General features: G+C 64.7%; 59 protein-coding genes (1 of these 59 cut by a window edge). 25 read left to right on the top strand and 34 right to left on the bottom strand.

Annotation, left to right across the window (positions count from 1 at the left end; genetic code table 11):
* The 17 genes from ftsH to ABJ363_08420 all read right to left on the bottom strand — a co-directional run.
* A protein-coding gene (gene ftsH / locus ABJ363_08500; protein MEP4379024.1) for an ATP-dependent zinc metalloprotease FtsH crosses the window boundary here: on the bottom strand, nt 1–409 show its beginning. The gene continues 1,520 nt to the left of window position 1, outside the view; the window shows 409 of its 1,929 coding nt (coding positions 1–409); its start codon is at nt 407–409; its stop codon lies beyond the left edge, outside the window.
* Between the two features lie 163 nt (nt 410–572).
* On the bottom strand, nt 573–1,925 hold the full coding sequence (tilS, locus tag ABJ363_08495; protein ID MEP4379023.1) for a tRNA lysidine(34) synthetase TilS: 1,353 nt from the start codon (nt 1,923–1,925) through the stop codon (nt 573–575).
* 26 nt (nt 1,926–1,951) lie between these two features.
* Nucleotides 1,952–2,968, bottom strand: a complete 1,017-nt coding sequence (ybgF, locus tag ABJ363_08490; protein ID MEP4379022.1) for a tol-pal system protein YbgF — start codon at nt 2,966–2,968, stop codon at nt 1,952–1,954.
* 209 nt (nt 2,969–3,177) lie between these two features.
* Entirely contained in the window at nt 3,178–3,690 is a 513-nt protein-coding gene (pal, locus tag ABJ363_08485; protein ID MEP4379021.1) for a peptidoglycan-associated lipoprotein Pal, read from the bottom strand.
* Between the two features lie 248 nt (nt 3,691–3,938).
* Nucleotides 3,939–5,288 carry a Tol-Pal system beta propeller repeat protein TolB gene (tolB, locus tag ABJ363_08480; GenBank protein MEP4379020.1) on the bottom strand — a complete coding sequence of 450 codons (1,350 nt, stop codon included), beginning with the start codon at nt 5,286–5,288 and terminating at the stop codon, nt 3,939–3,941.
* Nucleotides 5,289–5,294: 6 nt separating this feature from the next.
* Complete coding sequence (locus ABJ363_08475) at nt 5,295–6,068, bottom strand: cell envelope integrity protein TolA (protein ID MEP4379019.1); 774 nt, start codon at nt 6,066–6,068, stop codon at nt 5,295–5,297.
* Nucleotides 6,069–6,202: 134 nt separating this feature from the next.
* On the bottom strand, nt 6,203–6,649 hold the full coding sequence (tolR, locus tag ABJ363_08470; GenBank protein MEP4379018.1) for a protein TolR: 447 nt from the start codon (nt 6,647–6,649) through the stop codon (nt 6,203–6,205).
* A gap of 3 nt (nt 6,650–6,652) precedes the next feature.
* Nucleotides 6,653–7,384, bottom strand: a complete 732-nt coding sequence (gene tolQ / locus ABJ363_08465) for a protein TolQ (protein ID MEP4379017.1) — start codon at nt 7,382–7,384, stop codon at nt 6,653–6,655.
* Between the two features lie 62 nt (nt 7,385–7,446).
* Complete coding sequence (ybgC, locus tag ABJ363_08460; GenBank protein MEP4379016.1) at nt 7,447–7,923, bottom strand: tol-pal system-associated acyl-CoA thioesterase; 477 nt, start codon at nt 7,921–7,923, stop codon at nt 7,447–7,449.
* A gap of 4 nt (nt 7,924–7,927) precedes the next feature.
* Entirely contained in the window at nt 7,928–9,001 is a 1,074-nt protein-coding gene (gene ruvB, locus ABJ363_08455) for a Holliday junction branch migration DNA helicase RuvB (protein ID MEP4379015.1), read from the bottom strand.
* Between the two features lie 26 nt (nt 9,002–9,027).
* Nucleotides 9,028–9,666: a Holliday junction branch migration protein RuvA gene (gene ruvA / locus ABJ363_08450; GenBank protein MEP4379014.1), complete on the bottom strand. Its 639-nt coding sequence runs from the start codon at nt 9,664–9,666 to the stop codon at nt 9,028–9,030.
* Nucleotides 9,663–10,154, bottom strand: a complete 492-nt coding sequence (ruvC, locus tag ABJ363_08445) for a crossover junction endodeoxyribonuclease RuvC (protein MEP4379013.1) — start codon at nt 10,152–10,154, stop codon at nt 9,663–9,665. Before ruvC ends, ruvA begins: the two co-directional genes overlap by 4 nt.
* A gap of 36 nt (nt 10,155–10,190) precedes the next feature.
* Nucleotides 10,191–10,937 (bottom strand): YebC/PmpR family DNA-binding transcriptional regulator, encoded by a 747-nt coding sequence (locus ABJ363_08440; GenBank protein ID MEP4379012.1) that lies wholly within the window; start codon nt 10,935–10,937, stop codon nt 10,191–10,193.
* 191 nt (nt 10,938–11,128) lie between these two features.
* Nucleotides 11,129–11,968 carry a TIGR00282 family metallophosphoesterase gene (locus ABJ363_08435; protein MEP4379011.1) on the bottom strand — a complete coding sequence of 280 codons (840 nt, stop codon included), beginning with the start codon at nt 11,966–11,968 and terminating at the stop codon, nt 11,129–11,131.
* A 33-nt stretch (nt 11,969–12,001) separates the two neighbouring features.
* Nucleotides 12,002–12,562 (bottom strand): 5-formyltetrahydrofolate cyclo-ligase, encoded by a 561-nt coding sequence (locus ABJ363_08430; GenBank protein MEP4379010.1) that lies wholly within the window; start codon nt 12,560–12,562, stop codon nt 12,002–12,004.
* 347 nt (nt 12,563–12,909) lie between these two features.
* Entirely contained in the window at nt 12,910–13,251 is a 342-nt protein-coding gene (zapA, locus tag ABJ363_08425; protein MEP4379009.1) for a cell division protein ZapA, read from the bottom strand.
* A gap of 12 nt (nt 13,252–13,263) precedes the next feature.
* Nucleotides 13,264–13,506, bottom strand: coding sequence for a DUF4164 family protein (locus ABJ363_08420; GenBank protein MEP4379008.1), 243 nt, complete (start codon nt 13,504–13,506; stop codon nt 13,264–13,266).
* A 212-nt stretch (nt 13,507–13,718) separates the two neighbouring features.
* On the opposite strand from ABJ363_08420, the gene tkt reads away from it, so the two are divergent.
* The gene (tkt, locus tag ABJ363_08415; GenBank protein ID MEP4379007.1) at nt 13,719–15,731 is read left to right on the top strand and encodes a transketolase; all 2,013 of its coding nucleotides are present in this window, start codon (nt 13,719–13,721) and stop codon (nt 15,729–15,731) included.
* 62 nt (nt 15,732–15,793) lie between these two features.
* Nucleotides 15,794–16,819 (top strand): type I glyceraldehyde-3-phosphate dehydrogenase, encoded by a 1,026-nt coding sequence (gene gap / locus ABJ363_08410; GenBank protein ID MEP4379006.1) that lies wholly within the window; start codon nt 15,794–15,796, stop codon nt 16,817–16,819.
* A 243-nt stretch (nt 16,820–17,062) separates the two neighbouring features.
* Here the strand turns inward: gap and ABJ363_08405 are convergent, their stop codons facing one another.
* On the bottom strand, nt 17,063–17,956 hold the full coding sequence (locus tag ABJ363_08405) for a LysR substrate-binding domain-containing protein (protein ID MEP4379005.1): 894 nt from the start codon (nt 17,954–17,956) through the stop codon (nt 17,063–17,065).
* Nucleotides 17,957–18,024: 68 nt separating this feature from the next.
* Between ABJ363_08405 and ABJ363_08400 the strand changes: the two genes are divergently transcribed.
* The 8 genes from ABJ363_08400 (at nt 18,025) to ABJ363_08365 (ending at nt 25,401) form a co-directional block, all read left to right on the top strand.
* On the top strand, nt 18,025–18,603 hold the full coding sequence (locus ABJ363_08400) for a hypothetical protein (GenBank protein ID MEP4379004.1): 579 nt from the start codon (nt 18,025–18,027) through the stop codon (nt 18,601–18,603).
* A gap of 78 nt (nt 18,604–18,681) precedes the next feature.
* The gene (locus ABJ363_08395; protein MEP4379003.1) at nt 18,682–19,602 is read left to right on the top strand and encodes a class I fructose-bisphosphate aldolase; all 921 of its coding nucleotides are present in this window, start codon (nt 18,682–18,684) and stop codon (nt 19,600–19,602) included.
* A 71-nt stretch (nt 19,603–19,673) separates the two neighbouring features.
* Nucleotides 19,674–20,297: a thiamine phosphate synthase gene (thiE, locus tag ABJ363_08390; protein MEP4379002.1), complete on the top strand. Its 624-nt coding sequence runs from the start codon at nt 19,674–19,676 to the stop codon at nt 20,295–20,297.
* A 145-nt stretch (nt 20,298–20,442) separates the two neighbouring features.
* Nucleotides 20,443–21,012: an elongation factor P gene (efp, locus tag ABJ363_08385; protein ID MEP4379001.1), complete on the top strand. Its 570-nt coding sequence runs from the start codon at nt 20,443–20,445 to the stop codon at nt 21,010–21,012.
* A 57-nt stretch (nt 21,013–21,069) separates the two neighbouring features.
* On the top strand, nt 21,070–21,888 hold the full coding sequence (locus tag ABJ363_08380) for an inositol monophosphatase family protein (protein ID MEP4379000.1): 819 nt from the start codon (nt 21,070–21,072) through the stop codon (nt 21,886–21,888).
* A gap of 104 nt (nt 21,889–21,992) precedes the next feature.
* Nucleotides 21,993–22,934 carry an OmpA family protein gene (locus tag ABJ363_08375; protein ID MEP4378999.1) on the top strand — a complete coding sequence of 314 codons (942 nt, stop codon included), beginning with the start codon at nt 21,993–21,995 and terminating at the stop codon, nt 22,932–22,934.
* A 148-nt stretch (nt 22,935–23,082) separates the two neighbouring features.
* On the top strand, nt 23,083–24,222 hold the full coding sequence (locus ABJ363_08370; protein ID MEP4378998.1) for a flagellar motor protein MotA: 1,140 nt from the start codon (nt 23,083–23,085) through the stop codon (nt 24,220–24,222).
* A gap of 12 nt (nt 24,223–24,234) precedes the next feature.
* Nucleotides 24,235–25,401, top strand: a complete 1,167-nt coding sequence (locus ABJ363_08365; GenBank protein ID MEP4378997.1) for a peptidoglycan -binding protein — start codon at nt 24,235–24,237, stop codon at nt 25,399–25,401.
* Nucleotides 25,402–25,419: 18 nt separating this feature from the next.
* On the opposite strand, the gene ABJ363_08360 is transcribed toward ABJ363_08365, so the two are convergent.
* Nucleotides 25,420–27,249, bottom strand: coding sequence for an ABC transporter transmembrane domain-containing protein (locus ABJ363_08360; protein ID MEP4378996.1), 1,830 nt, complete (start codon nt 27,247–27,249; stop codon nt 25,420–25,422).
* A 151-nt stretch (nt 27,250–27,400) separates the two neighbouring features.
* Between ABJ363_08360 and rpmE the strand changes: the two genes are divergently transcribed.
* The 3 genes from rpmE to ABJ363_08345 all read left to right on the top strand — a co-directional run bounded on the left by rpmE (nt 27,401) and on the right by ABJ363_08345 (nt 29,589).
* Nucleotides 27,401–27,622, top strand: coding sequence for a 50S ribosomal protein L31 (gene rpmE, locus ABJ363_08355; protein MEP4378995.1), 222 nt, complete (start codon nt 27,401–27,403; stop codon nt 27,620–27,622).
* A 231-nt stretch (nt 27,623–27,853) separates the two neighbouring features.
* Nucleotides 27,854–28,318, top strand: coding sequence for an Hsp20 family protein (locus ABJ363_08350; GenBank protein ID MEP4378994.1), 465 nt, complete (start codon nt 27,854–27,856; stop codon nt 28,316–28,318).
* A 125-nt stretch (nt 28,319–28,443) separates the two neighbouring features.
* Nucleotides 28,444–29,589, top strand: a complete 1,146-nt coding sequence (locus tag ABJ363_08345; GenBank protein ID MEP4378993.1) for a cobalamin-independent methionine synthase II family protein — start codon at nt 28,444–28,446, stop codon at nt 29,587–29,589.
* A gap of 27 nt (nt 29,590–29,616) precedes the next feature.
* Here the strand turns inward: ABJ363_08345 and ABJ363_08340 are convergent, their stop codons facing one another.
* Nucleotides 29,617–30,072, bottom strand: a complete 456-nt coding sequence (locus ABJ363_08340) for a response regulator (protein MEP4378992.1) — start codon at nt 30,070–30,072, stop codon at nt 29,617–29,619.
* A gap of 35 nt (nt 30,073–30,107) precedes the next feature.
* Nucleotides 30,108–30,740 carry a transglutaminase-like cysteine peptidase gene (locus ABJ363_08335; protein ID MEP4378991.1) on the bottom strand — a complete coding sequence of 211 codons (633 nt, stop codon included), beginning with the start codon at nt 30,738–30,740 and terminating at the stop codon, nt 30,108–30,110.
* A 550-nt stretch (nt 30,741–31,290) separates the two neighbouring features.
* Between ABJ363_08335 and ABJ363_08330 the strand changes: the two genes are divergently transcribed.
* Nucleotides 31,291–32,010, top strand: coding sequence for a response regulator transcription factor (locus tag ABJ363_08330; GenBank protein MEP4378990.1), 720 nt, complete (start codon nt 31,291–31,293; stop codon nt 32,008–32,010).
* Between the two features lie 174 nt (nt 32,011–32,184).
* Nucleotides 32,185–33,336, top strand: a complete 1,152-nt coding sequence (locus tag ABJ363_08325; GenBank protein MEP4378989.1) for a 6-phosphofructokinase — start codon at nt 32,185–32,187, stop codon at nt 33,334–33,336.
* Between the two features lie 4 nt (nt 33,337–33,340).
* On the opposite strand, the gene ABJ363_08320 is transcribed toward ABJ363_08325, so the two are convergent.
* From ABJ363_08320 to ABJ363_08300, 5 genes are all read right to left on the bottom strand, one after another.
* A complete protein-coding gene (locus ABJ363_08320) occupies nt 33,341–33,790 on the bottom strand; it encodes a thioesterase family protein (GenBank protein MEP4378988.1) in 450 nt (149 codons plus the stop codon).
* Nucleotides 33,787–34,602, bottom strand: coding sequence for an alpha/beta hydrolase (locus tag ABJ363_08315; GenBank protein MEP4378987.1), 816 nt, complete (start codon nt 34,600–34,602; stop codon nt 33,787–33,789). The genes ABJ363_08320 and ABJ363_08315 overlap by 4 nt, the downstream gene beginning before the upstream one ends.
* Nucleotides 34,603–34,613: 11 nt before the next feature.
* Nucleotides 34,614–35,918: an O-acetylhomoserine aminocarboxypropyltransferase gene (locus tag ABJ363_08310; GenBank protein MEP4378986.1), complete on the bottom strand. Its 1,305-nt coding sequence runs from the start codon at nt 35,916–35,918 to the stop codon at nt 34,614–34,616.
* Between the two features lie 315 nt (nt 35,919–36,233).
* Complete coding sequence (locus ABJ363_08305; GenBank protein ID MEP4378985.1) at nt 36,234–36,890, bottom strand: DUF1013 domain-containing protein; 657 nt, start codon at nt 36,888–36,890, stop codon at nt 36,234–36,236.
* Between the two features lie 133 nt (nt 36,891–37,023).
* Nucleotides 37,024–38,034, bottom strand: coding sequence for an NAD(P)H-quinone oxidoreductase (locus ABJ363_08300; protein MEP4378984.1), 1,011 nt, complete (start codon nt 38,032–38,034; stop codon nt 37,024–37,026).
* A gap of 121 nt (nt 38,035–38,155) precedes the next feature.
* Here ABJ363_08300 and ABJ363_08295 point away from each other — a divergent pair, with 121 nt between their 5' ends.
* A complete protein-coding gene (locus ABJ363_08295; protein ID MEP4378983.1) occupies nt 38,156–38,353 on the top strand; it encodes a DUF1192 domain-containing protein in 198 nt (65 codons plus the stop codon).
* A 23-nt stretch (nt 38,354–38,376) separates the two neighbouring features.
* Entirely contained in the window at nt 38,377–40,047 is a 1,671-nt protein-coding gene (locus ABJ363_08290; protein ID MEP4378982.1) for an acyl-CoA synthetase, read from the top strand.
* A gap of 77 nt (nt 40,048–40,124) precedes the next feature.
* On the opposite strand, the gene ABJ363_08285 is transcribed toward ABJ363_08290, so the two are convergent.
* Nucleotides 40,125–40,292, bottom strand: a complete 168-nt coding sequence (locus ABJ363_08285) for a DUF465 domain-containing protein (protein ID MEP4378981.1) — start codon at nt 40,290–40,292, stop codon at nt 40,125–40,127.
* A gap of 225 nt (nt 40,293–40,517) precedes the next feature.
* On the opposite strand from ABJ363_08285, the gene ABJ363_08280 reads away from it, so the two are divergent.
* Nucleotides 40,518–40,736 (top strand): DUF465 domain-containing protein, encoded by a 219-nt coding sequence (locus tag ABJ363_08280; protein MEP4378980.1) that lies wholly within the window; start codon nt 40,518–40,520, stop codon nt 40,734–40,736.
* A 28-nt stretch (nt 40,737–40,764) separates the two neighbouring features.
* Here ABJ363_08280 and ABJ363_08275 read toward each other — a convergent pair whose 3' ends face one another.
* Nucleotides 40,765–41,514, bottom strand: a complete 750-nt coding sequence (locus tag ABJ363_08275; GenBank protein ID MEP4378979.1) for a GGDEF domain-containing protein — start codon at nt 41,512–41,514, stop codon at nt 40,765–40,767.
* 216 nt (nt 41,515–41,730) lie between these two features.
* On the opposite strand from ABJ363_08275, the gene purE reads away from it, so the two are divergent.
* The 3 genes from purE to ABJ363_08260 are packed head-to-tail and all read left to right on the top strand — an operon-like array spanning nt 41,731 to nt 44,624.
* The gene (purE, locus tag ABJ363_08270; protein ID MEP4378978.1) at nt 41,731–42,225 is read left to right on the top strand and encodes a 5-(carboxyamino)imidazole ribonucleotide mutase; all 495 of its coding nucleotides are present in this window, start codon (nt 41,731–41,733) and stop codon (nt 42,223–42,225) included.
* 4 nt (nt 42,226–42,229) lie between these two features.
* On the top strand, nt 42,230–43,339 hold the full coding sequence (locus tag ABJ363_08265; protein MEP4378977.1) for a 5-(carboxyamino)imidazole ribonucleotide synthase: 1,110 nt from the start codon (nt 42,230–42,232) through the stop codon (nt 43,337–43,339).
* A gap of 49 nt (nt 43,340–43,388) precedes the next feature.
* A complete protein-coding gene (locus ABJ363_08260; GenBank protein MEP4378976.1) occupies nt 43,389–44,624 on the top strand; it encodes an MFS transporter in 1,236 nt (411 codons plus the stop codon).
* A 52-nt stretch (nt 44,625–44,676) separates the two neighbouring features.
* Here the strand turns inward: ABJ363_08260 and ABJ363_08255 are convergent, their stop codons facing one another.
* The 3 genes from ABJ363_08255 to def all read right to left on the bottom strand — a co-directional run bounded on the left by ABJ363_08255 (nt 44,677) and on the right by def (nt 47,025).
* The gene (locus tag ABJ363_08255; protein ID MEP4378975.1) at nt 44,677–45,507 is read right to left on the bottom strand and encodes a tetratricopeptide repeat protein; all 831 of its coding nucleotides are present in this window, start codon (nt 45,505–45,507) and stop codon (nt 44,677–44,679) included.
* A 275-nt stretch (nt 45,508–45,782) separates the two neighbouring features.
* Nucleotides 45,783–46,433 carry a COQ9 family protein gene (locus ABJ363_08250; GenBank protein MEP4378974.1) on the bottom strand — a complete coding sequence of 217 codons (651 nt, stop codon included), beginning with the start codon at nt 46,431–46,433 and terminating at the stop codon, nt 45,783–45,785.
* A 10-nt stretch (nt 46,434–46,443) separates the two neighbouring features.
* Nucleotides 46,444–47,025, bottom strand: a complete 582-nt coding sequence (def, locus tag ABJ363_08245) for a peptide deformylase (protein ID MEP4378973.1) — start codon at nt 47,023–47,025, stop codon at nt 46,444–46,446.
* Between the two features lie 127 nt (nt 47,026–47,152).
* Between def and ABJ363_08240 the strand changes: the two genes are divergently transcribed.
* A complete protein-coding gene (locus ABJ363_08240; protein MEP4378972.1) occupies nt 47,153–47,998 on the top strand; it encodes a branched-chain amino acid aminotransferase in 846 nt (281 codons plus the stop codon).
* A gap of 257 nt (nt 47,999–48,255) precedes the next feature.
* On the opposite strand, the gene ABJ363_08235 is transcribed toward ABJ363_08240, so the two are convergent.
* Complete coding sequence (locus ABJ363_08235) at nt 48,256–49,854, bottom strand: lysine--tRNA ligase (protein ID MEP4378971.1); 1,599 nt, start codon at nt 49,852–49,854, stop codon at nt 48,256–48,258.
* Nucleotides 49,855–49,985: 131 nt separating this feature from the next.
* Complete coding sequence (locus ABJ363_08230) at nt 49,986–50,258, bottom strand: hypothetical protein (GenBank protein MEP4378970.1); 273 nt, start codon at nt 50,256–50,258, stop codon at nt 49,986–49,988.
* 255 nt (nt 50,259–50,513) lie between these two features.
* On the opposite strand from ABJ363_08230, the gene ABJ363_08225 reads away from it, so the two are divergent.
* Entirely contained in the window at nt 50,514–53,333 is a 2,820-nt protein-coding gene (locus ABJ363_08225; GenBank protein ID MEP4378969.1) for an ATP-dependent DNA helicase, read from the top strand.
* 54 nt (nt 53,334–53,387) lie between these two features.
* Here the strand turns inward: ABJ363_08225 and ABJ363_08220 are convergent, their stop codons facing one another.
* A complete protein-coding gene (locus ABJ363_08220) occupies nt 53,388–54,326 on the bottom strand; it encodes an AEC family transporter (protein MEP4378968.1) in 939 nt (312 codons plus the stop codon).
* A 124-nt stretch (nt 54,327–54,450) separates the two neighbouring features.
* Between ABJ363_08220 and ABJ363_08215 the strand changes: the two genes are divergently transcribed.
* The gene (locus ABJ363_08215) at nt 54,451–54,855 is read left to right on the top strand and encodes a tellurite resistance TerB family protein (GenBank protein MEP4378967.1); all 405 of its coding nucleotides are present in this window, start codon (nt 54,451–54,453) and stop codon (nt 54,853–54,855) included.
* A gap of 19 nt (nt 54,856–54,874) precedes the next feature.
* Nucleotides 54,875–55,756 (top strand): NAD(P)-dependent oxidoreductase, encoded by an 882-nt coding sequence (locus tag ABJ363_08210; GenBank protein ID MEP4378966.1) that lies wholly within the window; start codon nt 54,875–54,877, stop codon nt 55,754–55,756.
* Nucleotides 55,757–56,185: the final 429 nt, after the last annotated feature.

Genomic DNA, 56,185 nt, shown 5'->3' with positions numbered 1-56,185 from the left:
AGCCCATCGCGCGGCCGCTGCCACCCTGCATCTGGCGCATGAAAAACACCCAGATGCCGACGATGACAATGAACGGCAGCCAGCTCAGCAGCGTACGGACCAGGAAGTTCGCTTCTTCCTGCGGCGCGGCGGTGATGCGAACGCCATGTTCGGAAAGGGTCGATACGAGATTCGGGTCGTTCGGCGCATAGGTCGTGAAAGCGGTCCCGTTGCGCAGCGTGCCCTTGATGTCATTGCCCTGGATGGTGACATCCGCGACCTGATCGGTCTCGACCTGGCCCATGAAGTCAGAGAAGGCCAGCTGCTGTTCGGCGCCCTGGCGGCCCGAACTCTGGAACAGGTTGAACAGCGCCACGACCAGCAAGGCGATGATGACCCACAGCGCGATGTTTCTACCGAAATTGTTCAAAGACCTTCTCCGATCAAATGACCATCTGGACCAGCGTCGCCGAATACGCCCGGCGACCTCAGCTGCTGTGAATTACATTGGAACCTTTACAGCCACTAACATGGTGCGCCAAGCCCCCGAGGGCAATGCGAAAAACGCCCCTATAATACGAGTGTGAAGATTATCAACTTGTTGCGAAAACGGCCCCCGCGACCGGATTTTGCGGTGCAAAGCGGGCATTTGCCAGACTGAGACCGGTTTCTCGCGAATATGCCATCCCGCACTTATGGAAATGACCGTCACGGCAAATGGCTGGCAGGGTCGCCCGGACGGCGTGGGGTAGCGTGTCAAAACGCGGCGATTCCGGGTGCGCCGGTACGCCCTGCGACACAAATTGCCCGACGCTGCCGAGCTGCATTTCCCCGCCGCACGCCGTCGCCGCTCCCGCATCATCGCGCGCGGGAAACGACAGCCGAAAACGCCCGTCCCAATCCAGCGCCCCATCCGTAGGCTCCGCACCCATCAACTGGCGAGGCGCCTCGATCACCGCCGGTTCACGCATGAAACACACCCGCCCGTCACGGGCCGGTCGCACGATACAGCCGCCCAGGGTCGCGCCGCCGTTGAGGCCGTCGCCCGTCAATCTTTCCGCCAGCCGCTTGAGACCCGCGCCCCGCGGCGCGTAGACGCGTCCGCCGATGCAGGTCACCAGGTTGGCGATCAGCCGCACACCTGTCTCCCGGTCGGTGGTATCGAGCGACGCGGGATCGAGCGTCGCAAAGCCGGCGGGATGAACGGCAACGGCCCGTCCCGCGATCCGGGAGAGCGCGCGTTCCATCCCGACCCGCGCCCGGGCCGCTTCCCCGTCCTCTTCGCGCGCACCGGACGCCATGGCTGATCGACCCATCCGCATGCGGGCGCGGGCAAACCGCGTGTCCCGGTTGCTCGGGTCCTCGACCCAGTCCTGACCATATGCCTGCAATGTCGCGGTGATCCGCACGCGCGGCACCTCGAGCAACGGCCGCAGGACCCGCGCATGCGCCAGTTCCCGAACCGACGGCATCCCGGCCCGGCCGAACGCGCCGCTCGCGCGCGCACGGCGCATCGCCCGTGTTTCCAGCTGGTCGTCGCGATGATGGCCGACGAGCAGATGCAGAATGCCGTGTTCCCGGCAGAACGCCTCAAGCAGCGCGTAGCGCGCGGTCCGAGCAGCGGCCTCGCTGGCACCGCCGCCCGGCGATCCCGCCCAGGTGAGCGTGTGGTGGGGGATTCCGCGTCGCGCCATCCAGGTAGCGACTTGCTCGGCTTCGGCAGCCGATTCGGCACGTAGGCCATGGTCGAGCGTGACCGCGGTCACCCGGCCCTGTCGCGCGGCCGCCCAGTCGGCGGCCAGCAAGGCCATCGCCAGGCTGTCGCGCCCGCCCGATACGCCGAGCGCCAGATGCGGGCGTTTCTCGAACGGCCCCAGGCGCAGCATGCGGGCCGCGAAATCGTCAGCACGGATCGGCGCGGCGCTACCATCGGTGGCGTGCGCCACCGGGTTCGGAGAAACGGGTCGAGCGGCTACGGGCACTGCAGCCGGCCGATCTCCCGATCGGCACGCTGGACAATGCTGGTGGGCGCGTCGGGATATTCCACCCGCAATTTCTTCAGCGTGATACAGGCATCCGAATTCTGTTGGAGCTGCGCCAGGGACATGCCTAATTTCAGCAGGTTGTCGGGCGCCTTGGCGCTGTCGGGATAGCGCTGGAAACCCTCGGCAAAGGCGCGGGCGGCGGTCGGGTAATCACCGCGCACATAATAGGTCTCACCCAGCCAGTACTGCGCGTTCCCGGCCAGCGAATCTTCGGGATTTGCCGCGACAAACGAGCTGAGCGCGGTCTCGGCGCTCTCGAAATCGCGTTGCAGCAGGAACTTGTAGGCGAAGTCATACTGATCACGCGGGCTGCCCGCCGGCAAGCTGGCCGGCGACGGCACTTGCGCGGCGGGATCGGCGCTGGCGGTCTGCGCGCCGACCGGCGCGGTCTCGACCCCCGCATTGCGCAATTGCGTCTCGGTCAGAGTGCCGAACACCCGGGGGGCGCCCGGGTTGCCGCCGCGCTCGACCGTCACCTCGCCCGGTGAACGCGGCGCGGCAGGGGCGACAGGTGCCGTCGAACCGGTCGCGGTCGCCTCACCGGTACCCCCTTCGAGAGCGCGGAGCCTGAAATCGACGTCCGACACCAGCCGGTCCATGCGCTGGTTCATCTGGCGGACCTGGAAATCCAGCTGCTCGACCTGTCCGGTCAGCCGGCGCAACTGCTCTTCCAGACCGTCTGTCGTGACCTGAAGGTTGGACAATGCCGTCCCCGACGGCGGAGCGACGGATGGCGCACCGGCTGTCGGGGGTCCCGATGGCGTCGCCGGGGGCGGCCCGTCGCGATACACGTTGCGTTCCAGGGCCTGCAGTTGGCGTTCCAGGCGCGAGACCGTATCGGCCAGTCCACGCACATCGTTGGACTGGGCCAGCGCCGCGCCGCTCGACAGGACGAGCAGCAGCGAAAGGCCGGCGGGCACAATAATCCGAAGAGGCTTCAACATGACGACGCGGTCCGTTGATGTTGACGGGTGGAAGGGTATCGCTGGCCCGTGCGGGCCCCGGCAACCTTTGCCGCAATTTCACTGCGCCAAGAATCGCCACCCAATTCGGCGAAACTATGGCATGGCGCCCCGGAAACGAAAACATACCGGGAAAACGAAAACGCCCCGGATGACCCGGGGCGTATCGTTTTGGAACGAACAGGCGAACGCTAGTTGGTGCTGATCACCACGACCGCGCGGCGGTTCTGCGCCCACGCGCTTTCGTTCGAGCCCGGAACGACAGGACGTTCCTTGCCGAAGCTCACAATCCGCACCCGGTTCGGGTCGATCCCGAGGGAGACCAGATAGTCGCGCGCCGAATCTGCACGACGCTCGCCGAGCGCCAGGTTGTATTCGCGCGTACCGCGTTCGTCCGCATGCCCCTCGACCACGACCTTGTTCGCGGGATAGGTCTTGAGCCAGGCTGCCCAGCGCTCAACCGCGGTGCGGGCATCGGCCGACAGGTTCGACTTGTCGAAATCGAAGAAGACGCGGTCGCCGACATTGACCTCGAGATCGATCTGGGAACCGGGCTTGGGACCGGTCGGTGCCGTGGCGGTCTGATTGCCGCCGCCGGAGCTGGATGCGCCGGTGCTGCCCGTGTTGGCACTTTCGTCGCCCGTAGAGGAACAGGCGGCAAGAACGAAGGCCGCTACCACCAGGCCGGGAATGTTAAATCGCATGGGTGACTCCTTAAGCCGAAATGTCACGATCACAAGCCGCCCATGACGGAATCCCGATAAACGGAACAACCTGATATCGTGCGTCACACCTGACGGTGCAGAATAATTGCGCAACCACTGACTGGCCCAATGAAGCCACGCCCGCAGACTGCCGAACTATACGTCGCTGTTTTTTTGGAATCAAGCTTTCGCGCAGCGATATTCACGCAAATTGACAAGTATTTTCAGTCACTTTCGTCGTTCTGAGACTATTGGCGGAGAGGCCCGGGAGACCATGCGGGATCCGAACCGCCGACCGGGGTCCCCAGTTCGCGTTCATTGAAGCCGGTCAGATCGATCGAAAACAGGCGTGGCGTGCCCCCCAGGCCGCGCGCATCGCTTTTTTCCTGACGAAAGAACATGAGAACCCGGCCGTTCGGTGCCCAGGTTGGCCCCTCGACCAGGAAGCCCCGGGTCAACAGACGCTCGCCGGTGCCGTCCGGGCGCATTACGCCGATGTGGAATGTGCCCCGGAAAATCTTGGTGAAGGCGATGAGGTCACCGCGCGGCGACCAGACAGGTGTGCCGTAGCGGCCGTCGCCGAAACTGATTCGTTGCTGCCCGCCGCCGTCGGAATCCATGACATAGAGTTGCTGGCTGCCGCCGCGGTCGGATTCGAAGACGATCTTGCGCCCGTCCGGCGCATAGGAAGGCCCGGTATCGATCGCCGGATTATCGGTCAGCCGTCGCACCCGGCGGGTGCGCAGGTCCATGACATGGATATCGGAATTCCCGTCCTGGGCGAAACTCATGATCACGCTGTCACCGTCGGGAGAGAATCGCGGCGCAAAGGTCATGCCCGGAAAATCGCCCAGCAGTTCCTGCTCGCCGGTGTCGATGTTGAACAGATACACGCGCGGCTGATCGTTGAAATAGGCGAGATAGGTGATTTCCTGCTGGGTCGGCGAGAAGCGCGGCGTGAGCACGAGCGTCTGGCCATCGGTCAGGAAGCGGTGATTGGCGCCGTCCTGGTCCATGATCGACAGGCGCTTGACCCGTCGGTCGGACGGACCGTTCTCGGCGATATACACGATGCGCGTGTCGAAATAGCCGGCCTCGCCCGTGATCCGCTCATAGATCGTATCGGAGATGATGTGCGCCACTCGGCGCCAGTTCGCCTGGGTGGTGGTCAGGCTCAGCCCCGTCATCTGGTTTTCCGCAAACACATCCCAAAGCCTGAACGAGGCGCGCAGGGCGCCGTTCGGCTCGATGTTGACCTCGCCAACGACCAGCGCCTGGGCATTCAGAGGTTTCCAGTTGGCGAAGCGCGGGTTCACACCCAGGCTTTGCGGCTGGGAAATGAAGGCCTGTTTGTCGATCGGCCGGAACAGTCCCGAACGCTCCAGATTGTCCGAAATGACCTGGGCGATATCGATGCTGAACCGGCGCGCGACATCTTCGGACGCGATAAAGTTCGGCACCGCGATCGGCAGCGGCTCGATATTTCCCTGAGTAATGTCCACCGTCAGCTCGGCCCGTGCGGGAAGCGCCGGCAGCGCCAAGATCATCGCCCCGAAGAGTGTAGCGAGGAACATTCGGATGGCGGGTTTGGTCATCATCATCGGCTAGCTCAGCATTTTACTTGGGTCGAAGTTGAACCGGATTTCTTTCCAGATCTCGTATTTGTCGGCCGGCAACTGCAAGGGTTGGCATCTGTCGTTCAACACGGCGCGGCGCGCGGCCTCGGCCGCCGACTGAAAGTAACGGTCGAGCCCCATCAACGGTGCGTCGACAACCGTGGCCTCGCGCACCATACCCTGCGGATCGACCCGGATAAGCACCGTGACGATCAGGTCCTCGGCATCGCGCGCGCCGACCGGCGGGCTCCAGCATTCCTGAATCTGCCGGCGGATCAGCTGCCGCAGCAGATCGAGTTCGGCAATACTCGCATGTTCGGCAATCTGTGATTGCTGCGGAGCCTCCTTGCCCTTCTCGCGCACCGACTCCGGCTTGCGCGCACGCTCCGCCGTCTTGACCGGTTTATCGTCCGCCGCGAGATCCTTCAGGATATTGTCGAAACTCCGCGACGGCGCGGGCGGTTTCGGCTTGGCCTTCGGCTGCACCTTGGCGACCTGTGGCGCGGGTTCCGGCTTCGGTTCCGGTGTTTTTTCCTTCGGCGGTGCGGGCTTGATCGCCGGCGGCGCCGGTTCAGGGAGCGCTGCGACCTTCTCGGGTTGCGCCTGTTTCGGCGGCTCGGGGACCGGCTGCGGCGGTTTCGGCGGCGGCTGCGGCGATGCGGTCCGGGTCGGTTCGGGATCCGGTTCCGGGGTTGCGGCGGCCGGCGGGCGCGTCACATCGTCGATGCGCACCACCTCCACCGGAATCACCGTCGCGGTCACCTGGGGCGACGTAAACAGAAACGGCAATCCAAACTGGGCAACGACGATGAGGGCCAGATGCCCCACCGCCGACATCGCGCCGCCCGTTTTGAATTGTGACCAGTTTACCCGCATGTTCGACCGCCGACAGCCCGCTACTGACCCGGAGTTTTCGGGATCGGAACCTCGGCGATCAGCGCGACCTTCGCGAAGCCCGCCTCGGAGACCATCCCCATCACCTCCATCACCCGGCCGTAATTGATCGCCCGGTCACCGCGCACGAAGACCCGTAAATCCGGGTTCGCCTCGGAGACGGCCACCAGACGGGGAATGAGGACGCTCTCCTTGATCTCCGATTCCTGAAGATAGACGCGGCCTTCCGCATCCACGGTGATGATCAGCGGTTCCTTGTCTTCGTTGAGGGGGTCGACCGCGGCCTTCGGCAGGTCCACCGGAACCCCGACCGTCAGCAGCGGTGCCGCGATCATGAAAATGACCACCAGCACAAGCATCACATCGACGAACGGCGCGACGTTGATCTCGGTCATCGGCCCGCCGCGCAAACGGCGGCGTAGCCGCATACTGTCAGAGCTAAGGGCCATGGCTTATTTCGACTCCTCGAGCTGACGCGACAGGATGGCGCTGAATTCGGCGGCAAATCCCTCGAGCCGCTGCGAATAGCGTCCCATATCGGCACTGAACTTGTTGTAGGCCGCGACCGACGGGATCGCGACGATCAGCCCCATGGCCGTGGTAAACAAGGCTTCCGCGAGCCCCGGCGCAACCACGGCAAGATTGGTGTCCTTGGCCACCGCAATCGCCTGGAAGCTGTTCATGATGCCCCACACGGTCCCGAACAGGCCGATAAAAGGTGCCGTCGCCCCGGCCGATGCCAGGAAGACCATGTAGCGTTCGATGCGTTCCATTTCCCGGGTCACGGAGACCTCCATCACCCGCTCGATCCGTTCCTGCAGATTGGCCCGCAACGCATCGGTCGCCGCCAACCCGCGCGACGAACTTCGTCGCCATTCCGACATGGCCGCCGCGAACACGGCCGCCATCGGGTCCGACGGCTTGTTACCGAGTCGCTCATAGAGTTCCTCGAGCGAACCGCCGGACCAGAAATTCTCCTCGAAGCGCGCCGCATCCCCCGACAGCCGACGCAGCTTGATCCACTTATCGACGATGATGGTCCACGACCAGAATGAGGCCACGAACAGGATGATCATGACCAGCTTGATGACGAGGTCGGAGCGTAGAAACAGTCCGTAGACCGAAAAATCCGCGATCCCGGCGCCCCCGGTCACGGCGATCGTTTCGACAATATTGGATTCCATGGATTGAAATGCCTCTCGTTATTGTTTTGTCGTTCGAGACCGCGTCCAGGCCGGCGCGGCGCTCATTGATCCTTCACCAGTTCCGTCAGCGCGGCCCGTACCGCCCCCGGCAGCCGCGCCGGGCGCAAGCCCGCATCGATGCATGCCAGCCGAACGGCCATCCGCACCAGCGGGACCGGCGCCCCGGCTTCCCCGGTACGGCCGAGCACGATCTGCGTCAGCCGCATGCTGGCGCCCCCCACCGCATCGACCCGGGTCTCCACCGTCAACGGGTCGTCCAGTCGCGCAGGCAGAAAGAACTCCGTATCGAGGCTACGCACCGCGAAAGCGACGTCGTCGCTTTGCATCAGCACCCGGTGTTCGGTCCCCAGGCATCTCATCATCTCCGTCCGCGCCCGCTCCGCAAATCGGAGATAGTTGGCGTGGTAGACAATGCCGGCCGCGTCCGTGTCCTCGTAATAGACCCGCACCGGATAAACATGGCGAACACCCTCAAACCATCCGGAAACATTCGCGTTCTCCGCTCCATGCGCGCTCATGGCGTCATGATCCGTCTGCACCATTGTCGTCCAAGTTTGAATTCTGGGGATCATTTGTGGCGACCGTATGGCCGGACAGAAGGTCCTGTTGCGCACCCTTGGGAACATCCAGCCCCAGATGCCCGTAGGCGCGCGGCGTCAGCATCCGCCCCCGCGGCGTGCGCTGGATGAACCCCTGCTGAATCAGGTACGGCTCGACGACATCCTCAAGCGTGTCGCGCTCCTCTGAGAGCGCCGCGGCGAGGGTGTCGATACCGACCGGCCCCCCGAAATGCACCTCCGCGATGTGCCGCAGATAGCGCCGGTCCATCGTGTCGAGGCCGCGGTCATCGACATCGAGCCGCGACAGCGCGTGGTCCGCCACCTTGCGGTCGACCGGCAGGCTGTCCTCCACGAGCGCGAAATCCCGCACTCGGCGCAGCAGGCGTCCGGCGATGCGCGGCGTACCCCGGGCGCGTCGCGCGACCTCCGTGGCACCGTCCTCGCTCATCTCCAGTTCGAGCAACGCCGCACCTCGGCGCACGATTGTCGTCAGGTCTTCCGGCGAATAGAATTCGAGCCGCAGGTTGATGCCGAAACGTTCGCGCAGCGGCGTTGTCAGCAGGCCGAGCCGCGTGGTGGCACCGACCAGCGTGAACGGCGGCAATTCGATCCGCACCGAGCGCGCCGCCGGCCCCTCGCCGATAATCAGGTCGAGTTCGCCATCCTCCATCGCGGGATACAGCACTTCCTCGACCGCCGGGTTGAGACGGTGGATTTCATCAACGAACAACACGTCGCGCGGCTGCAGGTTGGTCAGCACGGCGGCCAGGTCCCCCGCCTTCGTGATGACCGGGCCGGATGTGGCGCGGAACCCGACCCCCAGCTCCTGGGACACGATCCGCGCCAGGGTCGTCTTGCCCAGCCCCGGGGGACCGTGAAACAGCACATGATCGATGGCCTCACCACGTTGGCGCGCGGCGGCGATGAAGACCGACAGGTTTTCGCGCACGGCCGCCTGGCCGATGAAGCCATCGAGCGCCTGGGGCCGCAATGCCGTGTCGACGCGGTCGTCGTCGTGGGCCGCCGGGTCGACCAGCCGGTCCGGGGCTTCAGCGCCGTCGCTCACTGGCTCAGCTCCTTCAGCGCCGCAGGGATGAGCTGATCCAGATCGGACGCATCACCCAGCGTCTGGGCTGCACGGTTGACCGCGCTGAACGCCTCGGCGCGGCCGTAACCGAGGTTGACCAGCGCCGAAACCGCGTCCGAGGAAACCGTGCCGCCCCCTTCTCCCGCCGCGTCCACCGCACCGGCGGCCGGGGGTGCGGACACGGAAAGCGACGGTGCAAACGCGCCGTCCAGCGACAGGATCTTGTCCTTCAATTCGGTCATCAGGCGCGCCGCCAGGCGGGGGCCGACGCCATCCGCGCGGGTCAGCAGCGCCTTGTCCTCGGCCACGATGGCGGTGGTCAGATCATCGACGGACAGCGTGCCCAATATGCCCAGGCCAACCTTCGCACCGACCCCCTGGACGGTCGTCAGCATCCGGAAACATTCGCGCTCGCGCGCCGTGGCAAAGCCGAAGAGATGGATATGGTCCTCGCGCACATGGGTCTCGATATGCAGCGACAGCGGATCGCCGACCGCCGGCAGTGCGGCGATCACCCGGGCCGGGCAGAACACCTGGTAGCCGACGCCCGCGACGTCGATGACAATCCAGTCCGGACCGACCTCGTCGAGAAGGCCCTTCAGGCGCGCGATCATTGCGCGGCCTCGTAAAGCGCCTGGGCGCTTATGTGGTGCGCGTGGCAGATGGCGACCGCTAGCGCGTCCGCCGCATCGGGTGATTCGACCAGTGCACCCGGCAGCAACACGCCGATCATGTGACCGATCTGTTCCTTGTCCGCATGGCCATAGCCGACCACGGATTTCTTCACACTATTGGCGGCATATTCCGCGACCGGAATGCCGGCCAGCGCCGGCACCAGCAGTGCGATGCCGCGGGCCTGGCCAAGCTTCAGTGTGGACTGGCCGTCCTTGTTGACGAATGTTTCCTCGACGGCGGCACCGTCGGGGTGGTGGGTGGCCAGCACCTCGGACAGCCCCTGATGCAACCGCACCAGCCGCTGCGCAAGTTCGCCTTTTCCCGATTTCACGACGCCGTTCGCGACATGGCGCAGCCGGTTCCCGTCAATATCCACGACACCCCAGCCGGTGAAACGCAGACCCGGATCAACGCCCAACAGCCGCATGTTCAATCCCCGCCGCCGGTCGGTCCGCAGTCCATATCAGCCCGTGAGTTCCGCCATGACGTCGTCGCTGACCTCGAAGTTGGCGGAGACCCGTTGCACATCGTCGCTGTCGTCGAGTGTGTCGATCAGTTTCAGCAGCGTGCGTGCCGAATCCGAATCCAGATCGACCGAGGTTTGCGGCTTCCATGTGAGGCTGGCCGATTCCGGTGCGCCAAAACGGCCATCGAGGGCCTCGACCACCTGGCCGAAATCATCGGGTGCACAAGTAATGTCGTGCCCACTGTCGGTGCTGGCGACATCTTCGGCGCCCGCTTCGAGCGCGGCCTCGAACATGTCGTCGGCGCTGGCCACATCGGCCGGGTAAATGATCTGTCCAATCTGGTCGAACATGAACGATACGCTGTTCGTCTCGCCGAGATTGCCGCCATGCTTGGCGAACGCGGACCGGACTTCCGAGGCCGTCCGGTTGCGGTTGTCGGTCAGCGCCTCGACGATCACCGCGACCCCGCCCGGGCCGTAGCCCTCATATCTGATCTCTTCGTAACTATCCGCCTCACCGCCACCTGTCGCCTTGTCGATGGCGCGCTTGATGCGGTCGTTGGGCATATTGGCGCCACGTGCCGCCGCAATCGCCGTGCGCAGACGCGGGTTCTGGTCGGGGTCCGGGCTGCTCCGAGCCGCGACCTCGATTTCGCGCGCCAGTTTGGCAAACGCCTTCGCGCGTTTCGCATCCTGTGCACCCTTGCGGTGCATAATGTTCTTGAATTGGGAATGGCCTGCCATGCCCGAGTTCTCCGAATGTCCGCAAAACCAAATTGATCCGTGCAGCCCAACCCGGCAACAAACACGCCCAACTGTCGATTGGCGGCGCCGATTGTATGGGTCACTGCAATTTCAATATCCCGGTTTACCGGATTGTCGCCCGCGTCGAGAAGCCCTGATTTCCGCCGCGATGCCCCGATCCGCGACCGCCATCAGGCCGTCGCGGCGCGCGGCGGCAGGAACGTCGGCCAGGCCGGATGCAGCCGGCCGCCCAGAACCACCGGCGCGACCCGGGCCGCCAGCCCTGTCGCATCGTCGGTCTCGACATAAACCCCGCACAGGCTGGCGGGCCCACGCGCCGGCGAAAGGCGCTCGGTCACGATCTTCGTCCGGAACTTGGCGATCGCGGTTTCCTTCTTCATGCCGATGACCGAATCATAGTCCCCGCACATGCCCGCATCCGACTGGTAGGCCGTGCCGCCCGGCAGGACCTGTGCATCTGCGGTGGGAATATGTGTGTGGGTGCCCACGACCAGGCTCGCCCGGCCGTCGCAGACATGCCCGAGCGCCATCTTTTCGGACGTCGCCTCGCCATGCACATCGATGAGAACGGCATCGACCGCGCCACCGACGGGATGATTCTTCAAGACTGCATCCACCGCCACAAAAGGATCGTCGAGTAACTCCATGAACAAGCGGCACATCACATTGACGACGAGCACCGAACGGCCGTCGCGGGCCTTGATCACGGACGCGCCGCGCCCCGGCGTGCCGGCGGTGTAGTTCAGCGGGCGCAGAACGCGATGGTCGGCGTCGATGAACGGAATGATTTCGCGCTGGTCCCAGGCATGATTGCCGGTCGTGATGGCATCCGCGCCCGCCTCGAACAGATCCTCGCAGATTTTCTGCGTCAGGCCGAAACCATGCGCCGCGTTCTCGGCATTCACGACGACAAAATCCAGCCCCATCTCGGCGCGCAGGGCGGGCAAATGCTCCAGGACCACATCGCGGCCTGCGCGTCCCACAAGGTCGCCGCAAAATAGTATTTTCATCGCAAGTTCCTACAGGCCCGTAACGGGCATTTTCTAAAGGTCGGTGACGGGCAGCGCAGCGGATTCGGTGACAATCCAGTCGAGACGCATGTCATACGGCCCGACGGGTAAGTCGTCACGGACTTGGCCCGAAAAGGCAAGTCCGACTGCCAGAACATCCCCCGCATGGCGCAAACGGGCAATGGTCCGATCATAATAGCCGCCGCCATATCCCATCCGGTGCCCCTGGCGATCGAAGGCCAGCATCGGCACCAGCACCAGGTCTGGCACCAGCACGTCGGCGGCCGGCGACGGCACGGCGATTCCGAAGCGCCCGCTGTCCAGCGGGTCGTCGGGCGTCCAGCGCCGGAATTCCAGCGGCGTGTCCTCGGCCACGACGTCAGGCAGACACAGTACCGACCCGGCGGCGGCGAGCCGGTCCATCAGCAACCGCGGGTCGATCTCGCTGCGCATCGGCATGTAGCCGGCCACGACCGAGCCCACCGCCGGCCCGGGCAGCGGCGACGACATGAACCGCGCCGCAACACCGGTGGCGGCAGCGGCGCCCAGGCCCGAGGCCAGCGCATCGCGCACGGCGCGCGCCGCGGTGCGTATCTCGGCCTTGCGCGCATCGGTATCGCCGGTCGAATCGTTGATCGGAGGGGCCTTTCAAAAAAGCTGGGTGGCAACGGAAAAGGTGGAAGTGGACGGCGCCAGGTGAGGGTCGACGAACGGGAAGTCCACCGAGACCTGCTAAAAGCAGGTGGGCGCCGTAAGTACCGAGACCTCGATCCCGGCAGGGACAGCTCCCTAGTGGATTAGTAAGGTCTCCGGGACTAATTGCCGCCTGACGCGACACCCAGCAGACCGTCCGGTTATGAAACTAGGCTCGCGCTGGCCGGTCTGCAACCACCACCGCGCCCATCCCCGAATCCGCGCGGCGGATATCTGCCGCCCGCCCGTCAATCGTCGGCCAGAACGGCGGCGAGTTTTTCGATCCGCTCGGACAGCGCTTCGACCTGCGCGGCCACGCGCTCTTCGGTCGTGTCGATGGCGGACTGGGTCTCCCGCGCCGTCTCGTTGCGCGCCTCTTCAAGTTCGTCGCGCGTGTCGGACAACTCGTCGGTGATCAACAGGCCGGCCATCACCATCAGACTGGTATCGCCGATCTGGCCGACTTCCTCGACCAGTTCGTTCACCTTGCCGTCGAGATATTTCGCCAGATTCGAAAGATGCGATTCCTGACCGTCCTCGCAAGCAATGCGGTAGTCCCGTCCGTTAATCTTGATCTCGACCTGCGCCACTTCGTATCCCAGCTACTGCGCGAGCATGTTTCGCAAACGACCGATGGCATCGTCAAGGCGGTTCGAAACCGTGCCCGACGTTTCCTGCAGGGTCACGAAATCCGCACGCAATTTTGTGAGCTCATCCTGCAGGCGCGTGTTGTCAGCCGCCGCACCCGCGGCCCGCCCGTCGGCCTCGCGACGCTTCGTGACGGCGGCTTCAAGCCGCGCCAGTGCCGCGTCGAGGCGATCATTTGCTTCATTGAGTTTTGACATGACCCTGTCTCCAGCCGCGCGCATCGTACGCGGGCACGAGTCGCACGGTCAACAGGAGGGGGGTCTTCAAACCCCTGTAAATCCGCGGTGGAAAACCCCCAGAAGTAGGCGTTGACGGCCCGCGGGGGGAACGGCATGTTGCCGCCGCGTGACCCCGCGCGGCATTTGCCGCCATCCCCATCATTCCGCCGTGTCCGAAGGCGCCTGAAAATATGACCAACGCCGCATCCCATTCCGCCAAAAGCGCACACGCGCAACTGGCCAATGCCATCCGCGCCCTGTCGATGGACGCGGTGCAGGCCGCCAATTCCGGTCACCCCGGCGCCCCGATGGGCATGGCCGACATGGCGACCGTGCTCTACACCCGTCACCTCAAATTCGACGCCGCCAACCCCGACTGGCCGGATCGCGACCGGTTCATCCTGTCGAACGGCCACGCGTCGATGTTGCTCTATTCGCTGCTCTATCTCACGGGCTCGCCGGATATGACGCTCGACGAGATCCGGAATTTCCGCCAGCTCGGCAGCCGCACGCCGGGCCATCCCGAATACGGACATGCCGCGGGTGTGGAGACGACCACCGGCCCCCTCGGCCAGGGCATCGCCAATGCCGTCGGGATGGCGCTCGCCGAACGCATGATGAATGCCCGCTACGGCGACGACATCGTGGACCATCACACCTATGTCTTCGCCGGGGACGGTTGTCTGATGGAAGGCATCAGCCACGAAGCCATTTCGCTGGCCGGCCATCTCAGGCTGTCGCGCCTGATCGTGCTGTTCGACGACAACGACATCTCCATCGACGGCGGCACCGACCTTTCCGTCTCCGACGATCAGCTGGGCCGGTTCGCCGCCTGCGGCTGGGACGTCGCGCGCATCGACGGACATGACCCCAAGGCAATCGACGCGGCACTGACCACCGCCAAGGCCAGCGACCGGCCGTCCTTGATCGCGTGCCGCACGATCATCGGCTATGGCTCGCCCAACAAGCAGGGCACGTCCGCGACCCATGGTGCGCCGCTCGGCGACGAGGAGATCGCCGCTACCCGCGCCCAGCTCGGCTGGAGCCACGCCCCGTTTGAAATCCCCGACGACATCCTCGCCGATTGGCGTGCCGCCGGCGCGCGCGGCAAGGCCGAACGCGCCGCATGGGCCGAGCGCCACAATGCGCTTCCGGCCGAGCGCCGCCAGGCATTCGATGATGCTGTTGCGGGGGCCCTGCCCGATGAATTCATGGCCACGGTCAACGCGTACAAGAAGCAACTCTCGGCCGACGCACCGAAATGGGCGACGCGCAAATCCAGCCAGGAAGCGCTCGAGGTCATCACGCCGATGGTCGAGACCATGATCGGCGGCTCGGCCGACCTGACCGGCTCGAACAACACCAAGACCGCCTGCATGGACCCGGTCCAGGCCGGCGCCTTCGACGGGCGTTACATCTATTACGGCGTGCGCGAGCATGGCATGGCTGCCGCGATGAACGGGATGGCGCTGCATGGCGGCTTCATTCCCTATTCGGGCACCTTCCTGACCTTCACCGATTACTGCCGCCCGTCGATCCGCCTGTCGGCGCTGATGGGTCTGCGGGTGATCTATGTGATGACCCATGACTCGATCGGGCTGGGCGAAGACGGCCCCACCCATCAGCCGATCGAACATGTCGCGAGCCTGCGCGCCATGCCCAACGTCAACGTCTACCGGCCGGCCGACGCCGTCGAGACCGCCGAATGCTGGACGCTGTCGCTGCAGAGCACGACCACGCCGTCCGTCCTTGCGCTGACCCGCCAGGGGCTGCCGACCGTGCGGCATGATCACACCGACGAGAATCTCTGCGCGCGCGGCGGCTATGTCCTCGCGCCGGCCGACGGCGACCGCGCGGCGACGATCCTGGCGAGCGGCTCGGAGGTCGAGATCGCGCTCGCGGCGCGCGACGCGCTGCAGGCCGACGGCATCCCCACGGCGGTCGTGTCGATGCCATGCTGGGAATTGTTCGACGCGCAGGACGCGGGCTACCGTGCCGAAACACTCGGCGACGATGGTGGCGACAATCTGCGCGTCGCGGTCGAGGCGGGCGTCACCTTCGGCTGGTCGCGCTACGGCGTGGCCGAGGCCGATGTGGTGGGCATGCGCAGCTTCGGCGCGTCGGCCCCCGCGCCCGAGGTCTACGAGCATTTCGGCATAACCGCGGCCGCCGTCGCCGACCGCGTCAAGGCGGCGAAGTCCTGACCTTGGGGTGGACAAGCGCCGGTTTCAGAACAATCTAGTTTGCGAGTAACAAGGAGAAGACGATGGCAGTTCGGGTAGCAATCAACGGGTTCGGGCGCATTGGACGCCTGGTGATGCGGGCGGCATATGAATCGGGCCGCAAGGACATCACCTTCGTGGCGATTAACGATCTGGGTCCGGTCGATACCAACGCGCACCTGCTGCAGTATGATTCGATCCACGGCCGTTTCCCCGGCACCGTGAAGGCCGGCAAGTCGTCGATCAATCTCGGCGCCAAATCGACCATCGGCCGCTCGGTCAAGGTGTTCGCCGAGCGCAATCCGGCCGATCTGCCCTGGGGTGATCTGGGCATCGACGTGGTGCTCGAATGCACCGGCATCTTTACGTCGAAAGAATCCGCCGGCGCCCACATTCAGGCCGGCGCCAAGAAGGTGCTGATTTCGGCCCCGGCGACGAACGCCGACCTGACGATCGTCCAGGGCGTCAACGACAAGAAGCTGCGCAAGTCTCACACGGTCGTCTCCAACGCGTCCTGCACCACCAACTGCCTGTCACCCGTCGCGGCCGTCCTCGACAAGACCGTCGGCATCAAACATGGCTTCATGACTACCGTGCACGCCTATACCGGCGATCAGCCGGTACATGACACCATGCACAAGGATCTGCACCGGGCCCGCGCGGCGGCGATGTCCATCATCCCGACCTCCACGGGTGCCGCCCGCGCGGTCGGTCTCGTGCTGCCCGAACTGGCGGGCAAGCTCGACGGCACCGCCGTACGCGTGCCGACCGCCAACGTCTCCATGGTCGATCTCGTGATCGAGGCCAAGAAGGCCACCACCGTCGAGGCGGTGAACGCGGCCATGACCAGGGCCGCCGAGAAGGGCCCCATGAAGGGCATCCTCACAGTTAATAGTGCGCCGCTCGTGTCGTCGGACTTCAACCACGATCCGGCGAGCTCGGTGTTCGACCTGACCCAGACGCAAGTTACGGACGGCCGCATGGTCCGCATCCTGAGCTGGTACGACAATGAATGGGGCTTCTCTAACCGCATGAGCGACACGGCGGTCCAAATGGGGCGTCTCGTCTGATCGTCTTGTTTCGGACTGTTTCCCGTCACGATCGGTGGCGGCCATGATTCCGGGATTCAAGAAACCCACATGTTCCATATAGGAACATGTGGGTTTCTTTTTGCATCTATTTATTCCAGGGAAAGCAGGTTCTATATTGTCGCTACGCTGGCGCGATATTCCGATCGATTCCTCCCTGAAACGATCTTTCCTCGGCCCGGGCTCTGCCCGGGCCGTTCTTTTTCCAACGACATGTCCGTATTGCTACTTCTCGGTGGAGCCAAGCGGACGCTCCTTGAAATGTCCGGCCAAGAAATCGACGAACGCGCGCACCTTGGCCGACAGGTGCCGGCCCGGCGGATAGATGACATGCACCGACGGCTCGGGCTGGGCATATTCCTCCAGCACCTCGACCAGACGCCCGGATTCCAGATCCGGCCCCACCATCCATGTCGGCAGATTGACCACGCCCAGCCCTTCGACGGCAGCCTCGAGCAGGGCCTCGCCGTTGTTCGACGCGAGATTGCCTGTCGCCTGGATCACATGCTCCTTGCCCTTCGCGTCGGTCATGCGCCAGGTGTTCCCGCTCGACAGGTAGGAATATGACAGACAATTGTGGGCCCGCAGGTCTTCCGGTTTCTTGGGTATACTGGTCTTCTTCCAATAGCCCGGCGTTGCCGCGACGACGCGACGTGCCTCAGCCAGCTTCCGCGCAATCAGGCTCGAATCCTTGAGCTCGCCAACCCGGATCAGCATGTCCGCACCCTCGGCGATGGGATCGACGAACTGGTCCGACATCGACAGTTCCATCGAGACAAACGGGTGACTGTCGAGGAACTCACCGATGATCGGGACGATGTGCCGGCGCCCGAACACCACCGGCATGTTGACCCGCAGCGCGCCGCGCGGCTCGGTGTTCAGCTCCGTGACCGCCGCCTCGGCTTCAACGATATCGGCCAGGATCTGCTGGCAGCGCTCATAATAGGCGCGGCCCTCTTCGGTCGGCGCCAGCTGGCGGGTGGTCCGGTTGAACAGCCGGGCCCCGAGTCGGTCTTCGAGCCGGGATATCTGCTTGCTCACGGCAGACGGGGTCAGGTTCATCGACCGGGCCGTGGCCGAGAAGCTGCCAGATTCGACGGCTTTAACAAATAGGTCCATTGATGTCAGCGTGTCCATTTCGTTCACCCATATATTCCAGTACGGCACAATTCTTGTAACCAGTATTGATGTCCGCGACAATGCGCTCCGACGACAAATATTCCGGCAACGCTGCGGCATTTCTCTGGGTGCGCAGCACAGAAATCATGAACAGCCACGCAAGCGACGGAGACCGCCGGCCGATGGCCGAAGAATATTCCAGAAACGCCCCCGCCCGGATCGTGATTCACGAGTTCGGCCATGCGCTGGCCGCGTTGACCGCAGCCCAGAGCCAAGACCGCGCGGTCATCTTCCTCAGCGCCGCCGGTGCGGTGCGTTCGGCCGGCGCGGGATGGTGGCGCGAACTGGTTGCGCAGGCCCGCGACGTCATCCCCGATCAGGCGGCCGAATGGATTCTCGATTGCGGCGACGAACCCGGCTTGGCGCTCGCCGCGCTGCGCGAGGGAGTCGGGACGATTGCGCTGGACGCCGACGAGCCGGTCTGGTCACGCGTGGCGCAGATCGCCGCCGGTTACGATGCCCGCATCGTGCGGGTCGATCGTACCGGCGCGCTCGATCTGGCCGGCGCAAACAATCCACAGCGAGAATGCGAACTCTATCTCTCGAACAACCCGGACGGCGTTGCAAATCCGGGCGCCCTCGGCTAATTCACTGATGTTCAAAGTCCTGCCCGTGACCTGGCTGCGCGGCGTGATGGACCGGCTCCGACAACGGGAAACAGCGACATGAAAGTCACGCAGCGCGTCCGAAAAATTCTCTCCTGGTATGAGAGCGACAACCCCGGCACCAAAACGAACCTCGCCCGCATTCTGATGACGGGCAAGCTTGCCGGCACCGGCAAGATGGTGATCCTTCCGGTGGATCAGGGCTGGGAGCACGGGCCGGCCCGTAGTTTTGCGCCGAACCCGCCCGCCTACGACCCGCATTACTTCCCCCAACTCGCAATCGACGCCGGCCTCAACGCCTATGCTGCACCCCTGGGGCAGCTCGAGGCGGCCGCCGACAGCTTCGCCGGCTCGGTGCCGTTGATCCTGAAGGTCAACTCGGCCAACTCCCACGCCGTGTCCAAGGATCAGGCGATCACCGGCTCGGTCGAAGATGCATTGCGCATTGGCTGCTCGGCCGTCGGTTTCACGGTCTATCCGGGCTCCGAACATCAGTTCGAAATGATCGAGGAGATCCGCGAAATTACCCTCGAGGCGAAATCCGTCGGCCTGGCCGTGGTTATCTGGTCCTATCCGCGCGGCGGCGATATTTCCAAAGATGGCGAGACGGCCATCGACGTCTGCGCATATGCCGCCCACATGGCCGCCCAACTCGGCGCCAATATCATCAAGGTCAAGCCGCCGACCGACTTCATCGAAAGCCCGGATGCGCAGAAGGTCTACGACGCCGAGAAGATCGATATCTCGAGCCTCTCTTCGCGCATCGCGCATGTCATGGAATCGTCCTTCGGTGGACGGCGCCTTGTCGTCTTCTCCGGCGGTGCGGCCAAGGGCACGGATGCGGTGTATGAGGAAATCCGGCAGCTCCGCGATGGCGGTGCAAACGGTTCGATCATCGGGCGCAACAGCTTCCAGCGGTCCCGCGAGGACGCGCTCGAATTGCTCTCCAACGTCATCAAGATTTATCAGGGCAAGTTCTGAGCACCCCCGATCCAGACGGGCCCGCGGACCGGACCGGAGAGGGCGACGCCGACCCGCGTTGCCGGCTCTATCTGGTCAGCCCCGCCGACCTCTCGGCTGACAAGCTGACGGCGTTCGCCGGCGCGCTGGACACGGCGCTCGCCGCCGGCGATGTCGCCTGCCTGCAGCTCCGCCTCAAAGGGGCCGACGAGACGCCGGTGCCGGACGACGAAATCCGCCGCGCGGTCGCGCGCCTGCTTCCCGTGACCCAAGAGCATGATGTCGCGTTCATCTTGAACGACCGGCCGGATCTTGCCGCCGAACTTGGCTGTGACGGCGTCCATGTCGGCCAGGAGGACGCCTCCTATGCGGATGCAAGACGCATTCTGGGGGACGACGCCATCGTCGGCGTGACCTGTCATGATTCCCGGCACCTCGCGCTCGAGGCGGCCGAGGCCGGCGCGGACTATGTCGCGTTCGGCGCCTTCTTCGACACCGGGACCAAAACCCCCAAGAGCCGCGCCGGCAGGGATGTCCTGACCTGGTGGTCGGACATCACCGAGGTGCCGTGCGTCGCCATCGGCGGCATCACCGCCGGCAATTGCGCGCCCATTGTCGAGGCCGGCGCGGATTTCCTCGCCGTGTCGGCCGGGGTCTGGGCGCACCCGGACGGCCCGGGGGCCGCGGTGCGCGCTTTCAACGCGGCCTGTTCCTAACCGACCGGCCGGGCTGGAAAAGGTCGCCCGCACCTGCTAGAGACCGCGCCGTACACCCGGTTTGCGGGCGTCGCGCGACAGCGCAACGCCACAGGCCCCGTTTCACAGGCCCTATTTCAAAGGCCTTATTTCACAGGCGACGACCATGAAGATCGATGGCAACGAAATTCGACCCGGCAACGTGATCGAGCATCAGGACCGCCTCTGGCGCGCGGTGAAAACCCAGCACGTCAAACCCGGCAAGGGCGGCGCGTTCCTGCAGGTCGAACTCAAGGATATTCGCGACGGCACCAAGCTCAACGAGCGTTTTCGCTCTGCAGAAACCGTCGAGCGGGTGCGCCTCGACCAGAAGGAATATCAGTTCCTGTTCAGCGACGGCACGTCCCATACATTCATGGATCAGGAAAACTTCGAGCAGGTCACGCTCGACGAAAACATCATCGAGCCGGATCAATCACGCTTCCTGCAGGACGGCATGGTCGTGCAGATCGAGTCCTATGAGGAAGAGCCGATCGGCGTCGCGCTTCCCGAACGGGTGACCCTGGAGATCGTCGAGGCCGACCCGGTGGTCAAGGGCCAGACGGCCACATCGTCCTACAAGCCCGCGACCCTTGAGAACGGAGTCCGGATTCAGGTGCCGCCCCATGTCGAAGCAGGCACGTCGGTGGTGGTCAACACGGCGGATGCCACCTATGTCGAACGGGCTCGGGACTAGGCTGTTGACGCCGTATCCCACGCCGTTCCCGTTCACCTCTCGCGGATAGAGCTATCCATGCGCCCAGCTATTATCAATGTCATGGACAAGGCCGCTCGCCGTGCCGGGCGCGACCTGTCGCGCGACTTCGGCGAAGTCGAGCAGCTCCAGGTGTCACGCAAGGGGGCCGCTGATTTCGTCACCGCCGCCGACCGGCGCGCCGAGGAGACGGTGCGTTACGAGTTGATGCGTGCGCGCCCCGACTTCGGGTTCATCGGCGAGGAAGGCGGCACCCAGGCCGAGGGCGACGGCATCCATCGCTGGATCGTCGACCCGCTCGACGGGACCACGAATTTCCTGCACGGCCTGCCGCAGTTCGCGGTCTCCATTGCGCTCGAGGAGCGCGGCCAGATCGTTGCAGGCATCGTCTACAACCCGCTGAACGATGAGCTCTTCTGGGCCGAACGCGGTACCGGCGCATTCCTCAATGACACGCGCCTGCGCGTGTCCGCACGGCAGCATATGTCGGAAAGCCTGATTGCGACCGGCATGCCGTTCCTCGGGCATGGCGACCATGCGCGCTATCTCGAGACCCTGAAAGCGGTCATGGGCGAAGTCGCCGGCATCCGCCGCTACGGCTCTGCGGCGCTCGACCTGGCCTATCTCGCGGCCGGCCGTTTCGACGGTTTCTGGGAGTTCGATCTCAAGATCTGGGATATCGCCGCTGGCATCCTGATTGTGCGTGAAGCCGGCGGGTTCGTCAGCGATATCGCCGGCCGCGACAACGCGTTGAAGACCGGCGAAGTGGTCGCCGGCAACGACAAGATCCAGGAAAAGCTGCGCAAATGCCTGCGCGAGGCAGACCCCGGGCCGACAGCCAGCGCAAAGGCCAGTTAAACGCCTGATTCAGAAGCGGTTGTCGATTTCGTCAACGTTACGGTATGTTCGCAACCGCAATAGGGCCGATGCGGTCCATTTGGGCAAATAACGGGCTGGGCGATATGACACGGCAACAAACGAGTGCGGCCAAGAAGGCCATCCGCAGTGCGATGATCGCTTCGGTCGCAAGTGTCGCGGGCGGACTGATCGCAACGGCGCCCGCCGAAGCTCAACAGCGGTTTCAGGGCAGTAGCGGGGTGGTCATAGACCTCAGCGTGCTCGACGGCGGCGGCGGGCGGCTCCCGACGGGCGCCGGCGGCCAGTTTGCGCCGCGCGCCGGCGGCGGGTTCGGACAGTTTCCCCCGGCACAAAAGCCGGTCTCGCGTCTCGAAGGCCCGCTCGTCAATCGCAGCCTGACACTCACGCCACCGACCAGCCGCACATCCCTGCCGACAAACCGGACGGCATCCGCCGCCCCGGTTGTGGCGCCGGCGCCCGCCGCGGCGCCAAAACCACCCGTCGTTCAGGCGCCGGCACCGGTTACCGCAGCACCGGCAAGCCCACCGGCACCGAAACCCGCGCCCGCACCGGCCCCCGCCGCGGCGACGCCGCCCGCGCCCCAGGTCCCGGCGGCTCCCACGGTCACAGCGCCACCACCGCCGCCGGCACCAACCGCCACGGCCTCCGCCGAATCCCCGCCGCCGCCGCCCGCACCGACCCAGACCGCGTCCCGGCCGAGCGCTTCCGCGACCGATGGCGAGACCCGAATTGTCTTCGACGCGGGGTCGGCCACCCTGACCGACGCGGCCAAGGCCGAACTGAATGGACTCGCATCACAGCTCAAGGCCGATGCCGACATCCGGGTCCAGCTGCAGGCCTATGCCGCCGGCACGGATGAAACGGCGCCCGACGCGCGTCGTCTGTCTCTTTCGCGCGCCCTCAAGGTCCGCTCGCACCTGATCGACCAGGGCGTGCGCAGTACCCGCATGGATGTCCGCGCGCTCGGCGTCAAGGCGGAAGGTGGACCGGCCGACCGGGTCGATGCCGTCATCGTTCGGCGATAGCCGGACTCGCCGCCGTCGCCCTAAAGTCGTCACATAGATTCGGCACCGTCCTGGAATGACAGTGCACATCGTCTCGCGGCGCCCTATCGGGAGATTCTCATGATCGGGCGAACAGAATCAGCCGTTTGCGCAACCGGGTAGAAAAGCCATGACCAACCCGCGCACCTACCTCACCCGCATGGGTATCTTCCTGGCGCTCGCCGTTGCCGCCGCCGGCGCGCTGCATCAACAGTTGATCAGCGCATTCCTCGCCAACCCGGCGATCAACGGCATCATCATTCTGGTTCTCCTGTTCGGCTTGCTGTTCGTGTTTCGCCAGGTCCTGATGCTCAATATCGAGGTCCGCTGGATCGAGACCTACCGCAGCCAGCAGCCGGGGGGATCGGTCGCCGACCCGCCGCATCTGCTGGCGCCGATGGCCGCCATGATCGGGGATCGCCAGGGCCATTTGCGCCTGAACACGACATCCCTGCGGTCGATCCTGGACGGGATCAGCGCACGGCTCGATGAATCGCGCGACATCTCGCGCTACATGATCGGGCTCCTGATCTTCCTCGGTCTTCTCGGCACATTCTGGGGGCTTCTCCAGACGGTCGGGTCGGTTGCTGCGGTCATCTCCGGCCTGCAGGTCGGCGGCGGCGATTCGACCCAGATATTCACCGACCTGAAAAGCGGACTCGAAGCGCCGCTGTCGGGCATGGGAACGGCCTTCAGTTCATCCCTCTTCGGTTTGGCGGGCTCCCTGCTCCTCGGCTTTCTCGACCTGCAGGCCAGCGCGGCACAGAACCGGTTCTACAACGATCTGGAGGACTGGCTGAGCAGCGCGACGCGCGTGTCGAGCGCCGGCACGTTGAGCGGCGGCGACGGCGATTCGGTCCCGGCCTATATCCAGGCCTTGCTCGAAACCACGGCAGACTCCCTCGACAACCTGCAGCGCACGGTCGCCCAGGCCGAGTCCTCGCGCAGCCATGGCGATCAAAGCCTGCAGATGCTGACCGAACGATTGTCGACGATGACTGACCAGATGCGCACCGAGCAGGAGCTGATGGTCCGGCTGGCGGAAAATCAGGCCGAGTTGCGCCCGGTTCTGCAGCGGCTGGCCGAGCCGCGTCACAGCGACGATTTCGATGAAGCGACACGGAATCACATCCGGAACATCGATGGCTACATGGCGCGCATGCTCGAAGACCAGGTGAGCGGGCGGAACCAGATCGTTCAGGAAATCCGCTCCGAGATTCGACTTCTGGCACGCACCATTGCCGCGCTTGCCGAAGACGACGGTCGCTAAGCGGAATTCCCGGTGGCCGGCTCTTCCTCGCGACGGCGTCACTCGGCCATCAATTATTGGCCGGGTTTTGTCGATGCACTCGCCGCGCTGCTGGTTGTGGTGGTGTTCCTGATCATGGTGTTCGCGCTCGCGCAGTTCTTCCTGTCGGATGCCTTGTCGGGACGCGACGATGCGTTGACGAAGCTGAACCGGCAGGTCGACGAGCTGGCCCGTATGCTCGATCTCGAGCGTTCCGCCAACACTGAATTGCGACTGTCCATCTCGCAGCTTTCGGCCCAGCTGCAGAATTCGATTTCCGATCGTGACTCGCTGACCAACCGCCTGTCCTTCATGGAAAGCCTCCTCAAATCGGCCCGCCAGGAAAACGCCGACCAACTGGCAGCCCTGCGCGCGCAGGTGGACGCCGACCAGCAGAAGATCGACGCACAAGGCCGCGATCTGGCCCGGCTCGAAGCCGATATCGCGACCCGCGAAGCCCGACTGGCCGAGCTCACGGAGCGGGCCGAAACCGCCGAGACCTCATTCCTCGAGCAGCGCGAGATATCACGCGAGGCACAGGACCAGGTGGCGCTGCTCAACCTGCAGCTTGCCGCGCTGCGCAGCCAGCTGGCGGCACTCAACGAAGCGCTGGAAGCATCGGAAGCAAAAAACAAGGCGCAGGAAGCCCAGATCGTCAACCTGGGCGCGCGGCTGAATGCGGCGCTCGCGACCAAGGTCCAGGAGCTCGCGCGTTATCGGTCCGAGTTCTTCGGCCGCCTACGCGAAGTTCTGGGCAATCGGGCAGATATCCGCATCGAGGGCGACCGGTTCGTCTTTCAATCCGAGGTGTTGTTCGAGTCCGGCGAGGCCATCCTGAACCCCGAAGGTGAAGGACAACTCCAGCAGTTGGCCCAGACCCTGGTTGAGATTGCCGGGGAAATACCCGACGACATCAGCTGGATCTTGCGGGTCGACGGCCATACCGACGAACGCCCGATCAGCACGGCGCGGTTCCCGTCCAACTGGGAGCTCGCCTCGGCGCGCGCCATCTCGGTCGTCAAGTTCCTTGTCCGGTCAGGCATCCCGCCGGAGAATCTCGTGGCGGCCGGGTTCGGCCAGTTCCAGCCGATCGACGGCGGCCAGGACGAGAATTCCTATCGGCGCAACCGGCGGATCGAGTTCAAACTCGACCAGCGCTGAGCCTGCGGCCCGGACGCGTTACTGGGCGGCGGCGCTCGATCCTTCAACATCAAACTGGAGTTCGGCAAGGCGAGCATAGAGTCCGCCCTGACCGATCAGTTCCTGATGGGTACCTTCGGCGACAACCCGGCCCTCGTCGATCACCACGATCCGGTCGGCGGCGATGACCGTCGCCAGACGGTGGGCGATCACAAGCGTCGTGCGGTCGCGCATCAGCCCGGTCATCGCGGACTGCACCGCGCGTTCGGATTCGGCGTCGAGTGCGCTGGTTGCCTCATCGAGGAGCAACAGTTCCGGGTCGCGCAATATGGCCCGTGCAATGGCCACGCGCTGCCGCTGACCGCCCGATAGGCGCACGCCTTTCTCGCCCAGAAACGTGTCGAAGCCGTCGGGCAACGCCTCGATGAATGCCAGGGCCGAGGCCGCATCCGCGGCGGCGCGCACCTCGTCATCGTTCGCGTCCGGACGCCCGTAACGAATGTTCTCCCAGGCATCGGCCGAGAAAATCACCGGCTCCTGGGGCACCAGGCCGACATGCCGGCGCAATTCCCCGGGCGCCAGGTCACGCAGGTCTATCCCGTCGAAACTCAAGCGCCCTTCGTTCGGATCGTAGAAACGCAGGAGCAGCTGGAAGACTGTGGTCTTGCCCGCGCCCGACGGTCCCACCAGCGCCACCGTTTCGCCCGGTGCCACATCGAGAGAGAACGCCGCCAAGGCGGGATGTTCGGGACGCGAGGGGTATCTGAACGTCACCCCGTCCATTGTGACCCGCGCCATGGCCCGGTCGGGCAGGGATTTCGGATCTGCGGGCGCGACAATCGCCGGTGTGACCTCCATCAGTTCGAACAGCCGTTCGGTCGCCCCGGCGGCGCGTTGCAACTCGCCGATCACCTCCGAGATCGCGCCAACCGAGGTGGCGACGATCACCGCATAGAAAACAAATGCCGACAGGTCGCCCGCGCTCAACCGTCCGGAGATGACGTCGCGGCCGCCGATCCACAGGATGATCCCGATGGCGCCGAAGATGAGCAGGATGACGATGGCGGTCAGCAGCGCGCGGGCGCGTATGCGCCGGACCGAGGTCGCAAACGTTTCTTCCACCCGCTCGGCGAAACGCACCCGGTCGAGGTCTTCGTGGCCGAAGGCCTGGACCGTACGGATGTTCGAGATCGATTCATCGACATAGGCGCTGACATCGGCCAGCCGGTCGAGGCTCTCGCGGCTGAGCCGGCGCACCTGACGGCCGAAGACGAGGATGGGCACCAGCACGAGCGGCACGACGACCAGCACCAGCAGGGTGAGCCGCGGGCTGGTGATTCCCAGCATCACGAGCCCCCCGAAGGCCAGCAACACATTGCGCAACGCCATCGACGCCGAGGTGCCGACGACGGCCTGGATCAACGTCGTGTCGGCGGTGAGGCGAGACATCACCTCACCGATCCGCATGGTCTCATAGAAGGCCGGGTCGAGGCGCAATGTGTGTTCGAACACCGCCTTGCGCAGGTCGGCCATCACCCGCTCACCGATCCAAGACACCAGGAAGAATCGCGAATAGGTCGCTCCGGCGAGCAGCACCACGACGACCAGAAGCGCGACCAATGCATCGTCCAGCAACCCGATATTGCCCGCGGCGAATCCCTCATCGACGAGCCGGCGCAGACCCTGGCCGATCACCAGCACCGTGCCGGCGGCGATCGTCAGGGCAAGAACGGCCCCGACGATCGCCAGACGGTAGGGGCGCAGGAAACCGCCGAGCCGGCGAAGTTCGCGCAGGCTGCGTTTCGGCGGCTGGGTCTCGGTCTCTTCGGAGCCGGCAGACGCGCGCTTCGATCGGGGTTGCAGTGCCATCTTGGGGACAGGGTTTAGCAGGCCCGGCAAACCCCGCCAAGAAACGCCTTCGTGCGCGGCGAATCCGCCATTGCCGGTGCGTCGCGTCGCCTCTTGCGGTCAGGCGCCGGCTTGGTTATAACCACCGCCTTCAAAGCCCAGAGAGCATGCGATGAAAAAAGACATTCATCCCGAGTATCACGAGATTACGGTCGTCATGACCGACGGCAGCGAATTCAAGACCCGCTCGACCTATGGCGAGCCGGGCGACACGCTGCGTCTGGACATCGATCCCAAGACCCACCCGGCATGGACCGGGCAGCACCGCCTCGTCGACACGGGCGGCCAGGTCGCAAAATTCAACAAGCGCTACGAAGGCCTGGGCCTCGGCTGAGCCAGACCCCAGAAAAATCGAGCGTTTCCCGGGCGTTGCAGTTGCAGCGCCCGTTTTGATTGCGGGATCGGAAACCGCGTATTCAACCCCTTGAACGGGGAAAACCTCCACCTATATCGAGATTATCGCGGGGAATGCCGAATTCGGGTTCCGGACCGCGTCCACCCGGCGCCTCCCGGCCTGTTGCGGGAGCGCCGACGTCACAGTTGCTCTTTAAGGAGGACAAGTGAAATGCGTACCTACAATCTCGATTTGACCCCATTGTTCCGTTCTTCGGTCGGTTTCGACCGGGTCGGACAAATGCTGGATTCGGCCTTCAACAGCGAAGCGCCGACCTATCCGCCCTACAACATCGAAAAATTGGCCGACGACAAATACCGCGTGACGATGGCGATCGCAGGCTTCGGCATTGACGATATCGACATCACCCAGACCAACAACTCGCTGGTCGTGAAGGGCGAACAGGGCAAAACCGATGATGGGGAGACGTTCCTCCATCGCGGTATTGCCACGCGCGCCTTCGAGCGCCAGTTCGACCTCGCCGAGCATGTGAACGTGACCAAGGCCGATCTGGTGAACGGCTTGCTGGTCATCGATCTCAATCGCGAGGTGCCGGAGGCGCTGAAGCCGCGGAAGATCGAAATCGCCTCCGGCGATGCGCCGCAAACGCTCGATCATGAGAAGAAGGCGGCCTAGCACCGCCTGACATTCCAGAACGAGGGCCCGCCGGAAACGGCGGGCCCTTTTCATATTCGGGCGGTGTATAAACATCTCAATGCGGTCAGTTCAAAACCGACACGAGAAATTTCCGGGGAGTCCCCATGCAACACAGTAAAGACCGCATCCTGACGACCCATGTGGGCAGCCTGCCCCGCCCCCAGGATCTCGAAGATCTCCTCTACAAGGTGGAGTTCGGCGAGGCGTACGACCCGAAATCATTCGATGCGACCGTGACCCGCGCGGTCGCCGACATCGTGGCCGCACAGCGCGAATGGGGCCTCGACGTCATCAATGATGGGGAGATGAGCAAGACCGGCTACGCCACCTATATCCAGCAGCGCCTGGACGGGTTTTCCGGTGACAGCCCGTCGGTACGCTTCGACGACCTCTCGGGTTTCCCCGGCTACCGCAAGATGCTCGCCCGCATGGCCGAAACACGACGCCTGAACCGTCCCTGCTGCACCAGCGAGGTCGTCATCCGCGACCGCGAACCGATGCGCAAGGATCTGGAAAATCTCGCAGCCGTCCGTGAAGGCAGCGACGCCACCGAGTTCTTCATGAACGCAGCTTCGCCCGGCGTCATCACGGTGTTCCAGCACAACGAGTTCTACCCCAGCGACGACGCCTATCTCGAGGCGCTTTCGGGCGTCATGCGTGAGGAATATGAGGCGATCGCGAATGCCGGCTTCGTTCTGCAGATCGATTGTCCCGACTTGGCCATGGGCCGCCACACCGAATATCGCGAACTATCGGACGCGGACTTCCTGAAACATGCCGAGATGCAGATCGAGGCGCTGAACGCCGCCCTGGCGAACATTCCCGCCGACCGGGTGCGCATGCACATCTGCTGGGGCAATTACGAAGGCCCCCACCATCTCGATATTCCGTTCGAGGCGATCTTTGACGTCGTGATGAAGGCCAAACCGCAGGGCATGCTGGTCGAATCCTCCAACCCGCGCCACGCCCATGAATGGCGCGTGTTCGAGGACAAGAAGCTTCCCGATGACAAGATCATCATCCCGGGCGTGATCGACAGCGTGACCAACTATATCGAGCATCCCGGCGTCGTCGCCGACCGCATCTGCAATTACGCCAATTTGGTGGGCCGGGAACGGGTCATGGCGGGCGCCGATTGCGGCTTCGCGACTTTCGCCGGTATCGGCAAGGTGGACCCGGACATCGCCGTCGAGAAGTTCAAGTCCTTGGTCCGGGGCTCGGAAATCGCCTCCGGACGTTTGTGGGGCTGACACCGGTTCTCGGGCGGTACGCCTCCGTCAACACCGTTCCCCGACATCTTCGGCGGCGTCGCCGACATCGAGGGCCCGGAACACCACCTCACGCAAATGTTTCAGGTGAACCGGTTTGCTGATGACCGCCACCACATTCTCCAGGCTTTCGGCCGTCGAGCCGAATTCCGGCGCGTTGCCGCTTGTCAGGACCAGCTTGGCCGGATGATCCGCGCGAACCAGCGCCGCAAGCACTTCGGGGCCGCTCACGTTTGGCATCCGGGCATCCATGATGACGAGGTCCGGGCGCTCGGACATGATCACTGACAGTGCCTCCTCGCCGTCCCCGGCCTGGTGAAATACTGCGTCAATGTCCCAAAAGGCGTGTACCAGCAACGCCCGCTGTATCGGATCGTCATCGACCACGAGGATCGTTCGGGCGGCCGGCTTGAGTGCTGCGGGGCGCGTATCGGGGGCCATGGGCTCTCCGTCTGTTGGCATCATTCTCCTTCTCCTTCTTGTCTGTTCATGGTTTTGCTTCAGCCGGCACGCCTGGTGATCCAGCGGTTGTTCTGATTGATCGCGTAGGCGGGTTCGTAGCGTCTGAGATCAAGGGTCGCGACCGGGTGCTTGGCCTGGTTGTCGAGCACCAGAACCTCGCCATCCACGTTCACCGCGAGCACCATGTGGAACAGCCGCGAGCGCCGGTCGGTAACACCCATCAGATTCAGGTCCTTGTCATCGAAACCCGCCTCGCGCAGCGCCATGTAGCGGGCGATGGCAAAGTCCTCGCAGTCGCCCTGGCGCCGCGCGATGAACTCGTACGGACTGGCCCAGTAGTCTTTCTTCCGCCAGCCTTTCATGTCGCTCACATAGCGGAACGCCCCGAAGTAACGTTCGACCTCCAGCACCCGGTCTCGACGTGACAGCCCCTTCAGCCGCGCGATCAACTTCTGCCAATCACCAACGACAACAGCGGGCTTCGAGACCCCCGCAAGCTTCGCACCACGCGCGGCCACCTGAGCGGTGTGCCTGGCAATCACATCGTTGAGTTTCTGGGGTGGCTTGGCACGGGCGAGGTGAACCGCCTTGATCGAGGTGATCTTCCCTTCAAAGGCCGTGCGCCCGGCCGCATTCCCGGCCGCAACAACGCTGCCCGTCGATATAATCAAGAAAAACAGAATAGTCAGGATAGATATTATTGCCTGACTGAACGAATATTCTTCCCAAATAGGTCGGAAGAACGCTCGAATACCGCCCATGTCTCTGCCTTTCTCCTGTCGACGGAGAAAAGGCTACGAACACGCGGAAATTAATTCGCTCCCGCATCGGTATCGTTATCGTTCCATTAGTATTTATTAATTTTTTTGTTTGTTTTTACTACGACCGTTGGAGGAGACCCACTCACCCGTTTGGCGGGTGCTCTGGCCAATCGGATGAAGCGCCTCACCATTTTTTTGCAACCGCACACAGCGCTACCAACCTCGTTAACCTTTCGTTAACCATTTGGGTCCGATTATAAATTTCGTCCTATGTATTTGTCTTATAAGGATTTTTTCTGAGGAGAAAATTTATGGCACCATCGTATTCAGGCGATTCCGGTCCGCCTCGGCGACATACGACACCCGGCACCCGACCTGTGTGTGACCACCGTCACTGTGCGCCGGACATGCGCCGTTCCATCCTCCGAAAGTCGAACATCAACCATCATGGCCGCGAACAATGTTGAAGAGCATGGAAGGCGAAGCCTCGGTCCGAAGCATCGGCCGAGAGAACCTTCCGGAGGATCGAAATTTGCGGATACTGCTTGCCGACGATCACGCCATGGTTCGTGATGGGCTGAAGAACTACATCCAGGTCGTCGAGCCGAACACCCAGATCATCGAGGCCGAGACATTCGACGAAGCGGCCGGCATCCTGAGCAATGACGAAGGCATCGATCTGATCATCCTTGATCTCAATATGCCCGGCATGAACCGCATGGAAGGGCTCGACAAGCTGCACGCCGTCTATCCGGAAACGCCGGTGGTCATACTGTCGGGCTCGATTGACCACGCCGATATCATGGGTGCGCTCGATCACGGGGCCGCCGGATACTTCCCGAAAACGATGGGCGGCCAGTCCCTGACCAATGCGCTGCGTCTGGTCCTGTCCGGCGAACGTTATGTTCCGTCTGTGCTGCTGACGCCCGACTGTTCGCGTCCCGCGGACACGGCGTTGCGCGAACCGGCATCCAAAAACCGTGCTGGCCCGGACCTCTCGGAGCGGGAAACCGCGGTCCTCGGTCTCCTCGCGCGAGGCAAGTCTAATAAGGAAATCGCCCGCGACCTGGGCTTGCAGGAAGCGACGATCAAGACCCATGTCACAAGCGTATTCCGCAAGCTCGATGTTTCCAACCGGACCGAAGCCGCCCGCGAAGCCTACAAGTTCGGCCTCGACTGAGCCTGAGCCTTCTCACCGGGTCGGCCGGCCGCCAAAAAAGCGGCTGACGGGGTGGCCATCAGGCCGGGTTCAGCGCATCCTGACCGTCACCACATCCCGGCGCAAACGTGATCGAGATGCCCGACGAGAACGTCGCCTGGATGATGCTAAAACCCATTCCACAGGAGTTACGGAATGCATCTGGGTATTCTGACCGGCGGCGGCGACGTGCCGGGGCTCAATCCCGCCATCAAGACCGTCGTCAACGAGGCCGACCGGCGCGGCTGGCGGGTCACGGGGTTTCGTCGCGGCTGGGCCGGCCCCCTGAACTACAATCCCGCCGACCCGGAGGGTTCGGAGGCATTCATCATGCCCCTGTCGGTCAAGGGCGTGCACGCCATCGACCGCACCGGCGGCACCGTGCTGCATACGTCGCGTACCCAGCCCTCGAAGATGCGCGCAAAGGATCTGCCCGAATTCCTGCGCACCGCCGCGCAGTCACCTGACGATATTATCGACTGCACGGATCACGTCCTGTCGGTGTTCGCGGCGCTCGGCATCGACGTCCTGATCGCGATCGGCGGCGACGACACCCTGTCCTATGCCGCGCGCATCCACGGCGCGGGCATGCCGACCATCTGCATTCCCAAGACCATGGACAATGACGTATTCGGCACCGAGTATTGCATCGGCTATTCGACCTGTGTGACCCGCTCGGTCGAACTCATCGACCGGTTGCGTACGCCCGTGGGCAGCCACGAACGCTTCCTCGTGGTCGAGCTGTTCGGGCGCAATTGCGGGCAGACGGCGCTGATGGCCGGCTACCTCGCCGGCGCCGATCGCACACTGATCGCCGAGGTGCCGTTCGACCTCGACCGGGCCACCGCGTTCCTCACCGAGGACCGACGCGCCAACCCCTCCAACTACGCCGTGGTGGTCGTCTCCGAGGGTGCACAGGTTGCCGGTCAGGACATACTCGAATCCGGCGATCCCGACGCCTATGGACACCGCAAACTCGGCGGCATCGGCCAGTTGGTCGGCGAACATCTCAAGCAGGCGACCGGTGTGGGCGTGATGGTCCAGTCACTCGCCTACCTGCTCCGCGCAGGCGCCCCCGACGCGGTGGATCAGCTTGTGCCACGCAACTACGCAACCATGGCCGTGCGCTGTATCGAGGAGGGCCGGACGGGCCTGATGATGGCGGTGCAGGACGGACACTACACCACGGCACCGGCGGATATTTCCACCAAAGGCGACCGCCGCGTCGACGTCGCGAACATGTACGATCCCGAGGGCTATCTGCCCCGCATCGCGGCGCTCGAGGGCATGCCCATGTTCGGGCGCTAGGCGCCTATTCGTCCACCAGCAGCGGCGCCAGCCCGGCGCGGACCTGGTCGGGCACCGGGATCGGCTTCATCTCACCCGGCCGCACATACACATGCACGAAATGGCCGGTCGCCGAAGGCGTGTCGGCGCCTGCCTTGAAGATCGCGATCTCGTAGGTCACTGATGAGTTGCCCAGCCGGCGCACCCGCACTCCCACATCCAGGATATCGGGGAAGGCAATCTCGCTATGAAAACGGCAGCCTGTCTCGACCACCATCCCGACCGGCGCGCTCTGGCGATAATCGAGCCCGGTGAAGCGGATCAGGAACTCGTTCACTGCCGTGTCGAAGTAGGAATAGTAGGTCACGTTGTTAACGTGGCCGTAGACGTCATTGTCCATCCAGCGGGTCGGGATCTGCAGGAAATGGGGGTAGTTGTCGCGCCGCTCGTCGCGCTCGTTTTTCTTGTCGCTCATCGTATATCGTCCAGAAATCCAGAAATAAGGTCGATCGTCTCGTTCGGCCGCTCGACCATGATCATATGCCCCGTGTCGGGGAGTATCTCCGACCGCGCATCCTCGATTGCGGCACGGAGCCCCTTCGACGCCCCGACCGGGGTCATGCGGTCGCCGGAAGCCATCAGGAACAATGTGGGGCAGGCAACCTTCGCGGCAGCCTCCAGCGCCCCGGTCCAGTCGTTACAGGCCGCAAGATCGCTCCCGAGAACATCCGCCGGGCACGAGGCCAGCAGCGCCCGACCACCGCCGCGCAACCACAGTCCCGGCGCCTGATGACCGCCCTTGTGCGCCGGCTTGCCGAAGCCCCAGTCGGTGATCATCTCCCAGGCCACCGGATCGTTGGCCGCCGTGGCGGTCAGCAGATCGGGATGCACCTGCATATGGCCCGACGGGCCGATCAGGATCAGCGAGGACGTCCGCACCGGCATCTGTGCCGCCGCCGCTAACGCAATGAGCGAGCCCATCGAATGGCCGGCGAGATGCACCGTCTCGACACGGTCTCCATCGGTTCCCGCAGCATCCACGAACCGCCAGAGCCAGGCGGCGAAATCCTCAATCGATGAGGGCGTCGCGCCGCCCGAGCGCCCGTGCCCGGGCAGATCGGGGACCAGCACGTTATAGCCGTGATGGGCGAAGTAACGCGTTTGCAGGCCCCAGGCGCTGTGGTCGTTGCCGCCGCCATGAACGAGCACGAGCGTCGGCTTTTCGGCGTCGAATTCCCGCCCGCCGGTGTGGACGAAGACGGTCTCACCGTCGACATTCATATCCATGCCCGTCGCCCCTATTTCTGCGAGGCGCGCAGCGCCTGCTTCAAGTCCGCGACGATGTCACCGGGATCCTCGAGGCCGATCGCCAGGCGCACCATGTCTTCGCCGACCCCCGCCGCCGCCAGATCCTCCGCGCTCATCTGCTGATGGGTCGTGCTGGCCGGGTGGATCACCAGCGATTTCGCATCTCCCACATTGGCCAGATGGGAGAACAGCTCCAGCGCCTCGATGAATTTGGCACCCGCGCGCCGCGGACCGGCGATGCCGGGCTTGACCCCGAAGGTGACGATGGCGCCCGCCCCGTCAGGCAAGAGCTTCTGCGCCAACACATGGTCTGGATGGCTCTCCAGCCCCGGATAGGTCACCCAGGCCACCTCGTCGGCGGCTTCGAGGAATTGCGCCACCACCAGCGCGTTCGCCACATGCCGCGCCATGCGGATCGGCAGGGTCTCGAGCCCCTGCAACAGGTAGAACGCCGTCTGAGGGGCCATGCAGGCGCCGAAATCGCGCAAGCCCTCGGCGCGCGCGCGCATGATGAAGGCGGCCGGACCGAACTCCTCGGCGAAGTCCAGCCCGTGATAGCCCGCATAGGGCTCGGTCATGCCCGGAAACTTGTCCGAGCTTTCCCAGTCGAATCTGCCGCCGTCGATCAGCACGCCGCCGATCGCGACGCCGTGCCCGCCGATCCACTTGGTCGCCGAATGCATGATCAGGTCGGCCCCGTGCTCGAACGGGTAGAGCAATGCGGGGGTCGAGAATGTGGCGTCCACCAGCAGAGGCAGGCCGGCGGCGTGCGCCACCGCCGACACGGCAGAGATATCCAGCACCTCAAGACCCGGATTGCCGATCGTCTCGGCGAAGACCAGACGCGTCTCGTCGCGGATGGCGGACCTGAAGGCCTCCGGATCACGCGGATCGACGAATGTCGTGGTAATCCCGAACCGCGGCAATGTGTGCACGAACAGGTTGTGGGTGCCGCCATAGATGTTTCGCGAGGCAACGATGTGCCCGCCCGCCCCCATCAGGGTCATCACCGCGAGGCTCATGGCCGCCTGTCCGCTGGCCGTCGCGATCGCACCGACCCCGCCCTCGAGCGCGGCCATGCGCTCCTCGAACACCGCCACCGTGGGGTTCGAAATCCGCGAATAGATGTGCCCGGCCCGTTCGAGGTTGAACAGGCTCGCGGCATATTCGACATCGGGGAACACGTAGGAGGTCGACTGATAGATCGGTGCGGCGCGCGCGCCGGTCACCGGGTCGGGATGCTGACCCGCATGCAGGCTCAGCGTCGCGAATTTCAGATGCTTGGGATCGATCATGGGTCTTGTCCGGCAGCGATAGGAACTCGCCGCGGAACTTATCCCAACGAGGCGCGGGCTTGAACCGGCACGGGTACACGCGACAAAAGAAAACCGCTTCGGAAGGGGGATCCGAAGCGGCTCGAAGTCAAACAGGGAGGCAAAAAAGAGGATCTGGGTAAGATCCAAAGATGGTCTATGGGAGGAGCCATCACACGCAATATCGCAGGCAATGTCTAAAGAATGGTTAACGCGGCGAACGCGAACCAGACCGCACACGAAAACGGGGCCCGAAACCGGACCCCGTTCTTGTATTAATCACTTTATATCAGTGGCTTAGTTGTCGCCCTGATTATTCCCGCCGCCGATCCGCACATCGGCCATCCAGTCGGGAATCCGGCTCTGCGCGGGCTCTTCCTCGGGGATCAGGTCCGCACTAATCGGGCGGCGATCGTCGGCGGCCGGCGCGCGGCCCGCCTTGCGGCCCTTCTCGATCGCCTCGTCGAGATCGACCTGCCGGCACAGCCCGATGGTCACCGGGTCGCGGGGCTGGATCTGCGAGGAGTTCCAATGGGTCCGATCGCGAATGGCGGTGATTGTCGGCTTCGTGGTGCCGATCAGCTTGCCGATCTGGGCGTCGCTGAGTTCCGGATAGTAGCGGACCAGATAGGCGATACCGTCGGGTTTGTCCTGGCGCTTCGAGACAGGCACGTAGCGCGGCCCCTTGGTGCGCTTGACCGGTGCGGGATTGTCCGATTCCTGGAGCACGAGACGCGCTGCGGGATCGGCCTGGCAGCGTTCGATCTCGTCCGCCTCGACCTGGCCGTTGGCCACCGGATCGAGCCCGTGCATTCCGACCCCGACCTCGCCGTCGGCGATGCCCTGGATCTCGAGCTGGTGCATACCGGTGAAGTCCGCGATCTGTGCGAACGACAGCGACGTATTTTCCACGAGCCAGACCGCCGTGGCCTTCGGCATCAACGGAGGTGCCATGAATTCTCCTTTCGCCGGTCATCCGCGCCGCGCGCGGCCAAACCGGGCCAATTCATCATCCCTGTGGGGGTTGCGCCACTATATATGCGGCGATACGCCGAAATGCAAAGCACATCGACCGCCGACGCAACGATCACAGCTCGAGGATGATCTTGCCGATATGGGTGCTGGTTTCCATCAATTCGTGGGCCGCCGGCGCCTGATCGAGCGGGAATGTCGCGTGGATCACGGGCGCCAGTTCGCCGGCCGCGAATTTCGGCCAGACATTTTCACGCAACGACGCGGCGATTCCCGCCTTCGTCGCCACCGATTGCGGCCGCAGGGTCGAACCGGTCAGGGTCAGCCGGTTCATCATGATCTTCGCGAGGTTGATCTCGGTCTTGGCCCCGCCCATCAGGGCAATCTGCACGATCCGCCCGTCGGGCCGCAGGGACGCGATGTTGCGCGGCGTATAATCGCCGCCCACCATATCGAGGATCACATCGACGCCCTTGCCGCCTTCCGTTTCGGCGGTGTCGGCCGCGATCACCTCTTCGAAGGCCTCGGTCCTGTAGTTGATGGCCTTCGTCGCGCCGAGCGTCTCGCAGAAGACTGCCTTCTCCGCCGTGCCGACCGTGGTGTAAATCGCGGATGCGCCGAACGCCTTGCAGAGCTGGATCGCCGTGGTGCCGATGCCGCTCGAGCCGCCATGCACCAGGAATCGCTCGCCCACCGCAAAACGCCCGCGATCGAAAACATTGGTCCAGACCGTGAAGAACGTCTCGGGCACACCGGCCGCCTGCACCATGTCGAGGCCTTTGGGCACCGGCAGGGTCTGGGACCCGGGAACCGCGACATATTCGGCATAGCCGCCGCCGGAGACCAGCGCGCAGACCTCGTCACCCTCTTGCCAGCCATCCACGCCGGATCCCAGCGCGACGATTTCGCCCGAGACCTCCAGCCCCGGCAGGTCTGACGCGCCCGGCGGTGCGGGATAGAGCCCCTTGCGCTGTGCTACGTCGGGTCGGTTCACCCCCGCCGCCGCGACCCGGATCAACACCTCGCCATCGCCCGGCGACGGCACGGGACGATCCGTGAGCGTCAACACCTCCGGCCCACCCGGCTCGGAAATTTCCATCGCTCGCATTGTTTCCGGCAACGCCATGATCACCCTCCGTTTGGTGTCTCGTTCTTTCTGATGGTTGCGGGCGCAATCTAGGCGGGTCAAACTTGATGCACAACGACAAGCCGTACAACGAACAGGCGGCAGCGGCAGGGAGGGGAAAATGAGCGCGGAAGACGATCTGGAACCGACATTTCAGGGACACCCGGGCGATTTCAGCGAGATGAAGGTCGAGGCGCTATCGATCGAGGAGCTGAAGGCCTATATCGAGCATGCCACAAAGGAAATCGCGCGCGCCGAGGCCGAGATCGCCGGGCGGGAAGCCTTGCGCGGTGACGCCGACGCTTTATTCAAGAGCTAGAGTTCAAACGCGTAGTTACGAGAATGAGCGCCCGTCAACGGGGCGTGGAGGAAAGCATGGTCAATCATTTCGAAACTGACTTGGACAAGAACGCGGCGAATTTCACGCCCCTGTCCCCACTCAGCTTCATTCGCCGCTCGGCGAAGGTCTACCCTAACCGGGCCGCGGTGGTGCATGGCGACACGCGCTTCACCTATGCGGAGTTCTATGCCCGCACGCGGCGCCTCGCCTCGGCGCTCGCCCAACGCGGGATCGGCGTCGGTGACTGCGTGGCGATCATGTCGCCCAACACGCCGCCCATGCTCGAAGCCCATTTCGGCGTGCCCATGACCCGCGGCGTCATCAACGCGCTCAACTACCGCCTCGATGCCAAGGCCATCGCCTTCATCCTCGACCACGGCGAAGCCAAGGTGCTGCTCACCGACACCGAGTTCGCACCGGTCATCAAGGAGGCGCTGGCGCTGGCCACGGTCGACCCCATCGTCATCGACATCGACGACCCGGAGGGCCCCGGCGGCGAAAAACTCGGTGAGATGGATTACGAGGCCTTCATCGCCACCGGCGACCCGGAATTCGAGTGGTCGTTCCCCGACGACGAATGGGACGCGATCGCGCTCAACTACACCTCCGGCACGACGGGCAACCCCAAGGGCGTGGTTTTCCATCACCGCGGTGCCTATCTCAACGCCATCGGCAACGTCTTCACCTGGGGGGCAACCGGCGGCCCGGTCTATCTCTGGACCCTGCCGATGTTCCACTGCAACGGCTGGTGCTTCACCTGGGGCGTGACCGCCGTGGCCGGCACCAATGTCTGCCTGCGCGATGTGAGTTCCGCCTCGATCTACGAAGCGATCGAGAGCAAGGGCATCACCCATCTTTGCGGCGCCCCGATCGTCATGCAGATGATCGTCAACGCGGCCGACGCGGACCGCCGGACCTTCGATCAGCAGGTCGAGTTCATGACCGCCGCCGCCCCGCCGCCGGCCGCCGTGCTGGCGGCGATGTCCGAAGAGGGCATCAACGTCACACATGTCTACGGCCTGACCGAGATCTACGGCCCCGCCATCATCTGCGCATGGCAGGACGAGTGGGACGCGCTGCCGCTTGATGAACGCGCGCGTCTGCAATCGCGCCAGGGCGTACCCTACGAGGTCCTGGAAGACATGATGGTCGCCGATCCCGAGACCCTGGCCCCCGTCCCCCAGGACGGCAAGACCATGGGAGAGGTCTTCACCCGCGGCAACGTCACCATGAAAGGCTATCTGAAAAACCCGACGGCCACGAACGACGCGTTTGCCGGCGGCTGGTTCCACACCGGCGACCTCGGGGTCTGGCATCCCGACGGCTATATCGAGCTCAAGGACCGCTCCAAGGACATCATCATCTCGGGTGGCGAGAACATCTCGTCGATCGAGGTCGAGGACACCCTGTACAAGCACGCCGCGGTCTCGGCGGTCGGCGTCGTTGCCTGGCCCGACGAGAAATGGGGCGAGACTCCCTGCGCCTTCATCGAGCTGAAGCCCGGCGCCGAGGCGACGGAAGACGACATCATCCGCCATTGCCGCGACAACCTCGCCCACTTCAAATGCCCCCGGCACATCGTCTTTGGGCCTCTGCCCAAGACCTCGACCGGCAAGATCCAGAAGTTCAAGCTGCGCGATCAGGCGAACGAACTGGCAAACGCCGCGCAGTAGCGCATCTCGGACGGCAGTCCCCAAAAAAAAGGCGGCTCTCACGAGCCGCCTTTTTACCTAACCTGTTTTGAAACCGGTCAAGCCTCCTCGAGGCTCGTGATCGCATCCTTCAGCTTGAGCTTTTCCTTCTTCAACTCGGATATCGTGGCCTGATCGGGAATGGGGCGCTGCTCCTCGCCGCCGATTTCCTGATCCAGATTGGCGTGCTTGCGCTTGAGGTTGTCGATCCTGGCATCCATGGGCATGTATCACTTCTCCCGGTCTTGTTCAGAGGGTCTCGAAGCCGAAATGTCATTTCAATGACAGTCGAATGCTAGGCCGATTCACCCCGGCTTGAAAAGGCACGATGCCGGACCGCAGCTGGGATGATTGTGGAGAAGCGTTCGCCACGCGCCCGCACATGGCGGGCACCGTCCTGCTATACTCTCCACTCGGAGACAGCCAAAACCCGCAGAAATCGGACGCGCAACGTGTCGGACGACAACACCACCCCGGACCAGGACGCCCTGCGCCACCGCCTCGGCGAATTGTTGAGCGAGCACCGGGACCTGGACGACGTGATCGCCCGCATCACCGACGAGCAGCCGTTCGACCAACTGCAGGTGCAGCGCCTGAAAAAGAGAAAACTCGGTCTGAAAGACGAAATCCTGCAGATCGAGAACGAGCTGCTGCCGGATATCATCGCCTGAAAATCACATGTCCCGCACACGGGACAGATTACGAGGCGCGGCCCTGCTTTTGTTCGTACATCGCCTGGTCGGCGCGCTGCAGCGCCTCGCCCGCATCCTCCGAACCGGAGAAGGAATAGACGCCGTAGGATACCGACAACTTGATCGCAGTGCCCTCCCAATCCACCGGCGTGGTGGCGATCAGGGCCGACAGGGAGGCGGCCTTCTCGGCCGCGACCTCGGGGGAGGCCTGGGCAAGGATCACGCCGAACTCGTCGCCGCCGAGCCGGCCGACGATATCGGACTCGCGCACATTCTCGGCCAGCAATTCGGCGATCTGCCGCAACGCGGCGTCGCCCGCCGCGTGGCCGTGCTGATCGTTGATTTCCTTGAACCCGTCGATATCGAAGTAGAGGACGCTTGAACCCGAACCGTAACGCTCGGCATAGGCCACCATGCGGCTCATCTCTCGCACGAAGGCGCGGCGGTTTGCCACCGGCACCAGAGTGTCTTCATCCGCCAGCTTCTCGAGATAGTTGATCCGGTGCCGCGCCTGGCTCAGTTCCTCGCGCATCCGCTGGACTTCGGTCATCAGCAGATCGAGAGCCTGGCGAACCTTCGGCGTGAGGTCCGCCTCGGTCAGCCCGGCAATCGTCGCGACATCGCCGGACGGTCGCGGCCCATCGGCCTGTTCGGCACCCGCGGCACCGTAAGCCTGCGCGGCCTGCGCCGCCTGCTCCGTGGCGCGGACCGGTTTCGCCGCGTTGGTGCGGCCGGATTGCGTGCGTTCGATCTTCATCCAAACCCCGTCGGGGAGATACCAAAGGCCGGCAAATAACTGGATTGCCACAAAAATACGCTGCCCGACACTATTCCGAAAGTGGTTAACAAATCTTTGCGTTATGTCGCGAAACCGCCGAATAAGCCCAAATCGGCTTCGGCGCGCTTGCCACACCGGTCCGCACTCCTATAATCCCCGCCTTTCCGGGGCCCAAGCCCCCAAAAGGAGCGAATCATGGCCGATGCGCCGGTTGTCGGGATCATCATGGGAAGCCAGTCCGACTGGGAGACCATGCGCCACGCCGCCGAGACCCTCGAGGCCCTTGGGGTCGCGCACGAGGTCCGGATCGTCTCCGCCCATCGCACCCCTGACCGCATGACCGAATATGCCAGGGCCGCGCGCGAACGCGGCCTGAAGGTGATCATCGCCGGCGCAGGCGGGGCCGCCCATCTACCCGGCATGACCGCCGCGATGACCAGCCTGCCGGTGTTCGGTGTGCCGGTGGAGAGCAAGGCGCTTTCCGGCATGGACAGCCTGCTGTCCATCGTCCAGATGCCCGCCGGCGTCCCTGTCGGCACATTGGCCATCGGCCGCGCGGGCGCAATCAACGCCGCATTGCTGGCCGCTTCCGTTGTCGGTCTCGAAGACCAGGCTGTGACGAAAGCCCTCGATGCGTGGCGCGCGAAACAGACCGACGCGGTTGCCGACGCGCCGACCGACTCCGCCTGAAATCGTGCCGGCTGCTGATAAAAACGCACCGGTCTTGCCGGGCGCCACAATCGGCATTCTCGGCGGTGGCCAGCTCGGCCGCATGACGGTGCTCGCGGCGGCCAATCTCGGCTACCGTTGCCACATCTTCTGCCAAAGCGCGGACGAACCCGCCGCCCAGATCGCGACCCGGACAACCATCGCCGCCTTCGACGACACGGAAGCGCTGAATGCGTTCGCCGCCGACATCGACGTCGCAACGCTCGAGTTCGAGAACGTGCCCATCGCGACCCTCGAACGGATCGCCGGCCAAGCGCCCGTGCACCCCTCTCCGTCCGTGCAGGCCGTGGCCCAGAACCGTCTCCGCGAAAAGACCTTCGCCAACGAACTGGGCATCGCCACGGCGCCCTTCCGCGCCGCCACAAATGCGGCCGAACTCAAGGACGCCATCGCCGAGATCGGCGCGCCCTCGGTCCTGAAGACCGTGCGCTTCGGCTATGACGGCAAGGGGCAGGTCGGCATCGACGCGGCCACCGACCCCGAACAGGCCTGGGCCGACAGCGGTGCGGGACCGAATACAGACGGCGGCATCCTCGAAGGCTTCGTCGATTTCGACATGGAAATCTCGGTCATCGTCGCCCGCACCATGAGCGGCGAGACGGCGGCCTTCGTGCCGGTCGAGAACCGTCACCGCAACCACATCCTCGACGAGACCATCGTCCCGGCTATGATCCCCGAAGCCGTCTCCGACAAGGCGCGCGATATCTCCATCCGGCTCTGCGAAGGCCTCGGCGTGATCGGCCTGCTGGCGGTCGAGATGTTTGTCACAGCCGGCGGCGATGTATTGGTCAACGAGGTCGCCCCCCGGCCGCATAATTCGGGCCACTGGAGCATCGATGCCGGGCGCACAAGCCAGTATGAGCAGCTCGTCCGCGCCATCTGCGGCCTGCCGCTCGGCGACCCGACGCGGCGCTGCGACGCGGTGATGAAGAACCTCATCGGCGACGATGTGGAGAGTTGGCAGGAGATTGTCGCCGACCCGCAGGCGCGGCTGCACCTCTACGGCAAGACCGAGACCCGTCCCGGCCGCAAGATGGGCCATGTGACGCGGTTGGGGAAGACGTTCAGCGGATGATTGCAAACAGCTTTCCCGGCGTTGGCCGGCTCGCGAATCGATCAGTGAAATGACCGGGAACGCCGCAACGCCTGACAGCGGCGCCGCGCGGGGTCGCGCGACCTGGATCATTCTCGCCAGTGCACTGGCTGTCATCGTCATTTCCGCCGGCATCCAGCAGACCTTCGGCCTGTACATGTTGCCGATCAGTGTCGAACAGGGGTGGGGTCGCGAGATTCTATCGCTGGCGCTCGCCGGGCAGGCGCTCATCATCGGCCTGACGACGCCATTCGTCGCGGCGGTCGCGGACAAATGGGGGGCACCCCGGGTGCTGGGGGCGGGCGGCCTGCTGTACGTCGTCGGCCTCGCGCTGATGTCCCAATCGGTCACACCGGTGACGATGTTCGTGAACGCCGGGTTCCTGGTCGGCATCGCCGCAGCCGCGACCGGCATGCCGCTGGTCCTGTCGATCGTCAGTCGCAATGTCAGCGCCGAGAAGCGCAGCGTGTGGCTCGGCACGGTGACGGCCTGCGGCACGCTCGGCCAGTTCCTCATCGTGCCCTTCAGCCAGCAGATGATCTCCGCCTATGGGTGGCCCGTCGCGCTGATCGCGGTCGCCTGCATCGTCAGCTTCATCGTCCCGCTGGCGCTGGCCATCCGACGGATGAGCAGCACCAGCGTGGAGGCACCATCGACGCAGAAACTCGGCGAAGCGCTCATCGAGGCGCGCAGCAATTCCGGCTATATCCTGTTGATCGTCGGGTTCTTCGTCTGCGGCTTCCACGTCCGTTTCATCGCCGTCCACCTGCCGGCCTATCTCGGCGACCTGGCCTTCACGCCCAGGCTGGCGGCGACCGCGCTGGTCGTCATCGCCGTGTGCAACGGCATCGGCTCGTGGGGGTTCGGCTGGCTCGGCGGCCGCTACCGCAAGAAGCACCTGCTTTCCGGCCTCTACACGATGCGCTCTGTGGCGATCCTCGCCTTCGTCATCACGCCCCCCAGCACGGCCGGCGTGATGATCTTCGCGGCGGCCATCGGCTTTCTCTGGCTCGGGACGGTGCCGCTCACGAGCGGCCTCGTCGCGCAGATCTTCGGCACCCGCTATATGGCAACCTTGTTCGGGATCGTCTTCCTCAGCCACCAGATCGGCGCATTCCTCGGCGTCTGGCTCGGCGGGCGCGTGTTCGACGCGACCGGCTCCTACGAAACCGTCTGGTGGATCGCGATCGCGCTGGGTTTCATCTCAGCGGCGATCCACATGTCGATCGACGACCGGCCGGTGACGCGGCTGCAGGCGGCCGGGTAACAGGACACGTGCCTGCGTAAGAGCGTTTGAGAGGATCGTGCCCGTCAGCGCCCTAGTCCCGGGTCGCCTGGCCGTTGGCGTAGAACTCCCGCCGTTCGAGAAGGTCGAACAGGTCATCGGTGCGCCCGACCTGGCGCAGCAGACCGATGAACTCGTACTCCGAGGCCCCGAGCAGTCCGGCGCGGCTTTCCTCGCGCCGCATATAGGCAATCGCCTGATCGATGGTGGCCACGGCCCGGCGATATTCGCCGAGTTCCGCTTGCGCGGCGGCCAGGGTCGCCAGGCTTTTCGATGATGTCTTGCGCTGCAGCGCACGCTGCGCCCAACGGACGGCCTCGGCGCCATCGCGGACCTTAAGATCGGGCGACGTGGCATAGATCCAGGCCATCGCATTCATCGCCTCGACGAGACCGCGATCGGCAGCCTTGCGATACCAGGCGACGGCCTCGGCGTCGTCCTGCACGACGCCCCGCCCGCGTTCGTAGGCGATGGCAAGATTATAGGCCGCGCGGGCATCGTTCAGGGCGGCCGCGCGCCGGTAGTAGAAGGCCGCGAGCGAATAATTCCGGCTCACGCCCTTGCCCTGGGCGTACATGGTGCCGATGTTGTTCATCGATTTGACGTGACCCTGATCGGCCAGCCGGGCCCAGATCGCCGCCGCCTGTTCGTATTCACCGCGATAATAGGCCTCGTATCCGCGTTTGAAGGCCGCGGCCTGTTCCTTGTCGGTCTCGGGCGGGCTGAGCGGCGAGCGCGCGCCGGGCGCTGGCACCGCCTGACCGCTCTGGGCCTGCGCGGCCTGATCCGGGACAGACGCACCGACAAGGCTGCCGGCCAATAGCGCCAATACGAGAACCAGAGCAAGACGCCGGATTGTGATCATCTGTCGGGGCTCCCTGTAGGCATCCAGACACTTGATGCAGCCGTTGCCGGACAAGTCTCAGCGTCCGGGTTTGTTGGCGTTCGCCTCAAGATGGGCATGCTTGCGAATATGGGCATGAGCAACCTTCCCACAAGACTCGCAGGTAAACCGGCACAGCGGGTTGATCGACATCAGTCGCCAGAGAAATTTCTTCGACGATTCCCGCACCAGCGAGGGAGCCGATATCGGCACGGTCGAAACCGTGACGATCCGGATTCAGGATATCCCGTACCGAATCAGCCGACCCCGCCCTCGCGCAGGCGTTCCGACACCAGCCGGGCGAAGCGCTTCGGGTTCGGCAGATAGGAACCCGCGCGGCGTAGATTTTCGCGCCGCTTGGGAATGCGCATCACACCCGCGATGCGCCGATCGAGGAACTTCCAGGTCGCCTCGCTGTCGTCGGACGCGTCATCGATCCAGTACAGCAACGTCGAGGAATAGACCCCGGCCAGGGTCAGCCGCTTGGTATAGAAATTGAAATCGGTCGCCCGGTCGCCCGCCGCGTACCACATCTCGTCCACCGTCCGGTAAAGCAGGCGCAGCCCCGTGCCGCCATGTTGGGGTTGCGTCAGATATGTGAGCGCGCGGCGGACCGCTTCGCGGTGCTCGGCCACGGCCGCGATCCGCGCGTGCACCAGAAACGTGATCCGCTCGCGGAACCGCATCTCGTCGCCGTTCTCGTCCGCATAGGCGGCGACCATCGTCCGGTCGGCCGCCTCGCTCCAGTGCCCGATGATCTCCGTCATCCCGCCGGGGAAGGCGAGTTTCACGATAGCCGGGTCGAGCCCGGCATCTCCGCCGGCGCGCCGCAGCGACTTCGCCGACCAGCCGTCGAAGGGTACATGGGGCAGCAGCGCGTCAAGGATGGCGCGGCGTTCGGCTGCCATATGCGGCGCGTCAGTTGGCATTCTCGCCGCCCGCATCGCTTTCGCCCGTTTCTTCCGCCTGCCCCTTGCTCAGCTCCTCGACGAAGCCGAACTGGGACATGTCCTCGATCCGGCTGGGATACAGAACCCCGTCGAGATGGTCGCATTCATGCTGGATCACCCGGGCGTGGAAACCTTCCGCGTCGAAGGATATCTCCTCGCCCGCCAATGTCTGATAGGTCACCTGCACGTTGTCGTGGCGGCGCACGACACCTGCCATGCCCGGCACCGACAGGCAGGCCTCGAAATCCAGATTGGTCTCCTCGCCCACCGGCGTGACCACGGGGTTTACCAGCACCGTCAGGGGCACGCCGCCGGCCTCGCCCTCTTCCTCTTCGTCCGCCGCCACCCGGCCGGCCTCGACCTTGTAGACCACGATCCGCCAGGGCATATGCACCTGGGGCGCGGCCAGCCCGGTCCCGTCGGCATCGTCCATGGTCTCGATCATCGCATCGACCAGCCGCGCGACCTCGGGCGCGGTCGGGTCAGGGACCTCGGCGGCGCGGGTGCGCAGAATCGGGTGGCCCATGCGGGCTATTTTCAATATCGCCATAGGCGGAATATGCGTTCACCGCCCGGCTTCGTAAAGGCCCCGGCCATGACGGGGGCAAGAGAAGTCTCGCGCCCGCCCGAGCGATGGCGCTATCCTGTCGCCTCACTTTCCCGATCCGGAGCGACCGTTGGCCGCACTCACCTTTATCGACGGCGACTGGCAGGACGGCAACGTGCCGGTGATCGGCGCCACCTCCCATGCCATCTGGCTCGGCTCGATCGCGTTTGACGGTGCCCGCGCCTTCGAGGGGGTCACCCCCGATCTCGACCGCCACTGTCAGCGGGTGGTCAATTCAGCCGCCGCCCTGCACATGAACGCGCCGCTCTCGGCCGGCGACATCCAGCAGGTCGCGCTCGACGGTGTGGCCCGCTTCGGCCGCGACGCCGAGCTTTATATACGCCCCATGCTCTACGCGGATGCCGGGATGGGCCTGCTCGCGCCCGACCCGGACAGCACCCGGTTCGTTTTGACCGTTTTCGAGGCGCCCATGCCCGCCGGCGGCGGGTTTTCCTGCTGCCTCAGCCCCTATCGCCGGCCCGGACCCGAGCTCGCCCCGACCGACGCCAAGGCGTCGTGCCATTACCCCAACTCGTCCCGCGCCATCATCGATGCCCGCGATCGCGGCTTCGACAACCCGGTCATGCGCGATGCGCTGGGCCATGTCGCGGAGTTCGCCACCGCCAACATCTGGATCGTGCGCGACGGCGTGGCGATCACGCCCGCGCCGAACGGCTCTTTCCTCAACGGCATCACCCGCCAGCGGCTTATTCAGTTGATACGTGACGACGGCATCGAGGTGCAGGAGCGCACGATCGAGACCGGCGAACTGCTCGACGCGGACGAGATCTTCAATTCCGGCAATTACGGCAAGGTCCAGCCGGTGATCCGGTATGAAGATCGGGCACTGCAGCCGGGACCGGTCTACCGCCGGGCGCGGCGGCTCTACTGGGACTTCGCCCACGCAAAGGTCTAGCGCGGCCGCCTGCTTCGACAGGCTCGGCACGAGGGCCAGAGTGACACCAACATGCGCACCAGCCCGTCGTTCCCGCGAAGGCGGGAACCCATAACCAAGAGCGTCCGCCTTGTAGGGCATGGTGTTTATGGATGCCCGCCTTCGCGGGCATGACGAATGAAGGGAAGCGAGAACAGCCCTGCCTAAAAAACCTCACCCTGAGGAGAGGCGGCTTCGAAGACGCCGGCCCGTCTCGAAGGGCGAGGCACCCACGGCATCTAAGCCGCGCTCAGATCCTCGCCATCCAGCGCGCGGCGCAGCAGATCGACCGTCGCGCCCCGGCCATACAGCGCCGCAAAGGAGCCAAACCGCGGCCCCTGGCTCTGGCCGAACAGGACCTCATACAGCGCCCGGAACCAGTCGCGCAGCGGCTCGAACTCATGCGCCTTGCCCACGGCATAGACCTCGTTCTGCAGCGCCTCGCCGTCCGCATCGTCCGGCATCATCGCAAACCGTTCCGCAAGGTCGGCGAGCGCGGCGCGTTCCTTGTCGTCGGGCGCGCGATACTGCTTCGACGGCTTCACGAAGTCCCGGTAATAGGCGATTGCGTGGCCGACGAGCCGGTCGAGGAACGGGCTGTTCTCGGGCGTTGCACCCCGGGAATAGTTTTCGATGAAGCCCCACAGCACCGCCGGGTCTTCGGAGTTGCACGCTGCGGCCAGGTTGAGCAACAGCCCGAAGGAAAGGTCCGCCCCAGCCGCCGGCACGTCGCCGCCATGGATATGCCAGGCAGGGCTCTCGATCTGCTTGTCGGCGTCCAGCGCGGCATACTTCGCCACATGGCTCAGATATTCGTCGACCGACTTGGGGATCACGTCGAAATGCAGACGCTTGGCGGATTTCGGCTTGCCGAACATGTAGTGGGACAGGCTCTCGGGCGGGCCATAGGTCAGCCACTCCTCGATCGTCAGCCCGTTGCCGCGCGACTTGGATATCTTCTCGCCATTCTCGTCGAGGAACAGCTCATAGGTCAGCCCCACCGGCGGCTTCGCGCCGAGGATGCGGCAGATCTTGCCCGACAGGTTCACGGAATCTATCAGGTCCTTGCCCGACATCTCGTAATCGACCGACAATGCCGCCCAGCGCATCGCCCAGTCGGCCTTCCACTGCAGCTTGCACTGCCCGCCCGTCACCGGCGTCTCCACGGTGTCGCCCGTCTCGGGATCCGCGTAGGTCACTGTACCGGCCGCGGGATCCGTCGCGACCATCGGCACCTGCAGCACCACGCCCGTGCGCGGGCAGACCGGCAGGAACGGGCTGTAGGTCGCCTGGCGTTCCGCGCCCAGGGTCGGCAGGATAACCCCCATGATCGCGTCGTAATGGGACAGCATGAGGCGCAGCGTGTCGTCGAACAGCCCGGCCTTGTAACACTCGGTCGAGCTGTAGAACTCATAGTCGAACCCGAAGGTGTCGAGGAACGCCTGCAGGCGCGCATTGTTGTGGGCGGCGAAACTGTCATGGGTGCCGAACGGATCGGGCACCGCCGTCAGCGGTTTGCCGAGATGATTGTTGAGCATCTCCTGCTCGGGCAGGTTCGGCGGCACCTTGCGAAGCCCGTCCATGTCGTCGGAAAAGGCGATCAGGCGCGTGGGGATGTCGGACATCGCCGCGAAGGCACGGCGCACCATCGTGGTCCGGGCCACCTCGCCGAAGGTCCCGATATGGGGCAGCCCGGACGGCCCGTAACCCGTCTCGAACAGCACGTAACCCTTCTCGGGCGTCTGCGCGGCTTCGCCGCCCAGCCGATCGAGGATCGACCGCGCCTCCTGGAATGGCCACGCCTTGGCCGCGCCCAGCATGTCCTGATCGTTTGCCATCTACCCGTTTTGCCCTTGTTCGTCCGCGCGATTTCGTGCCGCGGAACCTAGAGCATTCCGGAATCAGGTCAACCGCCGCTTCGTCGTTCCACGACGCGGTCAGACAGCCGGGCGTTCAGAAATCGACGCGGTCAAACAGATGAGTCGAACCGCGCCCCGCGATCGGGTTCCGGCACGGTGCGATCAACCGCCGGCTCCGTCGGCGTGCGGTCCACCCATGGTTCGGGCGCGCTTTCCGCACCTTGCGACACCTGGACCTGGTCGACCGGCTCACCGGGAATCCGGGGGCCCGTCGTGCCGGTCGCCGGGGCCGGCACCTCAACCGCAGCGGCCGGTTTGGCCACTGGGCTGGGCGCCGGTTCCCGGATCAACGTCGATACCTGACTCGTGGAATTGAAATCCATCATCCTTGCTCCATCCTGGGCAATTCGCGCCACCCCCGATACGGCGCTGCGGAACGGCGACGCAAAGGGATTGGCCAGCGCTTAAACCTGGCCTATCCGGCCGCTTTGGTCACCCGGGATCGCGAGTGATTTTCGTCAAAAACCTGCATGATTTTCGGCAAAGACGCGGGTGATTTTCGATAAATATGTGCCGCATTTGCACAAAGCTTTAGGGATCGCTTTCGGGATTCGGGGTGTCCCCGCTAATGTCCTGCGATGAGTGAGCCGCCCTTCTCCGCCGACCGCCCGCCCCGTGACGTCCGCGCCGTCGACCTGCCCGCGCTTGTCGCCGGCCGCAGCTTCGCGACCTGGCGCGAGGCGGACGGCACCCGCGACGCGCTGGGCAGCGACGAGGCCGTCCGCCGGGCCCGCGCCCAGCCGCCCGTGCTATGTCATGGCCCGGCCACGGCCCGGCGCCTGGGAACCGATCATATCGACGGTTATGACGTGCTGGAGCTGTTCGCCTTCGTCCGGCCGGCGGAATTCACCCTGCCCACCATCCGGGGGCTCGCCCGCACCCTCGGAATCACAGGACCCGAAGACGCCGACGCGCTCATCGCGATCGCCGATCGTCTGCTCACCGACCTGGCGGAGGACCGGCAGGGCTACGAAGACGCCGCCGCCATCGCGCGCGCCCTGCAACGCGCCGGCTGGCTGTGGGCGCCCTTCGTACTGGCGGCCCTCAACACCGCGGGTTGGCCGGACGGCAACGACAGCCGTGTCGTCGGTGCGCTGGCCGTCTGGCGCGAGGTGCCTGAATGGGGTGAGACCGCGCCGGAACCCCCGCCCGGCAACGAACCCGTATCGGCCGACGAAGCCCGCGACCGGCTGGCCTTCCTGCTGGGCGCCGACGCTGAGAGCCGCGCGGGCCAGCGCGACTACGCGGCCGTCACGGCTGAAGCCTTCGCGCCACGTCCCGCGCCCGACAGGCCCAACATCGTGCTGGCCGAAGCGGGCACGGGCACGGGCAAGACCCTCGGCTACATCGCCCCGGCCAGCATCTGGTCCGAGAAGAACGCCGGGCCGGTCTGGATCAGCACCTACACCCGCAACCTGCAGCAACAGATCGATCAGGAGCTGAGCCGCCTCTATCCCAACCCGGACGAGAAGGCCCGCCATGTGGTGATCCGCAAGGGGCGGGAGAATTATCTCTGCTTGCTGAACCTGGAAGATGCGGCCGGGCGCTTCACCACCCTGCAGCGCCGCAACGCGCTCGGCGTGGCGCTCACCGCGCGCTGGGTGCAGGCCACGCGCGACGGCGATCTGGGCGGCGATTTCCCGGCCTGGCTGGTCGATCTGGTCGGGGTCGCGCCGACCCTGGGCCTGTCCGACCGGCGCGGCGAGTGCATCTATTCCGCGTGCAGCCATTATAGCCGCTGCTTCGTTGAGGCCAGCGTACGCAAGGCTCGCAAGGCCCGGCTGGTCGTCGCCAACCATGCGCTGGTCATGATCCAGGCTGCGCTCGGCGCCGGAGACGGCGCGGGCGATGGCGCCAACATCCCATCGCGCTACGTGTTCGACGAGGGGCATCATGTCTTCGATGCCGCCGATTCCGCGTTCGCCGCGCATCTGAGCGGCCGCGAGATGGCCGAACTGCGCCGCTGGCTGCTGGGCAATGAAGGCAGCGGTCGGCGGCGGCCGGGCGGGCGCTCGCGGGGCCTGCGCGAGCGGGCCGAAGACCTGATCGCCGCCGAAGATTCCGACGCCGCCGACGCCCTCGCGGCCGCACTCGATGCCGCGCAGATTCTCCCCGCTCCGGGTTGGCTGAACCGTCTCTCGGGCGCGATGACCGAGGGGCCGGCGGAGGCGTTCCTGGCCGAAGTCCGCGAACAGGTCTTCGCCCGCGCCAGGGCCAGCGACGGCCCGTATTCACTGGAGACGGAAGTACGCCCGCCTTCCGACGGCATGCCTGACGCGGCGCTAGCGCTGCGCGAACAGCTCGTCGCGCTGGCCACGCCGCTGCGCAAGCTCTGCACCCGGCTGATCCAGCGGCTCGATGCCGACGCCGACGAGCTCGACAGCGCCACGCGGGTGCGCATCGAGGCGGTCGCCCGCGCCCTCCAGCGCCGCGCGGAAATGCTCATCGGCGCCTGGATCGACATGCTCGACGCGATCAACGAACCGGTGTCGGCCGCCTTCGTGGACTGGATCGAGGTCGAGCGGATCGACGGCCGCGAACTCGACGCCGGGCTTTATCGCCACTGGGTGGACCCGACGATGCCGTTCGCCGAGGCGATGGCGCCGATCGCCCACGGCATGGTCTTCACCTCCGCCACCCTGACCGACCGCACCGGCAACGCCGCTGCGGAAATCGACGACAATCGCGACACGAACGCCGCGCCGGACACCGACTGGACCAGCGCTGACGCGCGTACGGGGGCGGTACATTTCCCGTCACCGGCGGTGCACGCCCGCGTCGCGTCACCCTTCGATTATGCCGCCCAGACAAAAGTGTTCGTGGTCGCGGATGTACGGCGCAACGATGCCGACCAGATGGCGGCCGCCATGCGCGAGCTGTTCGTCGCGTCCGGCGGCGGCGGGCTCGGCCTGTTCACGTCGATCGCCCGCCTGCGCCAGGTCCATGCGCGGATGGCCGACGCGCTCGATGCGGCCGAGTTGCCGCTCTACGCGCAGCATGTGGATTCCCTGAACGTGGCCACCCTGATCGATATATTCCGGGCTGAGACCGATGCCTGCCTGCTCGGCACTGACGCGGTGCGCGACGGCGTCGATGTGCCCGGGCGCTCTTTGCGCATGCTCGCTTTCGACCGCATCCCCTGGCCCCGCCCGACGATCCTACACAAGGCCCGGCGCGACGCCTTCGGCGGCCGCGAGCATGACGACCTGCTCGCCCGGCTGCGTCTCTCCCAGGCCTATGGCCGGCTGATCCGGCGCAACGGTGACAGGGGCGTGTTCGTCATCCTCGATGCCGCGACGCCGACGCGTTTGTTCGGCGCGTTTCCAGAAGGCGTGGTGCCCGAACGGGTCGGGCTGGTGGACGCGATCGAGGCGACGGAGGAATTTTTGGGAAGTTAGTATCTGCCCCGGCCGGGGAAGCGGGCCGGTGCCGGGTCATGCCATAGGCAAACCCTAACCCGTCCCGAACCAGGCGAGCAGCGCGCTGACGGTCACGATAGACAGGACCGTCGAGACCAGGATCGCCGCCGAGCAACGCTGGACGAATATCCCGTATTTCTGCGCAATCACGAACACCAACGCACCGGTCGGCAGCGCCGCCAGAAGCACCGCGCCGCGCACAAGCTCCGCGTCCAGCCCGAAAACCCAAACCGCAAACCACCAGGTGACCACCGGTTGCAGGATGAGTTTCAACGCAACCAGCCAGCCCACCTCACCAGCCCCGGCCGCCAGCGGCTTGCCGACCATAAATAGACCGATCGCAAACAAGGCGCACGGTCCGGCCGCCGCGCCCATGAGGGCGAGAAAGCTCGACGCGGGTACCGGCAGTTCCAGCCCCGACCAGGACCAGACCACGCCGGCCATCGGTGCGAGGAACAGGGGCCCCCTGACGACAGCCCATACCGCATCGACTAAAACCCGGAACGGCGAGGACCCGCTGTCACCGCGAAACTCGATAATCAAGATCGTCAGCCCCAGCACGACGACATTGTTGATCGCCGTTGCGATCACGGCGAGCAGCGCCCCGTCCGGCCCGAATGCCGCCAGAAACAGCGGAATGCCCATATAGCCCGTGTTGGCGAATATGCCGGTCAGGCTGTGCAGGGTCAGCCCGGCCAGCGAGTTGGGAAACAGAAACCGGGCGAGTACGAAGGTCGGGATCGCCACCGCGGCCATCCCGGCCATAAGCGTCCAGATGAACGGCCAGTTGAATACCGCCGATAACGGGACGGTGGCGATCGACAGGAACATCACCGGCGGCAGGGCGAACCAGTAGACGAAGGCGTTCAGCGCCTCGGAGCTCGATTCGCCGAGAATGCGGAAGCGACCGGCGAGATAGCCGGCGAGCATGATCGCAAAAACGGGAATGGCGACATTGATTACGGCAGACATAAGACCAACCTATTGGGGGTCCCAAAACGTGTCGACGGACTTTGGGCGCCCCCACCGATGACGGCTTGACGCCACCCCTCCCGAACGCTTTAACGAACCCCGCACCAGTAAGGAAGTATTCGATATGATCGAACCCCAGACCGCCCTTGTCTACACCATGGTCATGGTCTCCGCCGCCGACAGCGAGATGACCGATTCCGAAATCGGCCGGATCGGCGAGATGGTCAGCCAGTTGCCGGTCTTCTCCGGTTTCGATACCGAACAGCTCACCGACATTGCGCGCGACTGCGCCGATCTTCTGACGAAAGAAGACGGGCTCGACGACGCGCTATCCCAGATCCGCGACGCGCTGCCCGAGCGCCTGCGCGACACCGCCTATGTGCTGGCCTGCGACATCGCCACGGCGGACGAGAAGGCCAGCCAGGAAGAACTTCGGCTGCTCGAGATGCTGCGCCACACGCTCAACGTCGAACGCCTGACCGCCGCCGCCATCGAGCGGACCGCGCGCGCGCGTTACGCGACCATCTGACCTGACCCCGGAGCGCATCTTGGCGGACCTCAACGGCACGAAAATCGGCTTCATCGGCCTCGGCCTGATGGGCAAGCCGATGGCGCGCAATCTGCATACCGGCGGCGCGTCGGTTACGGTTACCAGCCGCAGCCCGGGCCCTGCGGAAGAGATGGCGGCGCTGGGCCTCAACACCGCCACCACCCCACGCGATGTGGCCGCGGCGAGCGACATCACCATCCTCATGGTCACCGACACACCGTCGGTGGATACGGTCCTGCATGGTGAGAATGGCGTCTTCGCCGGTTTGTCTGCTGACGAGATCGTCATCGACATGGGCACCACCAAGGTCCGCGAGACGCGTGCTTGGGCCGCGGAGACAGAGGCACTCGGCGCGCATTATGTGGACGCGCCGGTGTCCGGTGGCACCGTGGGCGCCGAAGCCGGGAAACTCACCATCATGGTCGGTGCGGACGACGAAATCGTGCCGCGCGTCATGCCGGTATTCGAGACGCTCGGCCAGAACATTACCCATATCGGCGCTGTCGGGGCCGGACAGGTCACCAAGACCGCGAACCAGGCCATCGTCGGCATGACCCTGGCCGCCGTTGCCGAAGGGCTCACCCTGGCCGACCGCGCGGGGGTCGATCCCGCCAAGGTCCGCCAGGCATTGCTCGGCGGCTTCGCCGAATCACGTGTTCTGGATCTGCATGGCGGCCGGATGGTCGAACGGGCGTTCGAGCCCCATGGCCGCGCCTCGGTGCACCACAAGGACATCCTCCAGGCGCTCGAGCTGGCCGAGCAGGTCGGCATCGATCTGGTGTCTCTGAACACCAATCTCGAACTCTGGCAGAAGATGTTGGACCGCGGCTGGGCCGACCTCGACCAGGCCGGTATCATCCGCGCTGTCGAGGAAGAGTAGTAACTCACGCAATTCCGCCAATGCTTCGACACGCCGCCTGCGTCGGCTCCTCAGCATGAGGTGACTTGTTCTGTCCTCACCCTGAGGAGGGACGGCTTCGAAGAAGCCGGCTCGTCTCGAAAGGCGCGACCATCCACACAATCGTCGTTCCCGCGAAGGCGGGAACCCATAACCACCTGCGGGTGCCTCGTTTGACACGGTGTTTATGGATGCCCGCCTTCGCGGGCTTGATCCGGGTATCTCTTCGAATTCTGTCGCGGGCGAGTTTGAAACCCGCCCCTGCACCCGGACGCGGACTTCCACTGTTCGCGGCCACATACGGCCGACCCTGTAGGGGCGGGTCTGCGACCCGCCCGCATTTCATGATCACTCGCCATGAATCAGACAAACACCCAAAGAAAAAGGGCCGCACCGTCGCCGGTGCGGCCC

The organism is Alphaproteobacteria bacterium, from assembly GCA_039980135.1.
Taxonomy (GTDB): domain Bacteria; phylum Pseudomonadota; class Alphaproteobacteria; order UBA6615; family UBA6615; genus UBA8079.
The sequence above is the reverse complement of the archived record's forward strand: the minus strand, read 5'-3'. Positions and strand labels throughout refer to the sequence as shown.

What these genes read in the sequence shown, in the direction of transcription:
- ybgF (MEP4379022.1), bottom strand. Translation starts at nt 2,968, where the DNA reads ATGTTGAAGCCTCTTCGGATTATTGTGCCCGCCGGCCTTTCGCTGCTG.
- pal (MEP4379021.1), bottom strand. Translation starts at nt 3,690, where the DNA reads ATGCGATTTAACATTCCCGGCCTGGTGGTAGCGGCCTTCGTTCTTGCC.
- tolB (MEP4379020.1), bottom strand. Translation starts at nt 5,288, where the DNA reads ATGATGACCAAACCCGCCATCCGAATGTTCCTCGCTACACTCTTCGGG.
- tolR (MEP4379018.1), bottom strand. Translation starts at nt 6,649, where the DNA reads ATGGCCCTTAGCTCTGACAGTATGCGGCTACGCCGCCGTTTGCGCGGC.
- tolQ (MEP4379017.1), bottom strand. Translation starts at nt 7,384, where the DNA reads ATGGAATCCAATATTGTCGAAACGATCGCCGTGACCGGGGGCGCCGGG.
- ybgC (MEP4379016.1), bottom strand. Translation starts at nt 7,923, where the DNA reads ATGAGCGCGCATGGAGCGGAGAACGCGAATGTTTCCGGATGGTTTGAG.
- ruvA (MEP4379014.1), bottom strand. Translation starts at nt 9,666, where the DNA reads ATGATCGCGCGCCTGAAGGGCCTTCTCGACGAGGTCGGTCCGGACTGG.
- ruvC (MEP4379013.1), bottom strand. Translation starts at nt 10,154, where the DNA reads ATGCGGCTGTTGGGCGTTGATCCGGGTCTGCGTTTCACCGGCTGGGGT.
- ABJ363_08440 (MEP4379012.1), bottom strand. Translation starts at nt 10,937, where the DNA reads ATGGCAGGCCATTCCCAATTCAAGAACATTATGCACCGCAAGGGTGCA.
- ABJ363_08435 (MEP4379011.1), bottom strand. Translation starts at nt 11,968, where the DNA reads ATGAAAATACTATTTTGCGGCGACCTTGTGGGACGCGCAGGCCGCGAT.
- ABJ363_08420 (MEP4379008.1), bottom strand. Translation starts at nt 13,506, where the DNA reads ATGTCAAAACTCAATGAAGCAAATGATCGCCTCGACGCGGCACTGGCG.
- tkt (MEP4379007.1), top strand. Translation starts at nt 13,719, where the DNA reads ATGACCAACGCCGCATCCCATTCCGCCAAAAGCGCACACGCGCAACTG.
- gap (MEP4379006.1), top strand. Translation starts at nt 15,794, where the DNA reads ATGGCAGTTCGGGTAGCAATCAACGGGTTCGGGCGCATTGGACGCCTG.
- ABJ363_08405 (MEP4379005.1), bottom strand. Translation starts at nt 17,956, where the DNA reads ATGGACCTATTTGTTAAAGCCGTCGAATCTGGCAGCTTCTCGGCCACG.
- ABJ363_08400 (MEP4379004.1), top strand. Translation starts at nt 18,025, where the DNA reads ATGTCCGCGACAATGCGCTCCGACGACAAATATTCCGGCAACGCTGCG.
- ABJ363_08395 (MEP4379003.1), top strand. Translation starts at nt 18,682, where the DNA reads ATGAAAGTCACGCAGCGCGTCCGAAAAATTCTCTCCTGGTATGAGAGC.
- efp (MEP4379001.1), top strand. Translation starts at nt 20,443, where the DNA reads ATGAAGATCGATGGCAACGAAATTCGACCCGGCAACGTGATCGAGCAT.
- ABJ363_08380 (MEP4379000.1), top strand. Translation starts at nt 21,070, where the DNA reads ATGCGCCCAGCTATTATCAATGTCATGGACAAGGCCGCTCGCCGTGCC.
- ABJ363_08375 (MEP4378999.1), top strand. Translation starts at nt 21,993, where the DNA reads ATGACACGGCAACAAACGAGTGCGGCCAAGAAGGCCATCCGCAGTGCG.
- ABJ363_08370 (MEP4378998.1), top strand. Translation starts at nt 23,083, where the DNA reads ATGACCAACCCGCGCACCTACCTCACCCGCATGGGTATCTTCCTGGCG.
- ABJ363_08360 (MEP4378996.1), bottom strand. Translation starts at nt 27,249, where the DNA reads ATGGCACTGCAACCCCGATCGAAGCGCGCGTCTGCCGGCTCCGAAGAG.
- rpmE (MEP4378995.1), top strand. Translation starts at nt 27,401, where the DNA reads ATGAAAAAAGACATTCATCCCGAGTATCACGAGATTACGGTCGTCATG.
- ABJ363_08350 (MEP4378994.1), top strand. Translation starts at nt 27,854, where the DNA reads ATGCGTACCTACAATCTCGATTTGACCCCATTGTTCCGTTCTTCGGTC.
- ABJ363_08345 (MEP4378993.1), top strand. Translation starts at nt 28,444, where the DNA reads ATGCAACACAGTAAAGACCGCATCCTGACGACCCATGTGGGCAGCCTG.
- ABJ363_08340 (MEP4378992.1), bottom strand. Translation starts at nt 30,072, where the DNA reads ATGATGCCAACAGACGGAGAGCCCATGGCCCCCGATACGCGCCCCGCA.
- ABJ363_08330 (MEP4378990.1), top strand. Translation starts at nt 31,291, where the DNA reads ATGTTGAAGAGCATGGAAGGCGAAGCCTCGGTCCGAAGCATCGGCCGA.
- ABJ363_08325 (MEP4378989.1), top strand. Translation starts at nt 32,185, where the DNA reads ATGCATCTGGGTATTCTGACCGGCGGCGGCGACGTGCCGGGGCTCAAT.
- ABJ363_08320 (MEP4378988.1), bottom strand. Translation starts at nt 33,790, where the DNA reads ATGAGCGACAAGAAAAACGAGCGCGACGAGCGGCGCGACAACTACCCC.
- ABJ363_08315 (MEP4378987.1), bottom strand. Translation starts at nt 34,602, where the DNA reads ATGGATATGAATGTCGACGGTGAGACCGTCTTCGTCCACACCGGCGGG.
- ABJ363_08310 (MEP4378986.1), bottom strand. Translation starts at nt 35,918, where the DNA reads ATGATCGATCCCAAGCATCTGAAATTCGCGACGCTGAGCCTGCATGCG.
- ABJ363_08305 (MEP4378985.1), bottom strand. Translation starts at nt 36,890, where the DNA reads ATGGCACCTCCGTTGATGCCGAAGGCCACGGCGGTCTGGCTCGTGGAA.
- ABJ363_08300 (MEP4378984.1), bottom strand. Translation starts at nt 38,034, where the DNA reads ATGGCGTTGCCGGAAACAATGCGAGCGATGGAAATTTCCGAGCCGGGT.
- ABJ363_08295 (MEP4378983.1), top strand. Translation starts at nt 38,156, where the DNA reads ATGAGCGCGGAAGACGATCTGGAACCGACATTTCAGGGACACCCGGGC.
- ABJ363_08290 (MEP4378982.1), top strand. Translation starts at nt 38,377, where the DNA reads ATGAGCGCCCGTCAACGGGGCGTGGAGGAAAGCATGGTCAATCATTTC.
- ABJ363_08285 (MEP4378981.1), bottom strand. Translation starts at nt 40,292, where the DNA reads ATGCCCATGGATGCCAGGATCGACAACCTCAAGCGCAAGCACGCCAAT.
- ABJ363_08275 (MEP4378979.1), bottom strand. Translation starts at nt 41,514, where the DNA reads ATGAAGATCGAACGCACGCAATCCGGCCGCACCAACGCGGCGAAACCG.
- purE (MEP4378978.1), top strand. Translation starts at nt 41,731, where the DNA reads ATGGCCGATGCGCCGGTTGTCGGGATCATCATGGGAAGCCAGTCCGAC.
- ABJ363_08260 (MEP4378976.1), top strand. Translation starts at nt 43,389, where the DNA reads ATGACCGGGAACGCCGCAACGCCTGACAGCGGCGCCGCGCGGGGTCGC.
- ABJ363_08255 (MEP4378975.1), bottom strand. Translation starts at nt 45,507, where the DNA reads ATGATCACAATCCGGCGTCTTGCTCTGGTTCTCGTATTGGCGCTATTG.
- ABJ363_08250 (MEP4378974.1), bottom strand. Translation starts at nt 46,433, where the DNA reads ATGGCAGCCGAACGCCGCGCCATCCTTGACGCGCTGCTGCCCCATGTA.
- def (MEP4378973.1), bottom strand. Translation starts at nt 47,025, where the DNA reads ATGGCGATATTGAAAATAGCCCGCATGGGCCACCCGATTCTGCGCACC.
- ABJ363_08235 (MEP4378971.1), bottom strand. Translation starts at nt 49,854, where the DNA reads ATGGCAAACGATCAGGACATGCTGGGCGCGGCCAAGGCGTGGCCATTC.
- ABJ363_08230 (MEP4378970.1), bottom strand. Translation starts at nt 50,258, where the DNA reads ATGGATTTCAATTCCACGAGTCAGGTATCGACGTTGATCCGGGAACCG.
- ABJ363_08225 (MEP4378969.1), top strand. Translation starts at nt 50,514, where the DNA reads ATGAGTGAGCCGCCCTTCTCCGCCGACCGCCCGCCCCGTGACGTCCGC.
- ABJ363_08220 (MEP4378968.1), bottom strand. Translation starts at nt 54,326, where the DNA reads ATGTCTGCCGTAATCAATGTCGCCATTCCCGTTTTTGCGATCATGCTC.
- ABJ363_08215 (MEP4378967.1), top strand. Translation starts at nt 54,451, where the DNA reads ATGATCGAACCCCAGACCGCCCTTGTCTACACCATGGTCATGGTCTCC.